The following is a 57,671-nucleotide window of genomic DNA, read 5'->3' as shown; positions in this document are numbered from 1 at the left end:
CTGCGAAATAAGTTCATCGCTGTCCTCGATATTTGCTGTGAAGATTAGTTCCTTTTTATCGAATTCCCATTTAACAGGCATACCGCTTGTTACATGTTTAACAGCTGCCAGATCCACCTTTTCAAGGAGCTGGAATTGGAGCTCTTTTCCTTCGCCTAAAGTTTCTTTTAAATTCTTAAGAGGCCCGTCGTATATCACATTCCCTTCATCAAGCATGATGACCCGCTCGCACAATGCTTCAATATCAGTAAGGTCATGGGTTGTCAGCAGAATCGTCGTGTTATATTTCTCATTAATTTCTTTTAAAAATTCACGAATTTTCAACTTCACCAGTACATCTAGGCCAATTGTCGGCTCATCTAAGAATAGTAACGGTGGATTGTGAATTAACGCTGCCGCCAATTCACAGCGCATCCGTTGGCCAAGCGATAATTTACGGACAGGCTTATCGAGAAGCGGCTCGATATCCAAGGTTCGAATGACATGATTCATGTGGTCGTCATATTGTTGATCCGACACTTTATACACTTTCTTCAGCAGTCGGAATGACTCCTGAACAGCGATATCCCACCATAATTGCGAACGCTGGCCGAAAACAACACCGATGGTTTGGACAAATTTTTCCCGCTCTTTGTGTGGATTCATTCCGTTAACGGTAATTTGACCGGAAGTCGGAGTCAGGATTCCTGTCAGCATTTTAATTGTTGTCGATTTCCCTGCCCCATTTTCGCCGATGTAACCGACCATTTCACCTTTTTTGACAGTAAAACTAATATCATTTACGGCGGTAGCAATTTTATAATTTCTTGTGAATAAATCTCGAAATGCCCCATTTAGCCCCGAACGACTGGAATAGGCTTTAAATTCTTTTCTTAATTTTTGTACCTCAATTGCATTATTCATCCTTGTAACCTCCTGAAACTTACCCTAATGAAATAGTTTAGCTAAATAAGAGTGTTAACACAACCGTCCTGAACTTCATTAAAAATTGAAAAAATTAAACGGAAACTAAAATAGTGATAAAATAGGGATGAATTAATTTTAGGAGGGAAAAATATGCAGTTTTCAAACTCTGAACGTCTACATAACGAGGCATTAAAACATATTGTCGGCGGCGTGAACAGCCCTTCACGTTCCTATAAAGCGGTTGGCGGCGGTGCTCCTGTTGTCATGGAACGTGCCCAAGGTGCTTACTTCTGGGATGTCGACGGTAATCAATATATTGACTACCTGGCAGCTTACGGTCCAATTATTACTGGTCATGCCCATCCGCATATTACAGAAGCAATTAAAAAAGCGGCAGAGTCTGGGGTTCTTTATGGCACCCCAACCCCACACGAAGTGAAATTTGCCCAAATGCTGAAAGAAGCGGTTCCTTCGATGGATAAAGTGCGCTTTGTGAATTCAGGAACTGAAGCGGTAATGACAACCATCCGCGTTGCCCGCGCCTATACTGGACGCGACAAAATCATCAAATTTGCCGGCTGTTATCATGGTCACTCCGATCTAGTCCTCGTTGCAGCGGGCTCTGGGCCTTCTACGCTTGGGACACCTGATTCGGCTGGGGTGCCAAAAAGCATTGCTCAAGAAGTGATAACAGTACCTTTCAACGATATCGAACCATTTAAAGAAGCATTAGAAAAGTGGGGACCCCAAATTGCAGCGGTATTAGTAGAGCCAATCGTCGGAAACTTTGGGATCGTTGAGCCAAAACCAGGATTTTTGCAGCAAGTCAATGATCTTACTCATGCAGCTGGCGCACTTGTAATCTATGATGAAGTCATTACGGCTTTCCGGTTCATGTACGGAGGGGCACAGGATTTATTAGGCATCCAGCCTGACTTAACTGTACTTGGAAAAATTATTGGCGGCGGCATGCCAATCGGAGCTTACGGCGGCCGGAAAGAAATCATGGAAACAGTGGCACCGCTTGGACCTGCATACCAAGCTGGAACAATGGCTGGAAATCCAGCCTCTATCCTCTCAGGAATCGCCTGCTTGGAAGTATTAAAGCAAGACGGCATTTATGATTATTTAGACCGGTTAGGGGCAATGCTAGAAGCAGGTATATTAGAGGCCGCTGCGAAACATGATATTCAAATCACTATTAATCGCTTGAAAGGTGCCTTTACCGTTTATTTTACATCTGAAAAAATTGAAAATTATCAACAAGCGGAAAACACTGATGGTGAAATTTTCGCAAAGTTTTTCAAACTGATGCTCCAGCAGGGAATTAATCTTGCTCCCTCCAAATACGAAGCATGGTTTCTGACCATCGCTCACACAGAAGAGGATGTTGAAGCAACTCTTCACGCAGTAAATAATGCATTCACCTTACTAAACGGCGAATAAACATTCATATTTCATACACAAAAGGGAGTGAAAATCACTCTCTTTTATTTTTCATCATCTGTTGAAAACGGTTACATCGGTACCTTCCTGCGTATTCCCACCATGTTTCTAGCCTCAGTTTTATATCCATATTCATGTATAATTATTTGATTTCTGAATATTCATATGATACTATTAACTTATTATTTTTCTGTTTAACCCTTTACCTTGGTGCCCCGTTAAAGGAACAATCTTTTACTACTACAAATAATATTTCCCTATAGGAGGTGAGCGGCTTTAGCGGTTGTACCGATGAAGCTAAACAAGATGACACAAAAATGGAGTCCTTCCCTTTTTCAAGATTTCCACAAACAAGAGCACGATGCTTGCGGAATCGTTGCTTGCCTCGAAAAGAGCAAACGGCCAACGAGAAAAAATATTTTCGATTGCATAGATGCCCTCGTGACCATGAGTCATCGCGCTGGTTTTATTAATGGTGAAGGTGACGGAGTTGGCATTCATATGGACATCCCAACAGAGCTTTGGAAGCAAAAATTACGCAAGCGAAATATCAATCCGCTCCATGCCGACAAAGAGGAATTTGCCGTTGGTCATGTGTTTATCAGTCAAGAAGCAGACTGGGGTTCGATTAAACGGGAATTACTTAAAAAACTAGCAAACTATAAACTAGAGTTAATTTTTGAAACAGATGTGGTAACAGATTCCTCCGCACTCGGTCCAATCGCGATTCAAGAAGATCCCGTCTTTTGGCAATTCGCCTGCCTTTCAGCTCAATCTGGCCAAGAATTAACGAAGGTCCTGTTTGATGCGCTAATCGATTTTGAATTGAATGAGCATGTTCATGTAGCATCATTAAGTCAAAACCATGTCGTTTATAAAGTAATGGGTGCCGGAGACATTCTCCCGCGCTACTATCATGATCTAGCGAACCCGCTTGTTGCATCTACCATGACGCTTGGCCATAATCGATTTTCGACCAATACCTTATCTAGCTTTTTCCGAGTCCAGCCCTTTAGTGTCTTAGGTCATAACGGGGAAATTAATACTATTTCCAAGCTTCGTGATGAAGCGAGAATGATTGGTGTGCCGCTTGTTAAAGACGGCAGTGACTCCCAAGATGTAAGCCGGACGATGGAAACGTTAATTTGCCGTCACGGCTATTCTTTATTCGAAGCGATTGACCTACTCTTCCCGCCAATTATCAATGAAATGAAGGCATATTCTGATAATCTCCAAGATTTATATACTTATTTAAGAGAAGCCTGGGGGCACTTTGCCCAAGGTCCCGCAGGAATTATTTCGAGATTTGGTGATGAATCGGTATTTAGTGTTGATGCACTAGGTCTCCGCCCGTTGTGGATGCTCGAAACTGAAAGCTCGTTTCTCTTTTCTTCAGAACCGGGAATCATATCCTCAAGTGAGTATGTGAACGACCCAAAACCTTTGGCACCTGGAGAAAAGATTGGTTTTAAATGGAACGATGAAAAATTAGAAGTTTACGAGCAAGATCGTTACCAGCTCGAAGTATATTACCGGTTTTCTAAGCGTCTGAATCTTAGTGGCTCAAGATTGCGTCTGGAACCCCCCTCTCTCACTAAAACCGTCACGATGAATTACCCTGATAGGATTCATAATGGCCAATATAAAGCCTTTGGCTGGGAGCGGGATCATATCCAGTTACTCGAACAAATGGCTGAAAATGGCGTGGAGCCGATCCGTTCCCTTGGCTACGACGCACCGCTTGCAGCCCTTAATCCTGAACGAGTTAATCTTGCCGATTATATAAAAGAAAGTGTTGCCGTTGTTACCAATCCTGCAATTGACCGAGACCGGGAAACCGAGCATTTCTCCACTCGTGTGATTATCGGCAAACGTCCGACATTATTTTTAACAGAACAAACAGCAACAGTGATTGAACTGACTTCCCCACTATTATTAGAGGGAAAAGCCGGATTCACTTGTTCGGAGCATTTAGGCCAGCCGAGTTTTGATCAAGTTGTCCAGCATTTTCAGGAGCAAAAGTTAACGGCGTTTATTTCCATGACATTTACTAAAAACGAGGAGATTGAGAAGGCACTTGAAAGGCTAGAGTTTGAAGCAGTTCAAGCTGTAAAGTCTGGAAAGACGCTGCTTATCCTTGATGACGCTAAGGCACATCAAGAAGATTACTATTGGCTTGACCCACATTTAGTAACATCTGCGATTGACCAGGCATTAGTCAGTAAGGGGTTAAGACGCGACTGTTCATTAGTGCTGCGTTCTGCGTCAATACGCTCTCTGCGCGATATCATTACGGCCTTTGGCTTAGGCGCAGATTTGATTAGTCCGTATTACATGTTTTTAACGGTCTATGATGACTCCACTAAGCCTTTAACAAACCTTTATAGCGCTTTAACGAAGGGATTGGAAAAAGTAATCTCTACAATAGGAATCCACGAGCTCCGCGGTTATGGCCGATTATTTTCAAGCATCGGATTACATGAAGACATTGCTAATGTTTTAAACATCGTTAACTATTTTGGTTCAAACGAATTAGCGGCCGATTTCGAGGCAATGAAGCTGGATTCTTTAAATAGAGCAGAAGCTTACCAGAATGAAAAGGAAAGGGTCGGAAAAACCTTTCACCTCTTCCCGCGTATTTGGAAGTCTATCTCTGAGGTAGCTGCAACTGGAGATTACAGTGTTTACCGTGATAAAATCTCGGAACAGGAAGCAGCGAATCCAACTGCCATTCGTCACTTAGTTCAGTTAAAGAAGAGTCATAAGCCATTATCCCCTGACAATGTCGATATTCGTGTCGGCAGCCATGATCTGCCGTTTCTTATTTCTTCAATGTCCTTCGGTTCACAGAATGAGACTGCCTTCAGGGCCTATGCAGAAGGGGCTGACCGCTTAAACATGGTAAGCATGAATGGTGAAGGCGGCGAAATTAAGGATATGCTCGGCAAATATCCAAAGACTAGAGGACAACAAATTGCCTCAGGAAGGTTTGGGGTCAATGCTGAACTGTTAAACTCATCCAATCTTTTGGAAATAAAAATTGGTCAAGGCGCCAAGCCCGGGGAAGGTGGTCACTTACCGGGTTCAAAAGTGACTGTAAAAGTCGCGGAAGCGCGGAATGCAACACTGGGTTCGGATTTAATCTCACCATCAAACAACCATGACATCTACTCTATTGAAGATTTAGCCCAAATGATTCTAGAATTAAAAACAGCTAATGATCAAGCAAAAATTGCAGTCAAGGTGCCAGTCGTTCCAAACATTGGAACCATTGCTGTCGGTATCGCTAAAGCAGGCGCAGACATTATCACCTTGAGCGGCTTTGACGGAGGTACGGGTGCAGCAAGAATTCATGCCCTCCAGCACGTCGGATTGCCAGTCGAAATTGGAGTTAAAGCAGCGCATAATGCCCTCTTAGAAAGCGGTCTTCGCCATAGAATAGAAATTTGGGCTGATGGCGGAATGAAGAGCGCGATGGATGTCATGAAGATTATGCTTCTTGGAGCAAACCGTGTTGGCTTTGGAACATTATCAATGCTCGCGATTGGCTGTACGACCTGCCGCGGCTGCCATTTGGATACATGCCATGTTGGAATTGCCACCCAGATTGAATCAGAAGTACAGGCTAAGGAACATGGGCTAAGACGATTTGTTCCCCGGCAATTAGAATTAGCTGTTCAGGGCATCATGAATCTTTTTACTGCTTTTGGACGTGAATTAAAAGCACTTTCTGCATCATTAGGAATCAGAAATCTCCAAGATGCTGTCGGTCATTCAGAATTATTAGAGCAGGTAAATGGTGAACAGCTGCTTAGCCTTTCCTACTTGCTAAAACCGCTGGAAATTAGCCAATTAGCTAAAATGAGAGCTTCAAAATCAATCGAAGAAGTTCAAATGCAGGTAGCGGCAGGAGCTGAATATCTTGATGAAAGTGTTGAACAGCTTCATTCATCGCGAGAATTCGCCAATGTCACATCTGAACAGCGCGTGCTCGGAAGCCGAGTTTCCTGCCACCGTGTCAGGGGCAGACTGGATGGCTCCTACAAGCAGCTATCTCCTGTTCAGCTAAAGTATAAGGAAGGTTCCATTCCCGGTAACGGCTTAGGCGCCTATAATAGTGAAGGCATCGAAATAACCGTAAACGGCGGCGGACAGGACGGTGTTGGGAAAACCTCCTTTGGCGGAAATATCCACGTGCTGAAGTCAAAAGGGAAAAATGGCCAATATTATAATGGCTCTGTTGGGAAGGGCTTTGGATATGGGGCACAAAAAGGACTCCTAGTTGCCCAGGGCAATGCTGATGCCCGAGCTGGAATCCGCCTCTCTGGTGCTGATATAATCATCGGCGGCACTGTAAAAAAACCGCTTCCTGAAAAAGAAGCCGGGAATATCGGTGCAAATGCCAATATAAAAGGATTTGCCTTTGAATATATGACAAATGGCCGCGGCCTGGTGCTAGGAGATCCGGGACCATGGATTTGTGCTGGTATGACGGGCGGCGTCGTCTATATTCGGCATAAGCCGGAAATGGGTCTAACCATCGACGCAATTACACGAAGGATTGCTAAGGGAGCTAAGGTATCGGTTTCAAATTTATCCCATAAAGGAATACAGGATATTAACGAGCTATTAGGTAAATATACTGACCTGCTTGAGCAGAATGGCCAGCTTGATGAAGCAAATCAGCTCCGAGGTCTTTTAACCCAGCCAGAAAATCACTTTGTACAAATTCTTCCTGTTAAGGAACAGGCTGACCCGGCTGTATCAACAGAGTAATGAAACAACGAACGAATTAACGTCCTCTGCATTTGGGGCGTTAATTTTTTTGTCGCAATTTTCCGAAATATTTACAAGTTAAATTCATATAATTTCTCTTGATTATATGTTTTAATCCATGTATAGTACTTAATTGTTTGTTAGTGAGCAAAATAAAAACAAATACGTAATTTTGAAAGGAATTTTTTTAGAATGAAGTTAGGTGCCCGCATCTTAAAAACGGGAATAGCAATTGTTTTAGCCCTATACTTAAGTCAGTTGTTCCATTCGCCTTCACCCGTATTCGCTGCGATTGCAGCAATATTTGCGATTCAACCGACCATTTATCGCTCTTATTTAACTATTATTGAACAAATCCAAGGAAATATCATAGGGGCTTTACTTGCTGTCATCTTGGTTCTCCTGTTAGGAAACCATTTTATCGTTATCGGCTTAGCCGCAATCATCGTGATTATTATTAATCTTAAACTCAAACTAGAGAATACAATTGGACTCTCACTCGTAACATTAATATCAATTATGGAAACACAAAGCGGAAGCTTTATTCAATTTGCCGGGATTCGCTTCTCCACAATCATGATCGGGGTATTTTCAGCATTTATCGTCAATCTCGTCTTTATCCCGCCAAAGTATGAAAATAAGCTTTATTTTAAAATTGTTGCCACAACTGAGGAAATTATTAAGTGGATTCGCTTAAGTACACGCCATGATTATGATCACCAGCTTCTCAAAACAGATATAAAGAAATTAAAAGAAGAAATCCAGACGATGGATCAGTTTTATAAGATGTACAAGGAAGAACGAGGTTATTTTTCTAAAAAGAATCTTGAAAAATCGAGAAAGCTTGTTATTTATCGACAATTGAACTTAACGGCAAAAAAAGCACTTGATACCTTAAAAAGGCTGCATCGGTTTGAAAACGAACTGCTTCACCTTCCGGAAAATTTCAAGCAATCCATCCAGGAACAGGTTGATAGCCTTATTTATCATCATGAACAGGTCTTACTTAGATTCATTGGAAAAATCCCAACGCCGCCTCCCTATCATGAGGAGCATGTTTACTTAAACAAAAAGGAGTTATTCGACTACTTTTTCACTCATCAGAGTGAATCTGCCGACCATAATAATCCGCATCTTTATCATACAATGCAGATTGTCGCCTCGGTTATTGATTATGCTGAACAAGTCGAACATCTTGATACATTGATTACCAGCTTTCATTCCTATCACAAAAATGAAGTATCGATTGAAGAAGAAAGCCAAGACTAGGAAAAACCGAAGCAATTACTCTGCCTCGGTTTTTGTTTGTTCAAGTTGCTGCACTTGAAATAATCTATAATAATTTCCTTGTTTGGCCATTAGTTCGTCATGTGTTCCCACTTCTACGATTTGTCCGTGCTCAATCAGGACAATTCGGTTCGCATGGGTAATGGTCGACAGCCGGTGGGCCACAATAAAAGTGGTCCGTTCCCTTGCCAGCTCCTCAAGTGATTCTTGAATCGAATGTTCACTTTCTAAATCCAATGCCGATGTTGCCTCATCAAGTATTAAGATGGGTGGATTCTTCAAAAATACGCGGGCAATCGCAACGCGTTGTTTTTGACCTCCAGAAAGTTTGACGCCTCGTTCGCCGACCTTGGTGTTGTATCCGTCTGACAGATTTAAGATAAACTCATGGGCATTCGCCGCTTTAGCCGCCTGATAAACTTCCTCATCCGATGCCCCTGGCTTCCCTAATAAAATATTATCCTTAACCGATTCACTAAATAAGATATTATCCTGAAAAACGACACCAATTTTGTCTCTTAGCGTTTGAACCTTAAATTGCCGGATATCTACACCGTCTAATGTAATTCTTCCCTTTGTCACGTCATAAAAACGAGGTATCAGACTGACTAGTGTTGATTTCCCGCCACCGCTCATCCCTACAAGTGCAATTGTTTCTCCCTTTTTCACATCTAAATGAATGTCTTTTAACATCATTTCCTCATTTTTGTCGTAGGAAAAAGAAACATTCTCAAAAGAGATATCTCCATAAACTTTACTGCACACCCGCGCATTCGGGCCATCAACGATATCATATTTCTCATCCAAAAATTCAAATACCCTGTCCATCGATGCAAAGGATTGAGTAATAGTTGTTGAAGAATTGACCAACCTTCTTAGTGGATTATAAAGTTTGTCAATATAGGCAAAAAACGCAACCATTGTCCCAAGTGACAGCTGATGCTGGATGACCAAATAGGCGGAATAACCAATAACGAGTAATGGAGCAATATCCGTTATCGTATTAACCACTGAAAAGGACTTCGCATTCCAGCTTGTATGCTGCAATGCCTTTTCTAAAAAGTTTTTATTTTGCTTATCAAATTGACCTTGTTCATATTCTTCAATCGCAAAGCTCTTAATTACCGGCATTCCTTGCACGCGCTCATGTAAATAGCTTTGGACTTCTGCCAGTGCTTGAGAGCGCGACCGTGTCAGCTTGCGTAAATTCCCGAAAAAGTAACGCACTGAAAAGGCGTAAAGTGGGAACAGCACAATCGATACTAACGTTAATTTAGCGTTCATTGAAAACATTAGGATAATGGCAAGGATGATGGTAGCAATATCAAGCCAAAGATTCATTAATCCGGAAATAACAAAGGTTTTTGTTTGCTCTACATCATTAATCACACGTGAGATTATCTCACCTGCGCGGGTGTTTGAATAATATTTGAAGCTCAACTTTTGAATATGTGAAAAACACGTATCACGAATATCATAGAGGATTTTACTAGATGTCCATTGGGCGAAATACTGGCGGTAATATTCGATAGGCGGTCTCAGGATGACAAATACAACTAGCATCACACCCATAATAAGCATTAGTTTATTAAGCTTCTCGTCGTGGGATAAGGCATTGTTCCCGACGATATCATCAACTACATATTTAATCAGCAGTGGAATGATGAGCGGAATGGAAAATTTAATCACCCCAATGATGACCGTTCCGATAATCTGCAGTCGATATGGTTTCACAAATTGAAGGTACCTGCGAATGCTGCTCAAAGTATAAATGGCCCCCTTTTCTTCCTGACATAGGAAAACCTGTTGATAAACCAATCAACAGGTTTTTAGCATCTAACGTCTGTATGTTAGATAACGTTCATACCAAATATCAATAAAATCTGGTGCAAACGGGCCATTTCGCTGCCGAATCCATTGAATCAGTTTTTCGACATTCCGCTTTAAAATTTGATCAATCACATCTGGATAATTCATTTCCCGGCGATGCCGTTCATACTCATCTTCGTCTAGTAAATTAAAGGTCATATCAGGATACACCTTGATATCAAGGTCATAATCAATATACTTTAGTGCCTCACCGTCAAAAATGAATGGTGAACTGATATTACAGTAATAATAAATGCCGTCTTCCCGGATCATCCCAATGACATTGAACCAGTATTGTGAGTGGAAGTAACAAATGGCAGGTTCCCGTGTAATCCACGTTCTCCCATCTGACTCAGTTACCAAGGTGCGATCGTTTCCACCAATCACTAAATGCTGCGACCCTTTTAAAACGGTTGTTTCTTCCCAGACGCGATGGATGTGCCCATTGTGCTTATAGCTATGTATTTGCATTGGTTCACCTTCTATGGGTACGCCCATGTTCTCCCCTACCTTCATTCCTGAACGCTTTGTAACCTATTCTAAAATTTTTTTAAATAAATATCGACAAAAGGCAACAAAGAAAATTCCTATTTTCTATTATTATAACGGTTGAGAGCAGAATTTAAAACAAAAGAGCCATAAATCCATGGCTCTTTGTAAAAATTTGCGAATTTTTTTCTACTATCTACATGGAATGTGTTAAGTTTGTCTCCAGATATGAATTAATTACCTCTTCTGTCTGCTTTTCAAAAATTTGCTGGATTTCTTTCAATTCCTTCTTCATCTGTTGAATGTCCGTCTGAACACTTTCAAGATTTGTGGCATTCTGGAGATTCTGAAGCTCAGCTTCAATTTGTTGACAACGCTCAAGCTCAGCCTGAAGATACAATAGTTTTTCCATCGTTACCATTTGTTCGGAAACTAATCGATTAAAATGATTCATTTCCCTCACCGCCTTATATTTTCGTACTTATTATGTATTCTTTAACAAACAGTATTCTCCTTTGACTACTTCTGTAGACATGGGGGAAGTTTTGTCGAAAAGTCCACTACAATAAAGAAGGCACTCTTTTCGGAAAAGAGCGCCTTCTTTTTAAGTATTTTTTTATTGTTGGCCAAATTGACCTGCATTTTGGTTTTTACGAGCTTCTGCAGTTTGGTTTTGCTTTTTTACTTCTTGCGCATTTGTTTCGCTTCCAAACTCAGTTCCAAATTGACCTTGTGCACCGGCTGCACCAGCAGCACCTGCACCGCCAGCAGATTGGGCGTTTTGTTGTCTTACTTCCTGGACGTTGGTTCCAGCTGAAGTTTTGTTTGGCTGTTGATTGAATTTTGCCATTGTAATCACCTCCACGTGATTAATGTATCCATGCACCGTGGAGTTTATCCAAATTAATTATATTAAAATTTTACTATACGAGTAATGAAATTCCCCCGTCGATTATAATCGTTTGGCCCCTAATCATGCTTGACTCCTCGGACAAAAGGAACATGACGCAATTGACCATATCGTCAATTTCAACCATTCTGCCAGCAGGTGTTTTTTCTTTTGCTTCCTGAAGGAGTTCTTCACGGTTAGGAAAATGCTTCAATGCCTCCGTATCGACAGCGCCACCAGAGACCGCATTAACCACAATATTTTTCGGTGCTAATTCGACCGCCAAATATCTCGTTAAAGCCTCAAGTGCCGCTTTCGAGACTCCTACTACTGTGTAGTTTTCCAAATAGCGGATGGAACCAAGTGAACTGATGCTGACAATTTTCCCGCCGCCATTTCTCTCCATCAATTTGGCAGCTTCCTGTGCGCAGAACAATAGGGCTTTACTATTGATATTTAAAGTCCAATCCCAGTGTGATTCTTCAAGCTCCATAACAGGACGCTGCACCCCAGAGGCTGCATTATTGACAAATACGTCTAAACGGCCAAATTCTTGATCGATTTGAGCAAACATATCTTTAATTTTGTCTACATCACCAACATTGGCTTTGATAATGAATGCTTTTCTACCCAATGCTTCAATTTGTGCAGCTGTTTCAAGAGCACCTTTTTTACTTCTCGCATAATTAATTACAATATCATATCCTGCTTGGGCTAACCGAAGTGCAGTTGCTTTACCGATTCCCCGGCTGCTGCCAGTGATGAGTGCTACTTTTTGAGTCATTTTTCTTATTCCCTTCTACTATCAATTATTTCTCCTATTTTAGCCTTTTCCTGAATAGATAACAATGAATAAACAAATTACTAAGGCAAAATACCTAATTGAAAGGAAGTAGCAACATGTATGCAGGACGGGATATGACCGAGCTTTCGATGATGGCAAAATCAGACTGGGAACCAAGTGAGCTTTCATTTTTTCATCATTCGTTACAGCAAATTGCTCCTTATTTAAATAGTGAAGGACAGACAATCCATCGGGAAATCATTAAAGAAATTGAAAATCGCGGCGGTCTTCAAGCGACATAAAAGGAATGAACGCCGTTTAAACGGCGTTCATTCCTTTATATGCTCTAAATAAAGCTTTAGCATTTTTTGAGCGGATACAGGAAAAGCAAATTTCTCGATTTCTTCAAGTGAGACAAGCTTCCATTCCTCGTTCTCTTGAAACTCAGAATGTATTTTGCCAGTATACACGTTTAGATTCCAAACGAGGTGTGAAAATACATGTTCAATTTGACCAATAATTTTATTCAGGTCAATTTCTAAAGCAAGGTTTTCTTTAAATAAATCGACGACCTGCTCCCGTTCATTTTGCAATGAATGATGGACTTCGACATTGGGAAACTCCCATAGATTTGCAAGCAGTCCGCTTGACGGCCGTTTATGAATTAACATTTTTCCGTTTTCATCAAGCAGTATTGCTGCGGCAAGCTTGACATCACGCGTCTTTGTTTTTTTCGTTTTTATCGGCAGTTCATTTTGAACCCCTTCGGAAAAAGCATGACAATGGTCGCGAACTGGGCATAATAAACAGGAAGGAGATGTTGGTGTACAGATTAAAGCCCCTAATTCCATTAATGCCTGATTAAATGAAGAAGGATCTTCATGCGAAATTAACGTCCGGACTGCTTTTTCGAATACTTTTCGTGATGCTGGTTTGGCAATATCATCCCAAATAGAGAGAACCCGCGATAAAACCCGCATCACATTCCCATCGACAGCTGGCTCTGGAATACCGAATGCAATACTTAATATCGCTCCGGCAGTATAGGGACCGACTCCTCTAAGGGAGGAAATTTCTTCAGGAGTGTTTGGTACTTCTCCATTGTATTTCTCCTTCACCTCTTTAACCGCTGATTGCAAATTTCTTACCCTTGAATAGTAGCCAAGACCTTCCCAAGCTTTAAGTACTTTATCCTCTTCGGCTTCAGCCAGGTCTTCAATGGTTGGAAACCAATCAATAAAGCGATTAAAATAGGGGATGACGGTATCAACCCTTGTTTGCTGAAGCATAATTTCTGACACCCAAACCTTATACGGATCCTGATCTTTGCGCCAGGGCAGGTCGCGCTGTTCATTTTTAAACCAGGTAATTAAATCATTTTGAAAAGCAACTATATTGATTTTTTCAAGATTTTTCTGTTCAATTAACATAACTTTTGTGCCTCCAGTTTGTTAAACAATGTGGAAAAAGGGAATATAATAAGAAGACATTTTTGTTTTACGATAATCCAATTTAGCTATTTTGACAAGACATATAAAGGAGGCTTTTCCTTTTGGATACTGGAACTCATGTTGTAATGGGTATTGCCCTTGGCGGTCTGGCTACTCTTGATCCGGCTGTCGCCAGCAGCCATGCCACGACAGCCAGTGTATTAATCGCAACCATCGCTGGCTCACAAATACCAGATATTGATACAGTTTTAAAACTTAGAAATAATGCCATCTACATTCGTAATCATCGTGGTGTAACACACTCAATTCCTGCAGTGCTTTTATGGCCGATTGTCCTTATAGCGGTCATTTATCCGTTCTTCACCGATGCCAATTTACTGCATTTATGGGCTTGGACATTTGCAGCCGTGTTTATCCATGTATTTGTTGATATTTTTAATGCCTACGGTACGCAAGCTCTAAGACCTTTTTCAAACAAATGGGTTGCTTTAGGCGTGATTAATACTTTTGATCCATTTATTTTTGGAATTCACGTTCTCGGAATTTTCATTTGGATATTAGGCGCAAATCCAGGTGTTACCTTTTTGCTAATGTATGCCGTTATCATCGGCTATTATTTTATGCGATACATGGCGAAGAAAAGAGTATTAGTAGAAGTAAGGACAATCATACCTGATGCAACTGAAATCATTATTGCCCCAACAATGAGGTTTCATCAATGGCGAATCGCTGCCATGAACCGCGAGCAATTTTTTGTCGGAAAGGCTCTCAAGGATAAAGTTGAGATACTAGATCGGTTTCAACGTATCCCAGTTCCCAAAACACCTGTAATAGAAGCTGCAAAAAAGGATAAAAACCTGGCTGCCTTTCTATCGTTTTCTCCTGTTTATCGCTGGGAAGTTGATGAATACACTGATTTTTATGAAGTCCGTTTTATTGACCTGCGCTACCGCAGCAATGGCCACTATCCCTTCGTGGCCGTCGTCCAGCTAAACCGCGATTTAAAGCCAATCAGCTCCTATACAGGCTGGGTATTTAGTGAAAAAAAATTGAGGAAGAAACTTAGTATCATTCCAAGCTAAAAAAGCGGTGACACTTTAGTCACTCGCTTTTTTATAATCCAGCTCCATGCCAAGCTCCGCTGACCTGGGCGCTTGCGTTTTTTTATTACCATTTTCTAATAACATAATTGAGCGTAAAAGCACAGATACTATTGTTACGTGGTAAGCATTGAGAATGCTTTGCTTTTCACGTTTTTCTCATAACCGATAATGGAGGTACAGCATGAGAAATAAAGCGAAGAATTTCCCAAATCAAAATAATAACAAGTTTGAGGGAGAGCCAAGAGCAAAAGCAGAGTATGCTTCAACAAGAGCAGATGGTACCATCAATACTCACCCGCAAGAACGGATGCGTGCCTCTGGTGAGCGCGACGATGAATCGCCTCAGGTCTATAAATAGATGGACAACAAGACAAACCAGAGAGCCTTATCTCTGGTTTGTCACTTAAGCCATTTTAATAAAGAAATCGGTAATGCCTCTTCCTTCCCATCACCTTTCAATCGATAGCCCCAGGCAAAAACGCCATTCATATAATCAATTTTAAAATAATGGCCGGGGTCCCCTTCGATTTCATAAACTTCGCCCGGTTTAAATTGATCAGGATTTATCATATAGGCTCGAGCCATTTGTACCTTTCGTTCAAGCACAGCAAACTCATTAACCATTCCCATTTGCTCAGCTTTTCTTGCCTTTTCTTGAAGCATAGCGATTTCCTGTCTTAATTCATGTTCTGACATTGCACTATAGCGTTTCTCTTCCAAATCTCAATCACTCCCATTTATCTTCTTTTTTTAGTATAGTAATTTTTGTAGATTAAATAAAGGCTGAAAACTCACTTGAAGGAGAATAACCAATGAAAACAATATTGATTACCGGAGCTGGATCTGGTTTGGGAAAGGAATTAGCTTTCCTTTTTTCGCAGAAAGGTTTTCACCTTTTGCTGGCTGGGAGAACCATTGCAAAATTAACTCATGCAAAACAGGAAATTGAAGCTGCTGGAGGGACAGCCGACATCCTTCCATTAGATATCCGAAACATTGAAGAAGTAGAAAAGACATTGAATGAAATTAGCAGAACAAACAAAATTTTCGGTTTGGTTAATAACGCGGGAATTGGACATTTTGGTCCATTTGAGGGAATAGAAACCGTTCAAATTAGCGAAATGTTAAATACGAACGTGTTAGGAACTATTTTAATGACAAAGGCCATCCTCCCTCATTTACAAAAAAATGGCCAGGGACGAATTATCAATATTATTTCCACCGCGGGATTACGTGGTAAAGTGAATGAAGCTGTATATGTTGCTAGCAAATTCGCCGTCAGGGGCTTTACCGAAAGTCTGCAAAAAGAATATGAAGGCAGTGGGATTAAATTTAATGCTGTCTATATGGGCGGTATGGATACTCCATTTTGGGACAAAAGCGACCACATTAAAGATAAATCACGCCTCCGCTCAGCCAAAGAAATCGCGGGAATCATCATGGAACAATTGGATCAAGATTCAATTATCATTGAAAACTCATGACGCTTTTGTCATGAGTTTTCTTTCTCTGCTAGGAACCTTTCGATTAGTTCCATTGAAAAACCTTTGCGATATAATGTCTGTTTCATCTTTTGTTTATATTCAAAACCGCTGTAACGAGAAAATTTCCGATCAGCCTTTTCCCCTTGGAATCGAATCGCTTCTATTTCTTCATCATCTGCTTTATCCACTTCGGTTTCATCTAAAGCAATATGAATGACTTCAAAAGAATAGCCTTTTCTTAGCAGCATTTGCTCAAGCTTCTGCTTTTGAATTTTCAAAGCTTCCTTTGCACCCTTTTGAAGAAACTTTCCGCTCAATTTGACTGCTTTTTCAATTTGCTTCTCTAATGAAAATTCACCAAGGGCTTGAATCCGAATCCCCTCAGCAATTCCTTTTTCCTTTAACTCCAGCTTGATTACATCTGGGCCTTTATCGGTTGTATTTGCCTGCGTCCTCACATATGCTAAAGCAAATTCCTCGTCATTGATGTATCTCTGGGCGGTTAATTTATGGATTACTTCATCAATAACTGGCTCATCTGTCTCTTTTTTACTTAGGTAATCCCTAATCTCCCTTTCAGATCTCATTCTCCTTGCCAAATAATTAATCGCTAGGTTATATGCCTTGCGAATATCGTCTTGATACTGTATCTCCAAAAAGGAAAAGTCATCAAGCTCCATTCCTTTTTTTAATTGGAATTTTATTAACACATCGCTGTCGACACTAAAGGCAAATTCCTCGCCTTTACCGTAATCCATAAAGACATTAAAACGTTCCGTATTTTTCTTCTGCGTGGTGATTTTTGTTATGATAGCCAATTCCTTCACCTCAAGATTACTTTACCACATTCCTGATGATTAACCATTCATCATTTTATTTATATGCATTGTTTGTCTACATTATGGGCTGTTTCCTCTTTCATCCTCTTTCAATCGTACATAAGATGAAATATACCTATTGCTGTGACGCTTTTTGGATTAGTTAAAATTTACACCCCCCTAATTCCTTAACTCCAAAAGAAATGATGACCTATTCTATAACCTATATATTGGACATGTTACAGTTTTTTGAATTTTTTCGAGAGAAATAAAGAAAGCGAGGAGCTCATTAATGGTAAGAAAGGCAATAATTCCTGCAGCAGGCTACGGAACTAGAAGTCTTCCCATTACAAAGGTAATCCCCAAGGAAATGTTTCCGCTAGGTTTAAAGCCAGCCATACACTATATAGTCGATGAGGCTGTTAATTCTGGGATTGAACAAATACTCATAATAACATCCAAATCCAAGGATATGATCATTGACTATTTTGATTATTCCTTAGAGCTAGATACCTTTTTAAAAAGTCAAAATAAAGAACATCTAGTAAAAAAGTTAGCACTTCCGAAGGTGAAAATTCTTTTTATTAGACAACCTTACGCAAGAGGACTTGGGGATGCCATTCGACTCGGGAAAGAATTTGTTGGTAATGAACCGTTTGGAGTTCTATTGCCAGATGATATTATCATTCCCTCAAAACAACCTGCCCTTAAAGAATTAATTGATGTTCACAAGGAAACTCACGGAAGTGTTATCGGCCTAAAACAGGTCGATCAAGATTGTTTAAAAGATTATGGTGTTATTCAAGGGAAATACAGCCCCGATTTTATCAAGATTGAAGATATCGTGGAAAAACCTAAAACAAAACCACCCTCAAATCTTGCCGTGGTAGGCAGATATATTTTCACCCCAGAGATTTTTCAGAGTTTAGCCACTGTAAAGAAAGGTGTTGGCGGCGAAATACAATTGACCGATGCCATTAAAGATTTATTAGCATCTGAATCAGTCTTGGGAAAAGTTATATCCGGCGACAGATATGATATTGGAAAATTAGATGAATATGTTCAATTAATGAATATATTAAGCAAGGATAATAATTGAAAAGAAATGCTTTCCTATCGGCCATAAAAAGATATTTTCTTGAAATTTGTATCATTCCTTTCTTTAAAGGTAAAAATGGAAATAAGTACAATTTTGAAGGGAATGAGTAAGATGGCGGATAAGAAGAAAAAAGATAAGGATAGAGGAAAATACCCACTCACAAGCATGCAGGAAGTATCTTACCAAAGAGAATTTAAAATGGCGGACCGTGCCGGCGGCTACCATGACAGAAAAACAAAACTTTAATTACATGACGGGCGAACGTGTCAGTCAGTATGCGTTAATTTAAATATTTTACCATTAATGGACCCCTTTCTAATTGTAAAAGCTAGTAATAGGAGCATTGTTGCTCCCTACATGCCTACAATTGAAAGGGGTTTTTACAATGGGACGTTCACGCGGAGGCAGGACTCGTGATAAGAATAAAGGATCACTTCCACAGGTACCGAAGAACATGAAGTCAGATGGCATTGACGTAGAGTTTTCACAAGAACTTGCTGACCATGCAGACCTGGAGGCACAAGCACGCTCAAACGCATCGAACCAGCGCGTCAAAAATCGAAAAAATAAATAAGGTATTTTCCTGACAGAGTAAAAAGAGAAGCAGGTCTGCCCTGCTTCTCAACTACAAAAGGGGGAAATACTATTTCATCGAGCTCTAAAGAGAGGTTTTCACTTTTTAGCTATTAGAACTCGTTACTGCTATTGATTGCTTTTGACTGCTTTCACATGGCCTTTCTTGAAATAGCCTTTGATAAATGGTACTGCATAGCGGTCAAGTCCAAAGAGGTAAGCTCCAGCTCCTACGAAAAGTAGAATCATTGCTGCTGTATAAAGAATCGGGTTCGTACTAGTTGTACCTGCAAGCATAAAGTTTAAGTTCATGAAGGCACCAGCGATTAAAGCTGGAATCGTCGCTAAACCGACGATTAATCCTAGACCAACAAGTAATTCTCCCCAAGGTATTAACACGTTGAAGATATGAACGTTTGGAATCGCGAATTGTTGTAAGAAGTCAGCGTACCAACCTTGCACTGCTGGATGATCCCCTTTTGCATTAGCAAGAGCAAATTTGAGGAATCCACCTGCATCGAATCCACCTGTTAGTTTATGGTAGCCTGCTTCAATCCATTGTAATCCAAGCCATACTCTTAATACTGTCCAAACAACTGCTGCGAAACGGGTTTTGTACCATCTCATCACAATCATCTCCTATTATTCTTTTGTGAAATGTTTCACAAGTTAATGTAATAAAAAATTTCTTTATCCCCTATTCGAAGGAGGGGCTGTTCAGCTAGCTGTATCCTGTAGTGAAGTTTGTGAATTATTTCACTATCTTCTCTACACTTTTAATATACTCCCCTTGTAGTAAAATGACAACGTCTTTCACAGTTTTTTAACATATTAATGTTAGAAATTTGAATAGAATGTGAACTTACTAAGTTGCTTATGTTTGTAATGTAAAAAAGAGGCTGCATATGGCTTTTCTTGCCCTGCCCACCTCTTTAAATATTGATTAGATTCGTCCTTCACGTTCAACAACCCATTTGGATTAAAGTGCTGTTAATACTTCATCTTTCATTTCCACTTTATATTCTCCCAATATAGGATAATACCCTAGTGCATTATATTGACTAGCCAGCTGTGCAACATCTTTCTTAGTCGCCTGGATGATATACGTCCCATCAGAAACCTGTTCAATCCACAAAATCGAAGTGCTTAGTTGTTTCTTGGCAAGTCCATATACAAGCCACGTTTCTTTTCCCTGCGGATTTTCCGATTCCGAAATGGATGTGGAAGTAGGAGTCGCACTACTTTTGACAGGCTTACTTTGACAGACATACACCAAATCTTCAATTACCGCACTTGCTGTAGGATACATTCCGGCGCCAGGTCCCTGAAGGGTAATTCTTCCGACAATATCCGAGAAAACATTTACAGCATTCTCTACTCCCTCGACATGGTAAAATGGATGTTCATTTCCAACCAGAACAGGTTTAACCGATGCCTTTATTGAACCTCCTGCCCTAGTAAGACTGGCAATATGTTTGAATCGCAGACCTAATTTTTCAGCTGTTTCGATTAATTCACTTGTTATTGAAGTAATTCCCTCCCGCTCGACATCCTGCCAATTCGGTTCTTCTCCAAAAGCGATACGGCTCAGGATCATTGTTTTATAAAATGCATCATATCCTTCAACGTCATTAGTCGGGTCCGCCTCCGCATAGCCATTCACTTGTGCCGATAGTAAGCTTTCGGCAAATGACTGCTTTTTCACACGCATTTCGGTTAAGATAAAATTTGATGTTCCGTTTAAAATTCCTTGGATTTGCTGAACCCGGTTTATTTTTAGCAGCTGCCTTAGCGTTTGAATAACCGGAATTCCCCCTGCGACCGTTGCTTCAAAGCCCAAGGTAACATGATTCTCCTCCGCAAGATTTAACAACTCTTTCCCGTGGTGGGCAAACATCTCTTTATTGGCAGTGATAATATGACAGCCGCGCTCGATTGCCTTTTTCAAAAATGTAAATGTTGGTTCTTTGTCGACAATGGCTTCGACCACAATATCAAGCTGGGGCAGCTCAAGGATTTCTGCAAAATTGTTCGTAACCAGCACACCTTCTCTAATCTCCCGTTCTTTATGCTTGTTTTTGATAAGGACTGCAGCCACTTCAACCTTTTTTCCCAAGACAGCTGTTAACTCATCGGCATGGGATTGTATCGTCCTATATACTCCTTCACCAACCGTTCCAAAACCAAGAATTGCTACTTTAATTACTGACATGTATATCCACCCTTCCAAATGGCTTAATGATCAAATGAGAAAAACCCTCTTCATAAGAAGAGGGTTAGTTTCCTCCTCTTATCTTCCAGGTTAAATAACCTGCTGGAATTAGCACCTTTTCAAGGATTACCTTGATGGTTGCCGGGCTTCATCGGGCCTAGTCCCTCCGCCGCTCTCGATAAGAGTTTTATTTACTTTTCATTTATTTTCCAACATATAAAAAGTATGTTAGCTGAATCTTCAGTTAATGTCAATAGGCATTTTTAGTAAGGCTCTTCAAAAATGGTTGCTTTCTTTGATTCGCTCATTTAATTACAAAATTCGCTCATTGGATGGCAAAACTCCTAACAGGGTTCTACCTTCGAATTGAACGTGTTACCAAATTCTCCGCCAGCTTAATTTGTTTCATCACCTGATCCGGCGCTGTTCCGCCAAAGCTGTTACGAACCGCAACTACATGCTCAGGAGCCAAAACCGTGTAAATGTCGTCTTCAAATAAGGGACTAAACTCCTGAAATTCTTCGAACGTTAAATCCAGCAAAAATTTGTTAGATTGAATTGCAAACAACACAATTTTTCCAATAACTTCATGGGCTTCGCGAAATGGCAGCCCTTTTCGGACTAAGTAATCGGCAATATCTGTCGCATTGGAAAAGTCATTGTTGATTACCTTTCGCATCACATCTTTATTTACGGTCATCGTTTCGATCATCGGTGCCAATAGTTTTAAAGAGCCTTCAAGCGTTTCAACCGTATCAAACATGCCTTCCTTATCTTCCTGCAAGTCCTTGTTGTAAGCTAGCGGTAAACCTTTTAGCACAGTTAACAATCCTATCAAATTGCCATATGTGCGTCCTGTCTTCCCACGAAGCAACTCCGGTACATCGGGGTTCTTTTTTTGCGGCATAATACTTGAGCCTGTGCAGAAGGAATCGTCCAACTCTATAAATTGAAATTCCTGACTAGACCAAATAACCAATTCTTCAGAAAACCTGGAAATATGCGTCATAATGATGGAACCAATCGATAAAAATTCGAGTATAAAATCGCGGTCACTGACGGCATCCATACTGTTTGGATACACCGTTTCGAACCCTAGCAGTTCTGCCACACGTTCACGGTTAATCGGGAAGGTTGTCCCTGCCAAGGCACCAGATCCTAGAGGAAGCCAGTTAATCCGTTTTAGAGAATCTAACAGTCTCTCTTTATCACGTTCAAACATCCAAAAATAAGCCATTAAATGATGGGCAAAGGAAACAGGCTGTGCACGCTGCAAATGTGTATACCCTGGAATCAACGTTTGCACATTCTCTTTCGCCTGCCCGATTAAGGCCTGCTGGACATCTTCAAGCAATTTAACTAGTTCCGTCGTTTTCGTTCTCAAATAAAGATGCATATCCGTTGCTACTTGGTCATTGCGGCTGCGTCCTGTATGGAGCTTACCGCCGACAGGGCCAATTTTTTCAATCAATAGTTTTTCAATATTCATGTGAATATCTTCATCTTCTACTAAAAACTCGACCTCGTGATCCACTAACATCTTTTTAATAGATAGAAGGCCATCCTTGATTTTATTAGCATCCTCCATCGGGATGATGCCGCATTCCCCCAGCATTTGGACATGGGCAAGGCTTCCGGCAATATCCTCTTTTGCTAGTTTTTGATCAAAAGAGATGGAAGCAGTGAATTCTTCCACTAATTTATTTGTTTCCTTTGTAAAACGTCCGCCCCATAGCTTAGACATGTGTTTTTCTCCCTTCAAACTGGGCTATTTTTTGTTTTTTATATTTTATCGGCGAATCGCAAAATACCGCTAATTTATCTAGTAAGAAAGTTGCCCTCGAATTTCAAGGTTCGAGGGCACTTACTCTTCATGTTATTTTAGAACTGATTCCTTTTTATTAACCTCTGAATATACCTTCGTCGGCAGACCCCATAGTTTAATAAAACCAACTGCCGCATTATGATCAAACGCATCTCCTTTTGAGTAGGTTGCTAGTTCCTCATTGTAAAGACTGTGAGCGGATTTACGTCCAACCACGGTATGGTTCCCTTTATGAAGCTTAACGCGGATGGTGCCTGACACCACCTTTTGTGTTTCATCTATAAAGGCATCAAGTGCCATTTTTAGCGGTGAATACCAAAGCCCTTCGTAAATAATTTTTGCCATCTGCTGTTCAACCTGTGTTTTAAATTGCGTGACCTCACGAGTCAAGGTTAGAAATTCTAATTCTTTATGAGCATTAATTAAAATTAACGCAGCTGGATTTTCATACACTTCACGTGATTTAATGCCTACTAATCTATTTTCGATATGATCAATACGGCCCACACCGTGCTTGCCGCCTAGCGCATTTAAGTTTTCAATTAGCTGAACAAGAGGAAGCTGTTCGCCATTTAGGGCAACAGGGACGCCTAGTTCAAATTCAATTTCCACATATTCCGCTGCATCTGGTGTTAATTCAATTGGATTCGTCCAATCAAACGCTGCCTCAGGTGCCTCGGCCCATGGATTTTCAAGAACACCTGCCTCACAAGCGCGTCCCCAAATGTTAGCGTCTATCGAAAATGGATTATCTAAATCAACGGGAATCGGAATCTCATTTTCAGTCGCGTATGCAATCTCCTCGTCACGTGTCATGCCCCATTCACGAACCGGAGCAACCACCTTTAAGCTTGGGTTTAACGCCTGAATCGAAACTTCAAAACGGACTTGATCATTCCCTTTTCCGGTACAACCGTGTGCAACAGCTGTAGCACCCTCTTTTTCCGCAACTTCGACCAATAATTTTGAAATAAGCGGTCTTGAAAGCGCAGAGGATAACGGGTACTTACCTTCATATAAACAATTAGCCTTTAATGCTGGAATAATATATTCTTTGGCTAACAATTCTTTCGCATCAATCATTATGGCTTTAATTGCGCCAACATTTAAAGCTTTGTTTTTAATAGCTTCAAGGTCTTTCCCTTCTCCTACGTCAAGGCCTAAGGCAATCACATCATAGCCATATTTTTCCTGAATCCATTTTACTGATACCGATGTATCCAACCCGCCTGAATAGGCTAAAACAATTTTTTCCTTAGTCATCTGTATTCTCCCTTATATTCGTTTGTATTAATATTCATCCAATAGAATTATTATACAACAAATCTCAAAAAAATAAATACTATTTCGCTAGTAATAATTTTAAAATTGCTTTTTGAGCATGTAAGCGGTTCTCTGCTTCATCAAAAACGACCGAATGAGGTCCATCGATGATCTCGGCGGTTACCTCTTCACCGCGATGGGCTGGCAGACAATGCAAGAAGATAAAATCACTTTTAGCGTGTTTACACAGCTCCTCATTTACTTGATAATCCTTGAAAGTCTTCACTCTTATTGCAGCTTCCTCTTCCTGCCCCATACTAGTCCACACATCGGTAACGATGACATCTGCGTCTTTAACAGCTTCCTGCGGACTATTTGTTAACATAACCGTACTTCCCGTCAATTTACCTGCTTTAATTGCCTTTTCTGTAACTTTACCATCCGGCAGATAGCCTAGCGGGCAGGCAATGCTTATATCCATTCCAACTTTAATTGCACCTTCCATAAGTGAATGCGCCATATTGTTGTTTCCGTCTCCCAGATAGCACATCTTTAATCCGGCCAATTTTCCCTTATGTTCGAGAATGGTCAGCAGGTCGGCCAATACCTGGCATGGATGCTGAAGGTCTGTTAAACCATTTATGACAGGGATTGAGGCATTCTCCGCCAATTCTTCAACCGATTCGTGCGAAAACGTGCGGATCATGATGCCATCGACATAACGCGATAATACTTTTCCTGTATCAGAGATACTTTCTCCCCTGCCAAGCTGAAGGTCTTTTGAACTAAGGAAAATCGCATGTCCGCCAAGCTGCAGCATCCCAACCTCAAATGAAACTCTCGTACGTGTTGAAGATTTTTCAAAAATCATTCCTAAGACTTTTCCGCTTAAGAACGGGTGCGGTTTTCCTTGTTTTTGTAAGTCCTTCAATTCTTGTGCCTCGTTAAGAAGATAGAGGATTTCGTCTGAACTGAAATCTGAAAGCTGTAAAAAGTCTTTTCCGTTAAATTGAATGCTCTCGTTATTACTTATTTCCTTCAATTTATATGCTTCTAACATGAACAGCACCTCTTTTTTCAAAATTATAATACTCACTAATTGTTCGTACATCAAAATCAGCCAGCGTCTCTTTTTGCAAATTGATTGTTGCTTCGATTGTATCTAGATGTGTAAATATAGGTATTTTGTAGCGAATAGCGTGCTCGCGAATTTTAAAACCAAATTTATGCTTTTTTCTACCTTGATTCGGAATATTGATTACAGCCATTATTGACTGCTTTCGAAAAAGTTCATTAACTTCTGCATCGTCATGCACCACTTGTTCAACAGAAATGTCATTGTGTTGAAAAAATAATGCGGTTCCTTCTGTTGCAACAAGTTTGAATTGTTTTTTTAAAAGTTCCTGAATAATCGGGAGACTAGCTGATTTATCACGGTCGGAAATGGAACAAAACAAATAATTTTTTTCTGTGCTGTTACGAATAGAAGGAATCGACTTTTCGAGAGCCTCTTGATACGTTACTCCCATGCCAAGCGCTTCCCCCGTTGATTTCATTTCCGGTCCAAGGGCATGGTCGACTCCCTTAAGCTTACTTGATGAAAAAATCGGTGCTTTAATCGAAAAATAATTTGGTTCTGGCAACAATCCATTCGTTTGGCACAAATCTGCTAACGATTCACCTAATTGAACATTTACCGCCCACTCAATCATTGGAGTTCCTGTTACTTTACTAATAATCGGTACTGTCCGTGATGAACGCGGGTTTACCTCAAGAATATTGACTTTGTTTTCGTAAATCACAAATTGAATGTTCATCATGCCAATGACTGGTGCTGAGAGTGCAATTTTTTTAGCATAATCAATTAACGTTTCTTTGACCTTTACTGATAATGAAATGGGCGGGAACACTGAAATACTGTCTCCGGAGTGAACGCCCGCTTTTTCAATATGTTCAAAGATACCTGGGACGACAATTTGTTCCCCATCACTAATGACATCAATCTCACATTCTAATCCAGGCAAATATTTATCAACTAATAACGGCCACATCGCAGCTTCCGAGTTTTTCTCAAGCTGGATAATATATTGCTGTAGTTCCTCTTTTGAAAAAATCGTAAACATCGCCTGACCGCCAATGACGTATGATGGTCTCACCAGCACTGGGTATCCAAGATTAGCCGCAGCTTCCATCAGTTCTTCAGGATGAGATACAGCTTTACCCTCAATATGCGGAATGACTAATTCCTCAAGCAGTTGATAAAATTCTTTCCGGTCCTCTAAGCGATCAACGTTTTCAACTGATGTACCTAAAATGTTGATGCCCTCTTCTTCTAAAGCGTGCGCCAGATTAATTGCCGTTTGCCCGCCAAACTGAATCAATACTCCGTCAACGTTTTCTTTTTCAATGACATGCAGAACATCTTCAGCAGCAAGTGGTTCAAAATAAAGTCGATCGGCAACGGAATAGTCCGTGCTAACAGTCTCAGGATTGTTGTTAATAACAACTGCCTCATAGCCTTTTTTCTTGATGGCTTTTGCGGCGTGTACCGAGCAGTAATCGAATTCAATTCCCTGGCCGATTCGGATTGGACCGGAGCCAATGACAAGAATCTTCTTCTTGTTGGTGATTTCTACCTCGTCAAATCCATGCCAGGTAGAGTAATAGTAAGGTGTGACAGCATCAAATTCAGCTGAGCAAGTATCAACCATCTTATAGCCCGGTTTCCAGTTGAGTTCTTTCCACTTGCTTCTGATTTGTTTTTCAGGGATTTTAAAAATTTGTGATAATAATTTATCAGCAACATTGTTTCGTTTTGCCTCTTTCAGCAGTGATATTGGAACATTGCTCCATTGATAGGAGGCTAATTCCGTTTCTAAAACAACAATGGAGCTAATTTTGTGCAAAAACCATGGATCAATCCTGGTCAACTGTTGAATTTTTTCAAAGGAAATTCCTCTTCTAAATGCTTCGGCAATGAGAAATAGCCGCTGGTCATTGGCTTTTTCAAGAAGTTCAAACAATATTACCTCATCAACAGATTTATTTCCCTCAATGCAAAGACCATAAACATTCATTTCCATCGAGCGAATCGCTTTGTTTAGTGCCCCCTCAAATGTCCGGTCAATTGCCATTACTTCTCCGGTAGCTTTCATTTGGGTTCCGAGCGTTCGGTCTGCCTCTGGGAACTTGTCAAACGGAAAGCGCGGCAGTTTTATGACAATATAGTCAATCGCCGGCTCAAATGACGCAAAGGTGCTGCCTGTTATTGGATTAACAATCTCATCTAGGTGATAACCAATCGCACACTTTGCTGCCATTCGTGCAATCGGATAGCCTGTTGCTTTCGAAGCAAGGGCTGACGAGCGGCTTACCCTTGGGTTCACCTCAATGATGTAATATTGGTTAGATTCCGGATGAAGGGCAAACTGAATGTTGCAGCCACCGATAATCTTTAGTTCTCTAATTACTTTTATCGAAACGTCACGGAGCATTTGATATTGAACATCTGTAAGAGTTTGCGATGGTGCAACAACGATGGAGTCACCGGTATGAACACCGACAGGATCCATATTTTCCATATTGCAAACAATGATGCAAGTATCATTTGCGTCCCTCATGACCTCATATTCAATTTCCTTCCAGCCTTTAATACTTTTTTCGACTAGAACTTGATGGATTGGACTTGCCGCTAAACCTTTCTTTAAGACGATTTCGAGTTCTTCTTCACTGTATGCAAAGCCGCCGCCCTCTCCTCCAAGGGTGTAGGCTGGGCGAATAATCACGGGAAAGCCAATTTCTTTTACAAATGCTTCCCCTTCTGCAAAGCTGTGAATAATGGCAGAATCCGGTATCGGTTCGCCAATTTCCAGCATCAGGTTACGAAACTTTTCTCGGTCTTCCCCGTTTTTGATCGATTCAACAGAGGTTCCAAGAAGTTCAACATTGTATTTTTCTAGTAATTGTTGTTCATAAAGCTGTACGGTTAAATTCAAGCCTGTTTGACCGCCAAGGGTGCCAATCACACCATCTGGCTTTTCTTTTTGAATAATTTTTTCAATTGTTGCAACGTTTAGCGGTTCAATATATACCTTATCGGCAGTAGCCTCATCTGTCATGATTGTAGCCGGGTTATTATTGATTAAAACGACCTCAATTCCCTCTTCTTTGAGAGCAATGCATGCCTGTGTACCGGCATAATCAAATTCTGCTGCCTGACCAATGACAATCGGGCCTGATCCGATGACAAGTACTTTTTTTAGATTTTTATCTAGCGGCATATACGGTCTCTCCCAATGAAGCTAACTGTTTTACAAAATCTTTTAAAATATATTCGGTATCGCTTGGTCCCGGATGGGCTTCGGGATGAAATTGGACGGTTTGAATTGGATTGCTTTGATGTTTCAGTCCTTCAATTGATTGATCATTTACATTTCGATAGGTTACAGCAAAAACGCTCTCGTCAATACTTTCGTCAACAACAACATAGCCGTGATTTTGGGCAGTTATTTTGACCTTACCAGTTGTTAGTTCCTTAACCGGGTGATTTCCGCCGCGATGTCCGTAGGCAAGTTTTTCTGTTTTTGCTCCATATGCAAGGGCAATAAGCTGGTGCCCTAAGCAGATTCCGAGCGTTGGGAATTGCTGGCTTACTTTTTTAATTTCTGGGAACCACTTTTTTAGTTCCATTGGATCGCCAGGTCCGTTGCTTAAGAGAACGCCATCTGGATTCATGACTTTTATTTTTTCAAAAGGGGTATTGTAGGGCACAATTGTCACTGCGCAGCCTTCTTCCAATAAGGCATTTAGGATTGATTTTTTATAACCAAAATCAATTAGGACAACATGATGCCCGTTGTTTTTGAAAAATTGCGTTTTCTTTGTTGATACTTTTTCAACCCAAAATTCCTGTTTTGCTGTTGTTGGCAAGTTTGCTTTCTTCGTATGGCTTAAGTACCCTTTAACTGTCCCGCGGCTGCGGATGGTTTTGACGAGAAGTCTTGTATCAACACCAGCAATACCGGGAACTCCCGCCTGTTTCAGTTTTTCTGAAAATTTATTAATCGATTGATAATGGCTCGGTGTTTCACATAAATCACCAATGATGACCCCTGATAACGCTGGTGAGATGCTTTCATCGTCTATCGCATTGATTCCATAGTTTCCGATAATCGGATAACAGAAGGTAATGATTTGGCCGGCATATGAAGGGTCTGTGATGATTTCTTGGTATCCGGTCATGCTTGTGTTAAAAACTACTTCCCCGAGCGAATCCTTTTCGGCACCGATTAGGACTCCTTCAAAAACTTCGCCCGTTTCCAAAGTAAGATATCCTTGTTTCAAGTTCCATCACTCGCCTTTCTCTATACTTTGGAAAGACCTTTCCAATTTGTCTGTAAACTCATTGATTTCTTCTTTTGTGACAGTTAACGGCGGTAATATCCGGACAACATTCGGACCCGCTGTTAAAATAAGAAGATTGTTTGAAATTGCTTTTTGGACAATTTTTAAGGCATTCGTTTCGACAACCATTCCTTTTAAAAGGCCTATGCCTCGGATATCTTTTATAAAAGTGTACTTTTCTTTAAGGCTTTGAAGCTGTATTTCTAAGTAGTTTGAAATGTCGTTTACTTGGTTTAGTAAATTACTTTCAAGTATATGTGAAACAGTCGCCACCCCTGCAGCAGTTGCTAAAGGGTTCCCGCCAAATGTACTGCCGTGGCTGCCCGGTTCAAAGCCCTTTGCTGCTTCCTCTTTAGCAATAATCGCTCCGATTGGAAAGCCTGAGCCAAGACCTTTCGCTATGCTGATGACATCCGGTTCAATTCCGTATTGCTCGTAAGCAAAAAGGGTGCCGGTTCTTCCGATACCTGTTTGGATTTCGTCGACCATAAGCAGGATGTTGTTCTCTTTACAAACTTGAGCAAGTTCTTTTACCCAATCCGGATTTGCCGGAATAACTCCACCTTCGCCTTGGATAAGTTCAAGGAGTACCGCAGCAGGCTTGATAGTCTGGAGTTTATCTAGTGCTTCGTTGTCATTGAAGGGCAGGTAGCTGAACCCGGGCATGAGTGGTGAAAATCCCTGTTGGATTTTTTCTTGACCCGTTGCTGCTAAGGTGGCTAAGGTTCTGCCATGGAATGATTGCTGGAAGGTGACGATTTCGGCTGAGCCGCTATCCTTAACCTTGTTTGCATATCTTCTTGCTAGCTTGATGGCTGCTTCGTTAGCTTCTGCACCGCTGTTGCAAAAAAAGACTTGATCACCGCAGCTATTTCCTGTAAGCAGTGCAGCCAACTGCTCTTGGTTTGGAATGTTATAAAGGTTTGAACAGTGCCAAAGTTTTTGTAATTGTTCTTCGAGTTTTTCTTTTACTGGTTCAGGAACATGCCCCAGGTTACATGTTGCAATACCAGAGGTGAAATCTAAGAATTTATTTTCTTGATCGTCCCATACATAGCTTCCTTTACCCTTCACGATCGTGACCGGGAAGCGGGTGTATGTTGCCATGATAGGGGACACTACGGAGATGGAATTATTAGTTGTCATTACGCAATCTCCTCATCTAAGACAATTTTTGTTCCGATTGTTTTGCCATTTATATAATCTAGTAAGCTATTTTTATCAAAACCGTTGATGATTGCGACTTCAGGAATTTTATGAACAAGACCGTCGATGGCTGCCATTGCTTTTGGAATCATTCCACCGTAGATTGTTTGATTATTAATCATTTCTTCAATTATTACCTTGGATACTTTATCAAGCTTTTTCTTCGAACCATTTTTTTCGACTAAGATACCTGGTATGTCACTAACAAAGCATAAATTTGCTTTAAGAGCCTTAGCGATTGCTGAAGCAGCAATATCACCATTAATGTTATAACGTTGCCCCCCTGCATCAACCCCAATTGGGGATATGACTGGAATATATCCTTGATTTACAATACCCTCAATAATACTTCGGTTCACTTCTACGACATCGCCGACAAATCCTAATGTCTTAGCATCACTACTAGGTTTTGCTCTTAACAAGGTACCATCCACACCGCTTACCCCGATTGCTTTCCCATCAACCTCAGAAATATTTCTAACTACTTGTTTATTGACCATTCCGCTTAAAACCATTTCGACAACATCTAGAACTTGATGATCAGTTACCCTTAGACCATTCACAAATTTAGTTTCAACATTTAAGTTTTTTAATAATTGATTTATTAAAGGGCCGCCGCCATGTACGAGTACAGGAATCCATTCGCCCTCGCTATGCATTTCTACGATATCTTCATAAAATGATCGTGGCAGATTTTCTAATACACTCCCGCCACACTTAATGACAAGATACTTCAACTGTTGGCCTCCTTATGTGCGGTAGGATGCGTTAATTTTCACATAGTCATATGTTAAATCGCATCCCCAGGCAGTTGCACTGTAGTCACCTTGATTTAAGTTAACATGAATAACGACATTTTCATTTTCTAAATAGCCTTTTACCTCTTCTTCTGCAATTGGACAAGGCAAGCCTTTTTCAAATACCTTGTATTCGCCAATAGAAACGCCTAATAAGTTAGGTTCTATTGGAACCCCGCTGTACCCGGCAGCTGTGACAATTCTTCCCCAGTTAGGGTCGGTTCCGTAGATAGCTGTTTTTACGAGATTAGAAGAAATGATTGATTTTCCTACAGCTCTAGCTGCATTAATACTGAATGCTCCACTAACTTGTATTTCGACCAGCTTTGTGGCACCTTCTCCGTCCTTTGCAATTTTTTTGGCAAGGGATTCACAAACTATCTTTAAACCGTTAACGAACAAATCCCATTCAGGATGCTCCTTTGTTAGCAGTTCATTATCCGCTAGCCCGTTTGCCATAACCAGTACCATGTCATTTGTGCTTGTGTCGCCATCTACTGTGATCATATTAAATGTTAGGTTTGTTACATCTTTCAGTGCAAAAAGTAAGTCTTCATGAGCAATGTTTGCATCTGTTGTTACAAAGCCAAGCATTGTCGCCATATTTGGATGAATCATACCAGATCCCTTGGATGTTCCCCCGATACTTACTTTTTTTCCGTCAATGTTAAACTGAACAGCAATTTCCTTTGTACATGTATCTGTAGTAAGAATAGCTTGCTTAAAGTTTTCTTCACCTTCATTTTCTTTATCAAGTATTTGTTTTATCCCAGCTTTAATTTTGTCCATTGGTAAGAGTTCTCCGATAACTCCTGTAGAGGTGACTGCAATATAATGTGGATCCATCCCAAGTTCTCCTGCAAATAATTTTTGCATTTCCTGTGCATCGGTTAAACCCTGCTCCCCTGTACACGCATTAGCATTTCCTGAATTCACCAAAACAGCCTGGATCTTGTTTTCTTTTGCAATGCTTTCTTGCGTAACCACTAATGGAGCTGCTTGGAAAATATTCGTTGTATAAACACCAGCTGTCACTGCTGGCACCTCAGAAACGATGTACCCTAGATCGAGTCTTTTTCTTTTAATACCACAGTGCATTCCACCAGCTTTAAACCCTTTCGGCAGGGTAACACTTTCTTTGTCAAGAACAGTGATTTCGTTACTTGATATGGCTTGCATTAATTTATTTTCCCCCTTTAAATTTCCCTCGTTATTAAACTTAAATATCCAACTCGTATAATATTATGGATACATTGGGACGTCTTCAAGTCCAGTTCTTTCATCCCAGCCATTCATCAAATTCACATTCTGAATTGCTTGACCCGCTGCACCTTTAACCAGATTGTCTATGACAGAAATAATGGTTAAGCGATTTGTTCTTGGATCAACATGGAGGCCGATATCACAATAGTTTGAGCCAAGAACTTCTTTTGTAGCAGGTAAGGTACCCTCTGGTCTGACCCTGATAAATGGTTTATTTTTATAAAATTCACTGTATAATTGGTGAATTTCATTCGTAGTAACATCCTCTTTTAACGAAATGTACACCGTGCACATTATGCCTCTTGTCATTGGTACCAAGTGGGGAGTAAATGTAATTGTGATTGGACTACCTGCTTCATCTTGGAGCACTTGCTCAATTTCTGGAATATGCTGATGAGCGCCCAATTTGTACGCTTTAAGATTTTCATTTATTTCTGCAAAATGTGAGGTTATTGAAAGCCCTCTTCCTGCTCCCGATACTCCTGATTTTGCATCAATTATTATTGAATCTAAATCTACTATATTTGTTTTTATGATTGGCAAAAGGCCAAGTAAAGATGCTGTTGAATAACAACCAGGGTTTGCAATCAGAGTAGAATTTTTAATTTCCTCCGAGTATATTTCACTTAATCCATAGGTTGCTTGATGTAAAAATATTTCATGAGATGGCGAATGTTTATACCATCTTTCGTATTCTTTCCCAGACCTAAGACGAAAATCACCAGACAGATCTATGCACATAATTCCTTTTTCAAAAAGTTGTGGAACAAGATTTTTACTGATTCCAGATGGAGTAGCTAGAAAAACCACATCGTTTTTATTACATAAACTTTCGGTATCAAATATTTCTAAAGGCTGATCAATAATGTCAGTAATGTGGGGATATATCTCGCTAAAGCTTTCCCCCGCTTGTGAATTAGAAACCACAGAACCTATTTTTAAATATGGGTGCTTATTTATTAACCTAACTAACTCAATTGAACCGTAACCTGTTCCTCCGATAATCGCAGCCTTCATTTCTCCAACTCCCATGTTGCTTATATAATGAATTATTATACATTCATGTATATAATTATTCAATATATAAATTACTTAATTTTTTATTTAAACTGAAAATAATAGCTCTTTTATTTGAAAACGCTTACATTTAATTTTCTATGATTATACATCATTTATGCATAATAAAAAAGCTCCTGCTTTTGCAAGAACTTTGATTTAAGACAATTAAAAATTCTTCAAATAAAATATCGCCAGCTGCGTCCGATCCCGTAACTTTAATTTTTCAAGCAGCCCCGTAGTATAGTTTCTTATAGTTCCTTCACTCAAATAAATCCGTTCAGCAATTTCCTTATTTGATAAGCCTTCAGCAATAAGACCCAAAATTTCCTGTTCCCGGTCAGATAAGCCTAGCTTTACTGGCGGTTTCTTTTCATCCTTTAGCATTGTCGACAGTGCACTAACTACTTCTCTTTGAAATACGGTATTTCCTTTTCCCACGGCCCGAAGGCTTTCAATGATACTGTCTGCGGGTTGATTTTTTAAAATATACCCCTCAGCGCCGCTTCTTATCGCCTCTTTGATATAGTCATCATCTTTGAAGGTCGTTAAGATTACCACTTTAATAGTATTGAAATGTTGTTTTATTAGTTTTGTCCCCAATACACCATCCATAACAGGCATACGAATATCCATTAAAACTAGGTCTGGCCTTTGTTTTTGGCACATTTCTAATGCTTCCTGACCATTCGCTGCTGTACCTGTTACTTCAAAATCTGCCTCGAGTTCAATCAGAATCTTCAAACCATCGCGAATTAAAGCATCATCATCAACGATTAGAACTTTCAAATATTCCACTCCCTTCTTTCGGAATAAGACAAACAATTAAAAAACCATCATTTGCGGAGATTGAAAGACTGCCGCCAACATTTTTAACCCTTTCCTTCATCCCACGAAGACCAAGTCCCTCTTTCATCATTTGACAGCCACCCCCATTGTCTCTTATATACATCCTCGTATACTGATCTGTTGCTTCAATATTTACATTTACTTTTGTAGCATTAGAATATCGTGCTGCATTTGTTAGTGCCTCTTTTAAATTTGCACTCAACAATTCGAGATGATTTGCGGGAATCTTATTAAAATCGCCGCTCAATTGAAGTTCAACCGGACAAAAACGAAACTGATCGATAATATTTTTAATGTATTCTATTCCTAAAGTTTCTTTTGGCTTAATATTATGTACGGTATCACGAAGTAACTCAACCGATTTTGCTAAGCCCTCAATCGACTTTTGAATCATGTCCAACGATTTCTCATGATCTTTTGAATGCAGCTTGTATGCTGCTTGCAATTGAAATAAAATTCCCGCAATATTGTGCCCGATACTATCGTGTATCTCCTGGGCAATTCGATTCCGCTCCCTAACTTCAGCAATATTTGCCACTTCCTTTGCCGAATGAAGCAGCTTTGCCTTTGTATCTTCAAGTTCATACCGGAGACGTCGCTCGTTATCTACAATTTGCTTAAAATGGTCTTGCTCTTCCTTCCGTTTATAAATAACATAAGCTAGTAAACTACAAAAAAGAACAATCAACAGGTAGGTTAGCAAATCGCTTGATCTAAGTAAATAAATCATGCATGTAGCCGATACGCCAAATCCAACATACATTCTTTTTAAAATAAAGTCATAGCTACATAGCGCGAACAGTATAGAAAAACGGAAATCCACCGTAACGGCTGCAAATGTTATCAGCAGCGTTACGATGGTTAAATATACAGAATCGAAGTATCTTTCTTTAAAAATATTTACGGCAATAACCACCAAGAGGATAAGAAATGATTGGTAAGCTATAGAATAATCGATAATCAGTTCTAAACTTAGATATAGGATTATCGCTGCTTTAACGATATAGTTCATGTCATCCCCTGCCATTAATCTTTTCCTTCATTATACTTTATTTAGCAATATCCGCCTTTCTAAATGTTCCTAATAAGAAGAAAATTATCGAAAACATTAATAGGATGGATATTTCTTTTACTAGTGAAGTAAGGGAGTCGCCATGCAAAAGTTTCTCAATTCCATGAATCACCCATGATACTGGTGTGAAGTTACTTAACGTCTTGACGATATCCGGTGCAAAGTCGAGTGGAAAGTAAGCCCCGCCAAGCATAGCGAGCGGCGCAACTATACAGATACCAATTAAGCATGCCTGAATGGTATTTTTCGAAATTGAGCTGATTGCCACGCCAAAAGATACAGACACTAATGAAAATAGTAGTAACAACACAAAGATGGAAAGCCCAGCACTACCAAGGTATAGTTTGTAAACATATTTTAAAATCAGCAGGACAAAGGAAATTTGTATAAACGAAACAAATAGAAAGCTGCTAACAATTTGAAGCATATAGGTTCTAATTTTTACAGGTGCGGTAAGTGTGCGATACAGTGTGTGGTTGTTTTTATTAAAAATAATAAACAAACCAACAATTAAGGAAGTATACAACATCGAAATAATAAGGTATCCTAACACCGATCTTGTTCTTTCCGCTCCTTCATTAACGGCTAACTTGTGCTTGAGTTGTATCGCACCATGCTGATCATAGTTAGAAAATTCCTTGTAGAAGGATTCTTGGTTATGGCCGACAGCCTCAGAAACCATCCTTGCATGACTGAGCCATTGTTCCAAAAATGCACTAACCGGTTTAGAAAAGTTAGATTCTTTGACAGAGTAACTCGTAATCCCTCCATTTTTTCCTTGAATGAGATTATCTGTAAACCCCTTATCAATCACAACCACATAATCCACCTTTAAAGTTTTGAGATCGTTGTTTATTTCTTCCTCTTTCACATGGCGGATTTCAGCTTTTGTTTTTAAATTCCGAGTTAAATCAGCTGTAAATTCTGTATGATCCTTATCAATCACAGCCACTTTAACGGTGGGCTCCTGCCCAATAAACCCTAACGTTGTAAATGCAAGTGGAAACAACAAGATAAAGAAAATCTGAACTTTATTGCGAAAAATTCTTTTTAAAGAATTCACGAAAATGGTCATGCAACTCTCCTCCTTCCGGTAATAAATGTAAGAGCAATAACAATAATCGTATAGATTACTAATCCGAAAATATTCGATTGCGTGAAGGTACCTTCAAAAATATTGGTGAATAACGCCTTTTGCGCATAGGTGTTAGGTGAAAGGTAGCTTAGCATTTCAATTACTTTTCCGTCCATTCGTGAAAATCCACCAGCAACTAAAGTAAGGATAGTCCCAATAATAAAGATACTTAGTGCTGATGTCATCGTGCTTTTTGATATATAGGCTAGAATCATTCCAAAGGCGACTGCAATCGCAGAAAACAAAAATAGTACTAAGAGAATGAGCCATAAGCTGCCATTCAAATTTGCTTGAAAGACAAATTTTGAAATCAGAAAAATAAATAGGGAGATCCCATACAATGTCAACGTACTACCTGCTAATTTTCCAAGGATGATTTTACTAGTCTGGATTGGGGCTGTGTTCATTCGTAGGTTTGTATGGTTCCCTAAATCCTTCGTTATCGCAAATACTCCAAAAATAGCGCCGAACAACAAAGATTGAAATAATGCTGTCAGCGAATAATAATCAATTCCGCGCGGTATTTTCCCTTCTGTCACTATTTTTACTTCTTTAATTATCGAAGGGTTGGAATTAGGCTGCACTTGCTGTCCATTAATCTTGATCAGTGTGTTTCCAATATTAAAGGTGCGGACAAAACTTTCTAAAACTGGCTGGACGTAAGAGTTTTTCTCTTTACTGTAAAAGTTAATGTTCACATGCTCACCATTTTCATAGCTGTTTGACATTCCTTTTTCAAGATAGACCAAGCCTTTTAACTTTCCAGACTTGACTTGGTCCATACCGTCCTTAAATGTATTAACCTTCTTTACTTCTAATATCGTGCGTGTTTCCTTTGCTGTAAAAAATTCATTCAAGGAATTGTTTAACAGCCCGTCATCTTTACTAAAATAACCAACATTCATTGGATCGATTTTCTTTGGCGTATAGGCACTATCAAGCGCCTTTCCAAGAATCAGAATCATTAGTATCGGTAGTAAAATAAACGCAAGCATCGCTTTAACATCTCTTATATTACGGATAAACGTATAGTAAGCAATCGATAATATATTCATTGAATTCACCTCTTCTTTCTCTTAATCTCGCAGTGATCTTCCAGTAAGCGTTAGGAACACGGCTTCCAAACTTGGTTTTTCCACATTCAAGGAAAGAATTTCTATGCCTGCTTCAGTCAGGAGATTGATGACCCGACTTACATTATGTTCTCCTTTTTTCCCTACCACTTCTAAGCTGTTTCCTTTGATAATGCATTCACGAATACTCGAGATTGATTTAATTTGTTCAACGACAGTGTAGTTTACTGAAGATAACTCAATGACCAATTTTTCCTCGGTGGAAACAAGCGCAGTTAGCTCCTCCTTCGTCCCTTGGGCAATCACTCTGCCGTGGTCGACGATGGCCACACGCGTACAGATTTCTTCAACCTCTTCCATATAATGAGAGGTATAAATAATCGTCGAGCCCATCTTATTTAATTCTTTAATTGATTGTAAAATATGATTTCTTGATTGCGGGTCGATTCCTACGGTTGGTTCATCCATAATGATGAGCTTTGGATGATGCAAAATGGCACAGGCAATATTTAACCTCCGTTTCATCCCGCCGGAGAATCCTTTTGGCCGATCCTTCCGTCTATCGGTAAGCCCTGTAAACGCGAGGGCCTCAGTAATTCTTTCCTTTAAAAGGTTTCCTCTTAGTCCATAAAGACGCCCGAAGTAATCGAGATTTTCATATGCCGTTAAGTCTTCAAATATGGCGATTTCTTGCGGAACGATTCCGAGCTCCTGCTTAACTTCCATTTCATGCCGCTTGATCTCTTTTCCAAGAAACTTTACTTCTCCGCCATCATACTGAGTAAGGCTCGAGATAATGCTGATCGTCGTTGTTTTTCCAGCTCCATTTGGCCCCAATAAGCCAAAAATTTCTCCTTCTTTTACGGCAAATGTTATATGATCTAATGCAAGGAAATCACCATATCGTTTAATTAGATTGTTCACTTCTAGTAACATGTTCCCAACTCCCTTTCCGTTTTCTAATGTAATCATATTCCAAATTGAGTGGCGCTTATAGTGACTGGAAGAATAAGTTCATATGACATATGTCATGTTTATTAATGCAAAAAAAGCACTCTTGGAGTGCTTTTTAGATTGATTATAAATTTGAGTGTAAAAGGTTAATTGCCCTGCGTAATTCAACCACATCAATTTGCCCTGGTGCCGATGCCTGCTTAGCCGCTCCGAACGTGAGAGCTGAACCAAATAATTCACCAGCTATACGGCTGATTAGCCCTTTGCCCGACATTGACATTGTTATGAATGGTCTGTCTGCGTATTGTTCATTCATCGTGTTTGTTGCGTCTAAGAGAGTTAAGACATCTGTTGAACTTCTTGGCATCACCGCAATCTTTGGAATATCTCCTCCTATTTCCATTGCTTTCCTTAGCCGTGAAACGATTTCTTCCTTAGATGGCGTCTTGTCAAAATCATGATTGGAAATAATGACGAATACACCATATCTATGGGCTAATTCTATTATTGCTTTAATATCATTTCCCTCATTAAACAATTCAACATCAATAATATCTATTTGACCAGATCCAGCTATAATCTTATTTAATTCAAAATAATAATCAGTGCTGATTTCCTTTTCGCCGCCTTCTTTGGCGCTACGGAATGTAAAGATAATTGGTGTATCAGTTAGGATTGCACGTATTTCTCCCAACGCCGCCTTAATTTCCTCTATATCATCTACATGTTCAAAAAAATCCACACGCCACTCAACGACATCTAAATCTAGCGTTTTGAGGTAGACAGCTTCTTCCTTTAATTGCGATAGAGTTTCTCCAACCAGCGGGACACAAATTTTTGGCGCCCCTTCACCGATTGTCAGCCCTCTTACTGTTAAAGTTTTTTTCATTAACTTCCTCACCTTCTAAATTACACGAAAATATCAAAATCCACTATTAATTTACGTACAATCTCATCAGCTATTTCCTCTGCATCCTTGTTGTCAGATGTGATCTTCAGGTGGTGATTAGCATAAATTTCTTGTCTGTAATAAAAAAGCTTTTCCATTTCCTCGATTGACTTTCCATGTAACACAGGGCGGCTGACAATAATTAAATCTATTCTGTCCTTCCAACCCTCAAAGGATAGATCAAGGAAAATAACAATGGAAGATGCTAAACACAGCTGTCTGATTTCTTGCTGTAAAAAAGCGCCGCCACCTACAGAAATAATCTTAAGCTGCTTTTCGGTTAGGCTTGTTATTAATTCTTTTTCTCTTTCTCTAAATGCCTTTTCACCAATGTTTTTAAAAATCTGTGATACGGGCATATCGAATTCTCTTTCAATTTCTTCATCAATATCAATAAATTTACGATTTAATTTTTGGGCTAGAAGTTTCCCAATCGTTGTCTTCCCAACACCCATAAACCCTATTAATAGTATATTATTTTTACATTTATTTTCCAACGCATTCCCACTCCCGAAAGAAAAGCAATCTCTATTTATATTATTATTTGAGTTTATTCCTTATCAACATTTTTGACAAGACAATACTCCCCTTTAAAACTGAAAATGTTTAAGTATAATTTCCGGAATACAGGTTATTTTTAATATTCTTAATAACATACAATAAATTTCACCCTAAGACAAATTCCCCCTTTTATTTTAAAAAAACATCTAAAAATAATATAAAATTTCTAATATTGTTAATATTTGTTTTACAATCGTTCGTTTTATGATACAGTAGTTATATACAAAAAAAACTAGAGTAAATCAGTAGAGAGGTGCATTATTTATATGAAAAAAACAATTCTTGTTATGTCAATGGCTGCCGGATTGTTAACTTTTTCCGGCTGTAGTAGTACTCCAACCGGGAAAATTGTTGCCGAAACAAAAGTTGGTAGTGTAACAGAAGAAGACTTATTAGCTGAATTAAAAGCTGGTTATGGCGATCAAGTAGGAGAAGCACTTCAATCAATTGTTTTAACCAAAATTCTTTCTAAAGATTTTAAAGTAAGTGACAAAGAAGTAAATGATGCTATTAATAAAGATAAAGAAAAGATGGGAGATCAGTTCGAGCAGGCAATTCAACAAAGCCAATATAAAACATTTGAAAACTATAAAAAAGGAATAAAATTGAGTCTCCTAATGGAACAGGCTGCTAAGAAGGATTTAAAAATATCAGATGAAGACTTAAAAAAATACTATGAAGACTGGCAGCCACAAATTAGAGCCAGCCATATTTTAGTTCCAGATGAAGAGACCGCAAAGGAAGTTAAAACGAAACTTGATAATGGCGGTTCATTCGAAAAATTAGCCCAAGAATATTCAAACGACGACCCAACTGCTGTTTGGGGCGGAGACTTAGGTTGGTTTAGAGCAGGTGACATGGTTCCTGAATTCGAAAAAGTAGCATATAAATTAAAAAAGAATGAAATTAGTGACCCGGTTCAAACTATTCATGGATGGCATATTATTCAGTTAACGGATAAAAAAGAAAAAGAATCTTTTGAAGAAGTAAAAAAAGAGCTTGAGAAAAAATATGTATTAGAACACGGAAACCCAAGTGAGGTCATTAGTAAAGTTTTAAAAAAATCAAATATAAATGTAAAGGATAATGATTTAAAGAAAACCTTCGATGCGCTTTTAAAGAAGGATTCTGAAAAAGAAACTACGAAAAAATAAAAATCGAAATAATAGTATATTTTAAAGAGGCACATTACATCGTAATGTGCCTCTTATAACTCCAAATGTCCAGATTGTTCATCCCTCTATCTTCTTTTGCTCTATATATTTATCCCTTCACTTAGTTGTTCCCCTACAATAATAAATGATTTTCATTGAAACTAAACTACATCCTCTTTCTTTTCCAAATTTTTGGTTTTTACATCAAGTTCTTTTAGTCCGCGGTAAATAATAAAAGCTGCATAACCTAGTAGCAAAATACCTGGGCCAACGAGCAAGAGGGCAGTGCCTTCTTTTGATTGAGCAAAGTTAATGAAGTATCCAATATAAGGCATAGTAAATCCGGAATAGATAGCAACAACATTATCAGATAAAACTGGATCCTGATCAGAAGCATTATTGTTATCACCTTTGGTTACATAAAGAATATTTTGTCCGCTTTCTGTAACCCCAATAATTCTATGAGTTACTAGAATTCCTTCATTTGTTTTGAATGTAATAATATCATCTTTTTTAAGCTTGCTTCTTGCTTCCGAGTTTAGTGGTTTTACCCCAATTATAGACCCGGTTAGAAAGGTCGGTTCCATTGAACCGGATAAGACGGATTTAAGCTGATATCCAAAGAGCTGGGTCTCTCCTTTAGATGCCTTTGAGGAGATTACAAGAAAAGCCATAAGGATTAAATTTAAGAATAAAACTAATGTAATTAAGTTGCTAATTACTTTCAAAATCTTTTTCATACTTTTCACCTGCCTTTTCATAATTTATAAATGAATAACCAATAAGTAGGTTCCTCACTTTCCTCTAATAAAAACTTTAAGTATTTTCTTCTTTATCTACACTTTCTTTAGGAACTCATTTTGGACTTTCCTAGATTCAGAATTATATTCTATCGAAATGTTTGTTTTTTCCTGTTTTTCAGTGTTACTGTTCTCATGGATCTCATTTAAAGAATTTATCTTGTCTTTTGTACGGACTTCAATTTTCCCACTCCAGAGTTCATGCACACCCTTTCCTGGATGATCTTCGTCAATCATCTTAAACATGTAGAATCCACTTTTAGTTGGTGTAAAAGATAATAATAGTTCTTGATCTTTAAAAATCGGCTTAAATGGTAGAGTTTCTGAAATCTTGCTTCCATTTTTCGGGTTACTCTCTTCAATAAAATAAATCTCATATTTCCCGCTTGTTTTCATATCGGCTCCTGAGTTCTTGAGGGATACATATATTTTTTGACCATCAAATCTTTCACCTGTAAACTTTAATTTACTACAATCCCCATGACCGTGATTATCTGAACAACCTGAATTGTCTTGACTCTCCCATGTTCCTGCCTGCATTACTCCACTTACAGTACTAGTATGAGAAAAAGAAGCATTCGTCTTACCAGTAATAGGGACAATGGCCCACAAAAATAAATAGAATCCGGCTAACAGTTTAACAACTATCCATGTTGAATTTCTTTTCCTCCTAAATGCTCCTAATGTTCTGTATAGTATCTTAACCCCTCCTCACGGACTTCGTTTTTTCTCTAATTGTTATTATTTTATATAATGAACATTTAATCTTAGTTTATTTCATCGGTATTATTTTGGAAAAGTTCAAATTCATCCATTTGTTCTTTATAAACTATCGTTTTCGTTCGTTTTCTTGAATATACTCCGTTTTTCTTAATATTTAGGATTTTCTATTAATTTATCATTTCACTAAATAGTAAAAATACTTCTATGTAATGAATCTCTTTTTCCCATGTTCAAGTTATACGATGGGATTATATCCCTAGCTTTATCGTCCATATTAGAACTGTGATAGAAGAAGGTGTCCAAAAATTCCAAGGACACCCAGCTAAATATTAATCAATTCCTACCGCAGTGTAAGCGGCTTGGACAGCTTTAACTTCATTGGAGCTAGCTCCATATAAATCTGTGGCGGCTTGGATAGCAGCTTGCCTCATCATTTTAAAGTTTGAACTTTGTGTTAAATATAACGATAGAGCACGGTAATAGATTTGTTCTGTTGCTTCCCGGCCAACACCCTTTACGGTTACACCATAATGGGTTCCGCCATCAGATATTAGATATGCTGCCTTGTTATTAATACTGCTGTTGATGTGAACTCCGCCGCTATCTAAGGTACCGATATATCTTTTACTCCAATGGTCAGGAGAATAGCCGCTTTCTGTTCTCACATCAACAATTTCAGCAGGATTACTCATAGAACGAATCGCGATTTTTTCATCTTTATTTACTACAACGTTCTCGCCGATTAGCCAGTTATCTCTGTCCACCATTGCGCCAAAAATGTCAGACATGGATTCATTCAATGCTCCGGATTCATTTCGGTAGGTTAAATTGGCTGTATGTTGAGTAACACCATGGGCCATCTCATGTGCAGCTACATCTAGTGCCGCCGAATAAAATGCGCGTGTAACACCATCACCATCACCATATGACATTTGAACTCCATTCCACGACGCATTATTCCATTTATCACCAACGTGGACAGCGGAGATTAATGCCTGACCTTTATCATCAACAGAATCACGCTCAAAGGTATTTTTGAAATAATCATACACGATCATGGCATTTGCATGTGCATCTACAGATGCTCCATCGTGAAAAGCTTTAGACAAGCTTGTGACAAGGATATTTTTGCCGCTTGATTGATCATAGGTGATAATTCCTTTTCCTCTGGATAGACCATGAAGCTGATATAATCCATCAATAAATTGAACATCCAGCAGCTGTTTAGTTCCAAGAACGCCTGACCCAAAGGCAAATAATTCTTGAGCTGCATTATAATGATCTACAACATTTCCGTTTGTCGCATCAACGAAATAATGCCAATATCCTACTTTAGGGTTTGTGGTAGAGGCTTTAACAAGATAAGTATTATAGTATGCACCCTCGTGTTCATAGATAAACTGTTCAGCACTTAATGGCGCATCATACTGTTCTACCTTGCCAATTTTCTTTTCAATGGCTGCTTTTGCAATTTTAATCGCTTCATTTTCGGAAATAGCAGCTACTGTATCGATATTTTTATCATCAAGATTTGGCACGACCTCACCGAAAAAAGATGTCACATTATCATTTTTATCTAGAGCTAGTGTTGATTCACTTCCAAATATAGGTATTCCTTTGTATTCTTCAACAAGCCTAAAGTGATAGGTACCTGTTACCTTATCAGCGTTTTCTTCCTTTACTTTAAAATGTTTTTTCATATCACCTTTAAGTTTAAACTTTTGACTATGCTCTGAAAGATATGAAAAGGCAATATCTCTTTTACTTAATCCTTTTTTTGTTTTCGGTGCCCAAGTTTCGCCAATAAATGAAGGAGTACCATGCTCAGCGCTATACTGAATCTTCGATCCCTGAGAACTTGCAGCTGAGCCAGCTGTAACAAACGTCCCAAACGCAATGGATAGGGCTAAAGTAGAAGACATCATTTTCTTATTAAATTTCAAGTTTCCAATCCTCCAAAATTAAATTTCGCACACTTCTTATAGGGAATAATCTATTTTTTTCTTAAATAAGAGGGTGACCCAAATGGTTAAGTTTGAGGCACCCTCTTTCTTTTGTTTAAATTTATAAAACACCTACAGCAGTGTACGCTTGTTGAACAGCTTTAACTTCTTTGGAACTAGCTCCATATAGGTCCGTTGCCGCTTGAATGGCTGCTGATCTCATCATAGAGAAGTTAGAGCTTTTTGTTAAATATTTTGTAAGGGCACGGTAATAGATTTGTTCTGTTGCGTCACGCCCTACCCCAGTCACTGTAACACCGTAATGGGTCCCGCCATCCGAAATCAGGTAAGCAGCTTTATTATTAATACTGCTGTTGATATGAACGCCGCCACTGTCTAATGTGCCAATATAGCGCTTGCTCCAATGGTCTGGTGAGTAACCGCTTTCAGTTCTAGTGTCGATAATTTCAGCCGGATTACTCATAGAACGAAGTGCTCTATTAGGTCCAGATTTAATAAGCTTCTCTCCAATTAGCCATTCTGGATCTCTGTCAACCATTTTAGCAAAGATATCAGACATAGATTCGTTTAGAGCACCGGACTCATATGAATAGATTAAATTGGCTGAATGCTCCGTTACTCCATGAGTCAACTCATGCGCAGCAACGTCTAATCCGCTGGCAAAATTGTAATAGTTCACACCATCCCCATCACCGTATGACATTTGTCTTCCGTTCCAGGAGGCATTATTCCAGTTGTTATTTACGTGGACAGCAGAGACTAATTTAAATCCTTTATCATCGACTGAATTACGATCAAAGGTCTTTAGATAATAGTCGTATGTCTTTTGTGCAAATGTATGGGCATTTACTGCTGCCCCATCTGTAAACATTTTACTTATGCTAGTTACCATTTTGTTAGCGTTCTTTGCGTCATTGGTGACGATCCCTTTTCCTCTTGTCGTATCATTGAGTCCATATACTCCGTCAATGAATTGGGCTTCAAACATCTGCTTGTCGTTAAACACTCCGTTTCCAAATGCGATGACTTCATCAGAGGCATTATATCGATCAACAATATTTCCGTTCGTTGCATCAATGAAATAATGCCAATAACCAACCTTAGGTTCAACAGTAGAAACTTTTACTAGATATGTGTTATAGAAAGCACCATCATGTTCATAGATAAACTGTTCAACATCAAAGTCACCATCATATTGGTCAACCTTGCCAATTTTCTTTTCAATACCTGCATTTGCTATTTTGATTGCTTCAGATTCAGAAATAGCAGTTTCTGTATTGATATTTTTATCGTCAAGATTTGGTACAACCTCACCGAAAAAGGATGTAACATTGTTATCTTTATCCAGTGCTAAAGTTGAATCAGATCCGAAAATTGGAATTCCTTTATACTGCTCAACAAATCTAAAATGATGGGTTCCTAATTTATTATCGGCTTGCTCTTGAATTACTTTAAAGTTCTTATTCATGTCACCTTTTAGTTTGAATTTTTTGCCATTTTCCTCAAGATAAGAAAAGGCAATATCCCTCTTACTTAACCCTTTTTTCGTTTTTGGAGCCCAAGTTTCACCCATGAAGGAAGGTGTTCCATACTCCGCATTATACTTGACATGTGGTTCCTGCGGACTTGCAGCTAGACCACTTGTTGCAAATGTTCCAAGTGCAATCGATAAAGCAAATGCAGAGGAAATAACTTTCTTATTGTATTTCATATAACAACCTCCAAACAATATATTATTTTATTAAATTAGCAATAATTAAGTCCGTTTATAATTAAAGAATTATTACCTAGCTTCTCCAGCCGTTTGTGATGCGTTAAATGTCCAATCAAGTTTAAGCGTATCACCTTGGAACACGTTTTGATCCTGGCCATTATCTAAGAAGTCAAACTGTACCCATAGGTCATTGACTGCACCAGGTTCAAGTCCACTATTTTTCTTAAAAAATGGATCTAAAATGGTCTTCTGAACAAGATCTGGGCTCATTGCTTTTAAATCTGCCAGTGTCGTTTCAAAAATAGGTTCATTTTCTTTGTCCCAATTCCATAAGAATCTCACCATAATGTGTTTCCCGAAATCTTCCGCGCCGTTATTACCTTTGGCATCAACAACAGAATATTCCGTCTTTAATTTTACGTCTTTGATTTTCAAGGAGCCATTATTGGCTAATTTGAAATCACGCATCATCGTATCGCCAGGTTTAAGATCCTTAAGGTTAACAATCACACCAGGATCAACAGATAAATCCAATGTGCCTGCAGCAAATGTATTATGCGTTACTTCTGTATCACTGAAGAATGCATATGTACCCCCACCGATTAATGATAGTCCTAGTGCTGCCGAGGCTAAGCCTAAACCAAATTTTTTCTTAATACCCACTTTATTTCCTCCCCTTCATCTTTTCCTTTAAAAATATTTCCGCCATCCCTGATGATCAATGAGTCGATCCCAAAAACTTTAGTTCTTTAGTACAATAACTCACCTCACTTTTTAATTAAGGGTAGATTGTAACTTTAGTAGGAAACTAACTAGTTACTAATCTGGTATTAGACACATACTTCAATTATTCCTAATTGAGGTCATATTAATTCTCAATGAAGAACAATTAATTTTAGTATAAACTAGATTACTATGATTTCAAACTTGCAAATATGGCTGTTTATACTCTAAAAAGTACCTTTTCCTCCGATTATCGAATTATTTCTCCTTTTTTCTCCATTTTCTGAAAAATGCAAATTCAAACCTTTTATCCTATCATTATTGAAATTATTATTGGGACTACTAGCATATTTATTAAAAAGAAGATGTCCTAAGTGGGAAATCTTCTTGCTACTGGGGATCACCAATTCATGCTTTGCTTGTTTTTGAAGTCCCTCTAATCAAACGCTTCCGCGGCATTATAGTTATCTACAATGTTTCCATTAGTGGCATCAACGAAATAATGCCAGTAGCCTACCTTGGGTTCTACCGTTGAAGCTTTTACGAGATATGTATAGTAGAACATACCCTCAAATTCATAGATATATTGCTCGGCGGTCACATCGCCATCATACTGTTTCACTTTTCCAATTTTCTTTTCAATCGCTTCTTTCGCTTTTTTAATAGCTCCCTTTTCAGAAATAGCTGCAACTTTATTGAGGAGTTTATCGTCAGGTTCAGGTAATACCTTACCAAAGAATGCCATGACATTATCATTTTTGTCTAATGCGACTGTTATATCAGAAGCATAAATAGGGATACCCTTATATTGCTGAATCAATCTAAAGTGGTGTGTTCCGGTTTTTATATCATCCTGTTCTTCTATCACCATAAAGTGTTTTTCCATGTCACCTTTTAATTGAAAACTTGGGCTAGTCTTTTTAAGATAGGCAAAGACTATATCCTTCTTACTCATGCCTTTTTTTCGATTCCGGAGCCCATGTTTCCGCAAAAAAAGACGGGGTCATGTTCTCCTCAATATGTTGAATCTTTGGGCACTGGGCTTCAACTTCCAGTGTCGTGGCAAGCGAACCTACCGTAGAAAATGTACCGAGTACAATGGACGGGGCAAAACCATTAGAAACCACTTTCTTGTAAATTTTCATTTTCTCGCTCCTCTAATAAGTCTATGATTCGATTAACTCTCTATAGCAAAATTTTTATGATATACTCTCACCAGCCGCTAGAAAAAACTAATTTAAGGACTGGTGAGATATTCCTAAACATGCATAATCTGTTTCTCTATCTGTTATTAAAAATCTCCTTTGCCTCCAACAGTTGGTAAATCGATTTTGCTTTTCCCAAGGTCCATTTCAATAGTCGCAGCTTTTTGTTTTGCTACTGTATTTGTCCTTGTACTGCTTGTTATCACGATGCCGATCTTGTGACCAGGCTTAAATAAATAGTCGTGTGGAAGACCTTTAAAGTTAAAACGATAGGTTTGGTCAGGATTTAGTATTTCACCAACTCGAAGAGAATTATAGTTCTTCGTATCCATCCAGCCGCGGCTAACAACTTCATAAGCTGAAGTTTTGGTACGAACTGAGACCCGTTTATAGCAGGCTGAATCTGCATCGCTGCTGTCCCCTATACAGTCAACAGTACTAATAGTCTGGATACCTTCACCATTTCCATAATCAACCCTCGTACCTGTGCCGTAATCAACTAAATAAGCTGTAAGATTGGCCTCTCCCCCGCTTACTTTGCCATGTATTTCGAACTCTGGCACACCACTAAGCCGCACTTCTTCCGTCAATTCAGGAGAAAGGAAAACGACTCGATCATTACGCTTCGTTAACTGATTTGTGACCGCTTGGGTTTCCGTTAACAAAGGATTATTAGTAAAGCTGATCGTCGGTTTTCCCTCTGCCGGATTTGTAGTTAAACTTCCAGCAGTATCATTTTCACCAATTCCTAATCGTAACGTTACCTTCTTTGTATTAATATCTGGCCAGGAGGAATGCTTCTCCCAAACATTCGGATCATGCTCAATATCCGCCATAGGCTCGTCCATGATGCCGTTATTTATTCCTAGCAGCCAATAGTCGAACCAACGGTGAATTGTTTTTACCCATTCGTCACGACGGTAGTCAAATGGTTCGGTATGTCCTGTTTGTGTAAGCCAAATTTTTCGAGGAACTTTATTTTGCGCAAGTTGTTCCCACCATTGAGAATAATTATTTGCTTTAACGTTTAAATCGTTTAAGCCATGAATCATGAAAACACTGGCTTTTACCTTATCCGCATTTTTAACATAGTCCCGACTATCCCAGAAATCATTATAGTTTCCGGTTGCATCATCTGCCCCTACTCTCAATTCTTCACGTACAGGTGTACATTGCGCGCGACGTAAAGCGTTACCTACTGTATTAGCCAGATTATTGGGACCATTAGTAAAATAAACTGTGCCATTTGAACGATAATAATCATACCAGCTACTGATTGATCCAACAGGAACAATGGTTTCTAAGCCTTTAACACCGGTTGCAGCCACAGCGTTTGCAAGGGTGCCATCATAGGATTTACCATACATCCCTACTTTTCCAGTGCTCCAGCTCGCCTTCATCTCATTACCACTTTTATTGGTTCCAGCCGTTCTTCCATTTAACCAATCGATAACCGCAACCACACCTTCGGTTTCTTCAGTTCCTCCTGTTTTTGGACAACCGTCAGACTGGTTAGTACCAATCATATCTACCTGTACCACAGCATAACCGCGTGGAACAAAATAGTTATCAAAATAAAGCGGGAACGAGTCAGGTTTCCCATTTTTATATTTCTTAAGCTGTGATTCATTACCGCGTCCAAGATTATCATAATAAGGACTTGCGATCATAATTACTGGTACGACTAGTCCATCTTCCGTTTCTTTCGGACGGATGATGTCAGCTGCAATCCGATCAGGGATGCCATCTTTATTTGTATCTAGGTTTGTTTGGATATAAACTGTTTCACGAATTGCATCTTTGTAGGAATATCTTGCTTGAGACAAACCATTTTCAAATACACCAACAGCATCATAAGCAGCATTTACAGCTTTAACAGCTGTAGAATTAGTGCCATATAAATCTGTTGCAGCTTGAATGGCAGCTTGTCTCATCATGCTAAAGTTGGAACTAGCTGTTAAATATTTAGAAAGAGCACGGTAATAGATTTGCTCTGTCGCTTCACGGCCAACCCCCTTAACAGTTACACCGTAGTGCTTGCCGCCTTCAGAGATCAGATAGGCAGCTTTGTTGTTGATACTACTATTGATATGGACCCCGCCACTATCTAATGTACCAATATAGCGTTTGCTCCAATGGTCAGGTGAGAATCCGCTATCAGTTCTGGTGTCTACGATTTCAGCAGGGTTACTCATAGAACGTAAGGCTCTTCTTCCATCTTTTACGATCTTTTCTCCGATCAGCCATTCATGATCATCTCTGTCAACCATTGCCGCAAAGATATCAGACATCGATTCGTTTAAGGCACCTGATTCATTTCGATAAACTAAGTTAGCTGTATGCTGTGTGACGCCATGGGCAATCTCATGCGCTGCCACATCTAATCCCGCAGCAAAGTTGTGATAAGTGACTCCATCACCATCACCGTACGACATTTGTCTTCCGTTCCATGAGGCATTATTCCAATCAGTATTTACGTGTACAGCAGAGATCAATTGCTGCCCATTGTCATCTACTGAATTGCGCTCAAAAGTTTTGAGGAAGTAATCATAGACCTTCTGAGCATTGGCATGAGCGTCTACTGCGGCACCGTCTTGATTGAACATTTTACTAGAGCTCGTGACCATTTTGTTGCCGTTCTTCGCATCGTTTGTGACTACCCCTTTTCCGCGTGTCGAATCATACATCCCGTATACACCGTCGATCAACTGGGCTTCAAACATCTGCTTGTTATTGAAAACACCATACCCAAATGTCGTCACTTCCTGAGCAGCATTATAGTTGTCCACAATCTTCCCGTTTGTGGCGTCAACGAAGTAATGCCAGTAACCCACCTTAGGTTCTACCGTTGAGGCTTTTATGAGATAAGTGTTATAGAACTTACCCTCAAACTCATAAATAAATTGTTCGGACGTCACGTCACCATCATACTTGTCTACTTTGCCAATTTTCTTTTCAATCGCTTCTTTTGCTAGTTTAATAGCATCTTTATCTGAAATAGCTGTCTCTGTATAAATCTCTTTATCATCCAGATTAGGAACTACTTCGCCGAAAAAGGATGTCACATTATCATTTTTGTCCAAGGCAATTGTCGAATCAGAGCCAAAAATAGGAATTCCTTTATATTGCTCAATTAGTCTAAAGTGATAGGTTCCTGTCTTTTTATCAGCTTGTTCTTCTGTTACTTTAAAGTGCTTATTCATGTCACCCTTTAGTTTAAACTTTTGGCCGTTCTCTCCAAGATAGGCAAAGGCAATCTCTTTCTTGCTTAAGCCTTTTTTCGATTTCGGGGCCCAATTTTCTACAATATAAGATGGGGTATCGTACTGGTCATTATACTGAATCTTCGGTCCTTGTGCTGCAGCTTCTTGTGCTGTTGCAAGTGAACTGCCTGTTGTGAATGTGCCAATTACAACGGACAGTGCCAAAACGGATGAAATCATATTTTTCTTTATCTTCAATTCCCACGCCCTCCTTACAAATATCTCTTTCTATTTATTTTTTTAGCCTATAAATTATTGAAAAAATAACCGCCAAGTTAATAGTTTTGTTGGATTTTATGCATATTGAGCCGGCAGTCTGTATCATCAGTTGTCGGCTCAATTCATGATCTAGGAAACCTTAGTACCTCATATAAAAAACTTGTTATCTAACTCTTTACCTCTTAATTTCAAAATCTACTTTTTAATTCCACCGACAATCGGCAAAGTAAATTCACTGCTTGTAGGTGTTATCGTGATTTTTGTTCCCCCGGATGGTCGTTGGGTATAATCGTAATCAGTGGCGATAATAACCAGACCGATCTTGCTTCCTTTTTTAAATACGTAATCTTCCGGCTGCATGTCCCATTTAAATGTATATTCTTGATTAGGGACAAGCCTTTCCGAACGATCAGCACCTTGTAAGTTTTGTGGGTCCATCCATCCACGCGTAATAACCGTGGCTTTAGAACCGCTATAATCAACAAGCAGAGCGGTCAAGTTTGAAACTGGACGGTCAATGCTTGCCTTTAAGCTTACGAAAGGCGTACCGCTGATCCGTGCATCTTCTGTAAGTGCTTGAGTCAAATAGACAAGACGGTTCGGATTTTCCACATCAGGATTTGTAATTAGAGTAGTCGCTTTTTTCTTTGGGTCATCAATCAAAGATTTTTTCTCATTTGGTTTGTCAGCAAGCGGCAAGATGCTTAATACGCCTGCAGAACTCCCTTCAGCCGACCCCAATTGCAGTTTAACGGGAACGGCAGTAGCCTCTGGCCAATTAGATTGTTTCTGCCACGTTTTATCCTCACGTTGAACATCGACGGCTGGTTCGTCCATAATTCCGTTGTCAACTCCATATAACCAATAATCAAACCATTTGTTTTCGCTTTGTTTCCAATTGTTTGTCGTCGTACCTCCATGGCCTCCTTGATGGAGCCACATCTTCCGCGGCACATTATTTTGTTCTAGTGCTTTCCACCATTGGTCGAAATGTTTCGTCTTCACATTCCAATCACTAAGGCCATGGACAATAAAAACACTCGCCTTAATATTTTTTGCATCTTTGACAAAATTACGTTTATCCCAGAAGCTATTATAATCGCCCGACTTCCTGTCTAATCCGACTGTAAATTCATCAATAATCTTATGGCAGACTTCAGGCATCTTCCTTGTCAATACAGCTGCTGCCATATTGTCAGCATCTTCCCCTTGGTAACCTCCCGGTGCGATGACGGCACCATTTGCGCGGTAATAATCATACCAACTGCTGATTGCTGAGATTGGCAAAATTGCCTTTAAGCCTTTAACACCAGTAGTTGCAACTGCGTTAGGCAATGTTCCGTTGTAAGAAGTACCTGTCATCCCAACGTTTCCAGTCGACCATTCAGCGGTAACTTCCTTTCCATCAGTTGTATATGCTTTGGCACTGCCATTCAACCAGTCAATGACTGATTTTGCTGCGAGAGTCTCATTTTCATCACCAGTAGTTGGGCAGCCCTCTGACTTTCCTGTTCCAATACTTTCAGCTAGGATGACTGCATATCCTCTAGGAACATAATAATTTCCAATTGTTCCTAGGTTCGCCGGTCGAGCATTAGGCTTGCCTCCACTTTGACCATCCGGTCCAGGTACAGGTGTAAGTTCGACATCAACATTATAGACAGGCACATTTAAGATTCCAGAGCGATAAGGACTAATCTCATAAATGGCTGGAACTTTAATGCCCGGATCCGTTTTAGGTCTCATCACTTGAATTGAAATTTTGTCACGTTTCCCGTCACGATCACTGTCTACCGTAGTTTCAACGAAAAGATTCTCAACAATCGCATCATCGGTAGAATAAATAGGCTTTGTCATCCCGTTTTCGAGTTCAATTTTAGTTGTTGAATCATTTACCCCAACAGCCGTATATGCTTGTTGTACAGCTTTAACTTCTTTGGAATTAGCTCCATATAAGTCTGTAGCAGCTTGGATGGCAGCTTGTCTCATCATAGTAAAGTTGGACCTAGCTGTTAAATATTTTGTTAGGGCACGGTAATAAATTTGCTCTGTTGCTTCACGTCCGACTCCTTTGACGGTTACACCGTAATGGGCTCCACCCTCGGAAATAAGATAAGCAGCTTTGTTGTTAATACTGCTGTTAATATGAACTCCGCCATTATCCAACGTACCGATGTAGCGCTTACTCCAATGATCAGGAGAGAAACCGCTTTCAGTTCTGGTATCCACGATTTCGGCCGGATTACTCATTGAACGAAGTGCTTTTCTGCCATCTTTTACAATCTTCGCTCCAATTAGCCATTCATTATCATTTCTGTCAACCATTTTAGAAAATATATCGGAGATGGATTCGTTAAGGGCACCGGATTCGTTTGAATAGATTAAATTTGCTGTATGTTCAGTTACTCCATGAGTCAACTCATGCGCAGCAACGTCTAATCCCCCTGCAAAATTGTGATAGGCGATTCCATCGCCATCACCATATGACATTTGTCTTCCATTCCATGATGCATTATTCCAGTTGTTATTTACGTGGACCGCAGAGATTAATTTAAATCCTTTATCGTCAATTGAATTACGATCAAAAGTCTTTAGATAATAGTCGTATGTCATCTGTGCAAATGAATGGGCATTTACTGCTGCTCCATCTGTGAACATTTTACTAGGACTTGTTACCATTTTGTTAGCGTTCTTTGCGTCATTCGTAACGATTCCTTTTCCTCTTGTTGTATCATTGAGACCATAGACACCGTCAATAAATTGGGCTTCAAACATCTGCTTGTCGCCGAACACCCCATTACCGAACGCGATAACTTCATCGGAAGCATTATATCGATCAACAATATTTCCATTTGTTGCATCAACGAAATAGTGCCAGTAACCCACCTTAGGTTCTACCGTTGAGGCTTTCACGAGATAAGTGTTGTAGAACTTACCTTCGAATTCGTAAATAAATTGTTCAGCTGTCACATCACCATCATAGTGCTCTACATTGCCGATTTTCTTTTCAATCGCAGCTTTTGCAATTTTAATAGCTTCACTATCGGAAATAGTCGCAACAGTATCGATATTTTCCTTTTCCAGATTAGGTACAACCTCACCGAAGAAAGAAGTTACATTATCATTTTTATCCAAGGCTATTGTTGAATCTGTACCAAAAACAGGGATTCCTTTATACTGCTCAATCAACCTAAAGTGATAGGTGCCTGTTTTTTTATCGGCTTGTTCTTGTATTACTTTAAAGTGGTTTCTCGCGTCCCCCTTTAGTTTAAACTTTCCGCTGTTCTCCCCTAGATAAGCAAAAGCAATATCTTTCTTGCTTAAACCCTTTTTTGTTTTCGGAGCCCAATTCTCCACTATATAAGATGGAGTTAAATACTCGTCATTATATTGAATCTTTAGTCCCTGAACATCGTTTGCATGAGCAGTTGGGGTTGAAATTCCTGTAGTGAATGTACCGAGTACCACGGATAGAGCCAAAGCAGAAGAGATTATTTTCTTATTAATCTTCAATATTCCCGCCCTCCTAGCAATATTATTTTATTAATGATGATAGATGGAAAAAACAGTAAATCACCTCTCTTTGTATTTTTGAACTTTTAAAGAACCAAACATGTTATTAATCAGATAATTAATAACATCTAAACTTTATTGAGGTTCAATATTTACTTTATAAAGAACCAACAAGTTTTAGTATAATCTAATTTAATATGTTTTTAAACTTGCAAATAATGCTATATTCCCTTTATAAAGCACAATTTACTTCTTTTATTGAGTTATTCCTCTATTATTCTATATTTTCAAAAAAATCAAAAACTATTATTAAAATGTTAAAAAAAAAAAGAAGATGAACCTCTAGGGAACACCTTCTTTTTTAATAAAAGTGGTTTTATTTTACGCTATACGCTTTAACCGTACTAATAACAGTTAATGACTGAACATTTTAAAGTTGAGGGATGTCTTGTCGTTGTTGTATTTCCACATCCTTAAAGGCATCTTTAAATGCATCCCCTTTAACCTCAATTTCCTTATTTATTTTGTTTAAGATCTCCTGTAGGGGTTTTGCATCTTTACCCAGGAGCGTTTCTTTGATTTGATTCTTGACCTTGCTTAATGGCGTTTCCTTTCTGTCTGTTACCTTAATGATGTGATAGCCGAACTTTGTCTTGATTGGTTCGCTCACCTCATCTTTTTTCAATTTTAAAGCTGCCGCTAGAAATGTCGAATCCATTTCATCGCTCCCGGAGATATAGCCCAAATCCCCGCCTTCTGCGCCAGACACCTTATCCGTCGATTGTTTTTTTGCCATTTCGGCAAAGTCAGCTCCATTCTTTAGTTCCTTTTCTATTTCTTTAGCAGTTTCCTCCTTATCGACAAGAATATGGCTGGCTTTCACCTCAATGTATTGGTCTTTATTTTGTTCATAGTAATCGTTTATTTGTTTATCTGTGACTTTCACTCCATCTGTTGTTGCTTTAAAGAAATAAATGGATTGTTTAATTTGATTCTTTAGTTCATTTTCATTTTTAAAGCCCTGTTTTTCTAGGTACATTTTATATCCATCTTTATCACCAGCCTCTTCCTTTATAAGGTCCAGCCGTTGATTCACCTCTTTATCAGATACCTCATATTTGCCCTCCAAAATTTGCATATAGACCATCTTCTGAATTAATTCCTTTCCCCGGTCGGAACTTATTACTTCTTTATATAAATCATCTTTTGTGATATTTCCATATTCCGTTTTAACAAGTACCTTGCTCCCTTCTCCTGAGGTTAGAGCAGAACAGGCACTAAGTAAAAATAACAATGATAAAATAGCTAAAACTGTGATCATTTTCTTCAAATATCTTCACTCCTATTTTTTACAACTCCCCAAAGTCATTGCCGCTGACGGATCTGACCCGGGTTTACCTTCCAAATAAAAGACTGAATAACCATTAAAAAGCCTTCGATATTTTTTTGAATCGTAACAATATAAGGAAAGATCAAATCAACCAATAAATGCTAATTAGATTTCCCCATTTCTAAACTCTCTTAAATAAAGCGGGACAGTTCACCAACTGTCCCAGCCCTTTATTGTTTTTATTTCAAATGGGTCTCATTAACTCACTAAAATCGAGGAAATAGATATGAATCAACGAAACCTAGCCACGTTCAACTTTGACAGAGAATGGTCCAAATCGAAATTAGCGAACTGCACTAACGCACCTTTTTCAATCTTACAGGTCTCTACCGTTGCCTTGTGTGGCATTGAAAGTCCATTTTAGTTTGATCTTATCCCCCTGGAATTGGTTTTGATTTTCCCCGTTATCCA

At 39.2% G+C, this 57,671-nt stretch carries 49 protein-coding genes, 1 pseudogene and 1 riboswitch (1 of these 51 running past the window's edge); of the genes and pseudogenes, 11 read left to right on the top strand and 39 right to left on the bottom strand.

Features of this window, described 5'->3' with window-relative positions:
- Nucleotides 1-903, bottom strand: partial view of an ABC transporter ATP-binding protein gene (locus BANVL01_RS21275; RefSeq protein ID WP_066083841.1) — the 5' portion only. The gene continues 114 nt to the left of window position 1, outside the view; 903 of the gene's 1,017 nt are visible here — the first part of the coding sequence; it begins with the start codon at nucleotides 901-903; its stop codon lies off the left edge, out of view.
- Between the two features lie 153 nt (nucleotides 904-1,056).
- On the opposite strand from BANVL01_RS21275, the gene BANVL01_RS21270 reads away from it, so the two are divergent.
- From BANVL01_RS21270 to BANVL01_RS21260, 3 genes are all read left to right on the top strand, one after another.
- A complete protein-coding gene (locus tag BANVL01_RS21270) occupies nucleotides 1,057-2,352 on the top strand; it encodes a glutamate-1-semialdehyde 2,1-aminomutase (RefSeq protein WP_156482379.1) in 1,296 nt (431 codons plus the stop codon).
- 306 nt (nucleotides 2,353-2,658) lie between these two features.
- Nucleotides 2,659-7,128: a glutamate synthase-related protein gene (locus BANVL01_RS21265; protein ID WP_066096203.1), complete on the top strand. Its 4,470-nt coding sequence runs from the start codon at nucleotides 2,659-2,661 to the stop codon at nucleotides 7,126-7,128.
- A gap of 192 nt (nucleotides 7,129-7,320) precedes the next feature.
- Nucleotides 7,321-8,397 carry an FUSC family protein gene (locus tag BANVL01_RS21260; RefSeq protein ID WP_066083832.1) on the top strand — a complete coding sequence of 359 codons (1,077 nt, stop codon included), beginning with the start codon at nucleotides 7,321-7,323 and terminating at the stop codon, nucleotides 8,395-8,397.
- A gap of 15 nt (nucleotides 8,398-8,412) precedes the next feature.
- Here the strand turns inward: BANVL01_RS21260 and BANVL01_RS21255 are convergent, their stop codons facing one another.
- The 5 genes from BANVL01_RS21255 to fabL form a co-directional block, all read right to left on the bottom strand.
- Nucleotides 8,413-10,179: an ABC transporter ATP-binding protein gene (locus tag BANVL01_RS21255; RefSeq protein WP_066083830.1), complete on the bottom strand. Its 1,767-nt coding sequence runs from the start codon at nucleotides 10,177-10,179 to the stop codon at nucleotides 8,413-8,415.
- Between the two features lie 72 nt (nucleotides 10,180-10,251).
- Nucleotides 10,252-10,782: a nucleoside tri-diphosphate phosphatase gene (ntdP, locus tag BANVL01_RS21250; RefSeq protein ID WP_066083827.1), complete on the bottom strand. Its 531-nt coding sequence runs from the start codon at nucleotides 10,780-10,782 to the stop codon at nucleotides 10,252-10,254.
- Nucleotides 10,783-10,969: 187 nt separating this feature from the next.
- On the bottom strand, nucleotides 10,970-11,227 hold the full coding sequence (locus BANVL01_RS21245; protein WP_066083824.1) for a YgaB family protein: 258 nt from the start codon (nucleotides 11,225-11,227) through the stop codon (nucleotides 10,970-10,972).
- Nucleotides 11,228-11,389: 162 nt separating this feature from the next.
- Nucleotides 11,390-11,623: a gamma-type small acid-soluble spore protein gene (locus BANVL01_RS21240; RefSeq protein ID WP_066083822.1), complete on the bottom strand. Its 234-nt coding sequence runs from the start codon at nucleotides 11,621-11,623 to the stop codon at nucleotides 11,390-11,392.
- Between the two features lie 73 nt (nucleotides 11,624-11,696).
- Nucleotides 11,697-12,446 (bottom strand): enoyl-[acyl-carrier-protein] reductase FabL, encoded by a 750-nt coding sequence (gene fabL, locus BANVL01_RS21235; RefSeq protein WP_066083820.1) that lies wholly within the window; start codon nucleotides 12,444-12,446, stop codon nucleotides 11,697-11,699.
- Between the two features lie 116 nt (nucleotides 12,447-12,562).
- Here fabL and yfhS point away from each other — a divergent pair, with 116 nt between their 5' ends.
- The gene (gene yfhS, locus BANVL01_RS21230) at nucleotides 12,563-12,748 is read left to right on the top strand and encodes a mother cell protein YfhS (protein ID WP_066083818.1); all 186 of its coding nucleotides are present in this window, start codon (nucleotides 12,563-12,565) and stop codon (nucleotides 12,746-12,748) included.
- A 27-nt stretch (nucleotides 12,749-12,775) separates the two neighbouring features.
- Here the strand turns inward: yfhS and mutY are convergent, their stop codons facing one another.
- Nucleotides 12,776-13,876: an A/G-specific adenine glycosylase gene (gene mutY / locus BANVL01_RS21225; protein ID WP_066083817.1), complete on the bottom strand. Its 1,101-nt coding sequence runs from the start codon at nucleotides 13,874-13,876 to the stop codon at nucleotides 12,776-12,778.
- Between the two features lie 122 nt (nucleotides 13,877-13,998).
- On the opposite strand from mutY, the gene BANVL01_RS21220 reads away from it, so the two are divergent.
- Both BANVL01_RS21220 and BANVL01_RS21215 read left to right on the top strand, forming a co-directional pair.
- Nucleotides 13,999-14,979, top strand: a complete 981-nt coding sequence (locus BANVL01_RS21220; RefSeq protein WP_066083816.1) for a metal-dependent hydrolase — start codon at nucleotides 13,999-14,001, stop codon at nucleotides 14,977-14,979.
- A gap of 202 nt (nucleotides 14,980-15,181) precedes the next feature.
- Nucleotides 15,182-15,358, top strand: coding sequence for a small, acid-soluble spore protein K (locus BANVL01_RS21215; protein WP_024030816.1), 177 nt, complete (start codon nucleotides 15,182-15,184; stop codon nucleotides 15,356-15,358).
- A gap of 41 nt (nucleotides 15,359-15,399) precedes the next feature.
- Here the strand turns inward: BANVL01_RS21215 and BANVL01_RS21210 are convergent, their stop codons facing one another.
- On the bottom strand, nucleotides 15,400-15,720 hold the full coding sequence (locus tag BANVL01_RS21210) for a YfhH family protein (RefSeq protein ID WP_066083814.1): 321 nt from the start codon (nucleotides 15,718-15,720) through the stop codon (nucleotides 15,400-15,402).
- 92 nt (nucleotides 15,721-15,812) lie between these two features.
- On the opposite strand from BANVL01_RS21210, the gene BANVL01_RS21205 reads away from it, so the two are divergent.
- Nucleotides 15,813-16,484 carry an SDR family NAD(P)-dependent oxidoreductase gene (locus tag BANVL01_RS21205; protein ID WP_066083812.1) on the top strand — a complete coding sequence of 224 codons (672 nt, stop codon included), beginning with the start codon at nucleotides 15,813-15,815 and terminating at the stop codon, nucleotides 16,482-16,484.
- 8 nt (nucleotides 16,485-16,492) lie between these two features.
- On the opposite strand, the gene recX is transcribed toward BANVL01_RS21205, so the two are convergent.
- The gene (recX, locus tag BANVL01_RS21200) at nucleotides 16,493-17,302 is read right to left on the bottom strand and encodes a recombination regulator RecX (protein ID WP_066083811.1); all 810 of its coding nucleotides are present in this window, start codon (nucleotides 17,300-17,302) and stop codon (nucleotides 16,493-16,495) included.
- A gap of 292 nt (nucleotides 17,303-17,594) precedes the next feature.
- Between recX and BANVL01_RS21195 the strand changes: the two genes are divergently transcribed.
- The 3 genes from BANVL01_RS21195 (at nucleotide 17,595) to BANVL01_RS21190 (ending at nucleotide 18,975) form a co-directional block, all read left to right on the top strand.
- On the top strand, nucleotides 17,595-18,401 hold the full coding sequence (locus BANVL01_RS21195) for a UTP--glucose-1-phosphate uridylyltransferase (protein ID WP_066083809.1): 807 nt from the start codon (nucleotides 17,595-17,597) through the stop codon (nucleotides 18,399-18,401).
- 111 nt (nucleotides 18,402-18,512) lie between these two features.
- A complete protein-coding gene (locus BANVL01_RS26955) occupies nucleotides 18,513-18,647 on the top strand; it encodes a YfhE family protein (RefSeq protein ID WP_082805090.1) in 135 nt (44 codons plus the stop codon).
- 139 nt (nucleotides 18,648-18,786) lie between these two features.
- Entirely contained in the window at nucleotides 18,787-18,975 is a 189-nt protein-coding gene (locus BANVL01_RS21190; RefSeq protein WP_066083805.1) for a YfhD family protein, read from the top strand.
- A 128-nt stretch (nucleotides 18,976-19,103) separates the two neighbouring features.
- On the opposite strand, the gene BANVL01_RS21185 is transcribed toward BANVL01_RS21190, so the two are convergent.
- The 18 genes from BANVL01_RS21185 to BANVL01_RS21100 form a co-directional block, all read right to left on the bottom strand.
- Nucleotides 19,104-19,601: a DoxX family protein gene (locus BANVL01_RS21185; RefSeq protein WP_066083803.1), complete on the bottom strand. Its 498-nt coding sequence runs from the start codon at nucleotides 19,599-19,601 to the stop codon at nucleotides 19,104-19,106.
- Between the two features lie 352 nt (nucleotides 19,602-19,953).
- The gene (locus tag BANVL01_RS21180) at nucleotides 19,954-21,186 is read right to left on the bottom strand and encodes a homoserine dehydrogenase (protein ID WP_066083802.1); all 1,233 of its coding nucleotides are present in this window, start codon (nucleotides 21,184-21,186) and stop codon (nucleotides 19,954-19,956) included.
- Between the two features lie 75 nt (nucleotides 21,187-21,261).
- A riboswitch (SAM riboswitch) is annotated at nucleotides 21,262-21,371 on the bottom strand.
- Nucleotides 21,372-21,541: 170 nt separating this feature from the next.
- A complete protein-coding gene (argH, locus tag BANVL01_RS21175; RefSeq protein ID WP_066083799.1) occupies nucleotides 21,542-22,930 on the bottom strand; it encodes an argininosuccinate lyase in 1,389 nt (462 codons plus the stop codon).
- A 132-nt stretch (nucleotides 22,931-23,062) separates the two neighbouring features.
- Entirely contained in the window at nucleotides 23,063-24,274 is a 1,212-nt protein-coding gene (locus BANVL01_RS21170) for an argininosuccinate synthase (RefSeq protein WP_066083798.1), read from the bottom strand.
- 79 nt (nucleotides 24,275-24,353) lie between these two features.
- A complete protein-coding gene (gene argF / locus BANVL01_RS21165; RefSeq protein WP_066083796.1) occupies nucleotides 24,354-25,334 on the bottom strand; it encodes an ornithine carbamoyltransferase in 981 nt (326 codons plus the stop codon).
- On the bottom strand, nucleotides 25,318-28,554 hold the full coding sequence (gene carB, locus BANVL01_RS21160) for a carbamoyl-phosphate synthase (glutamine-hydrolyzing) large subunit (protein ID WP_066083795.1): 3,237 nt from the start codon (nucleotides 28,552-28,554) through the stop codon (nucleotides 25,318-25,320). Before carB ends, argF begins: the two co-directional genes overlap by 17 nt.
- Nucleotides 28,541-29,617 carry a carbamoyl phosphate synthase small subunit gene (locus BANVL01_RS21155; RefSeq protein ID WP_066083794.1) on the bottom strand — a complete coding sequence of 359 codons (1,077 nt, stop codon included), beginning with the start codon at nucleotides 29,615-29,617 and terminating at the stop codon, nucleotides 28,541-28,543. The genes carB and BANVL01_RS21155 overlap by 14 nt, the downstream gene beginning before the upstream one ends.
- A 6-nt stretch (nucleotides 29,618-29,623) precedes the next feature.
- Nucleotides 29,624-30,823 (bottom strand): acetylornithine transaminase, encoded by a 1,200-nt coding sequence (gene argD / locus BANVL01_RS21150; RefSeq protein WP_066083793.1) that lies wholly within the window; start codon nucleotides 30,821-30,823, stop codon nucleotides 29,624-29,626.
- Complete coding sequence (argB, locus tag BANVL01_RS21145) at nucleotides 30,823-31,620, bottom strand: acetylglutamate kinase (protein ID WP_066083791.1); 798 nt, start codon at nucleotides 31,618-31,620, stop codon at nucleotides 30,823-30,825. Before argB ends, argD begins: the two co-directional genes overlap by 1 nt.
- A 12-nt stretch (nucleotides 31,621-31,632) precedes the next feature.
- Nucleotides 31,633-32,859 carry a bifunctional ornithine acetyltransferase/N-acetylglutamate synthase gene (argJ, locus tag BANVL01_RS21140; RefSeq protein WP_066083789.1) on the bottom strand — a complete coding sequence of 409 codons (1,227 nt, stop codon included), beginning with the start codon at nucleotides 32,857-32,859 and terminating at the stop codon, nucleotides 31,633-31,635.
- Between the two features lie 63 nt (nucleotides 32,860-32,922).
- On the bottom strand, nucleotides 32,923-33,960 hold the full coding sequence (argC, locus tag BANVL01_RS21135; protein ID WP_082805089.1) for an N-acetyl-gamma-glutamyl-phosphate reductase: 1,038 nt from the start codon (nucleotides 33,958-33,960) through the stop codon (nucleotides 32,923-32,925).
- 207 nt (nucleotides 33,961-34,167) lie between these two features.
- On the bottom strand, nucleotides 34,168-34,797 hold the full coding sequence (locus tag BANVL01_RS21130; protein ID WP_425311806.1) for a response regulator transcription factor: 630 nt from the start codon (nucleotides 34,795-34,797) through the stop codon (nucleotides 34,168-34,170).
- Nucleotides 34,769-35,860 (bottom strand): sensor histidine kinase, encoded by a 1,092-nt coding sequence (locus BANVL01_RS21125; protein WP_066096200.1) that lies wholly within the window; start codon nucleotides 35,858-35,860, stop codon nucleotides 34,769-34,771. Before BANVL01_RS21125 ends, BANVL01_RS21130 begins: the two co-directional genes overlap by 29 nt.
- A gap of 37 nt (nucleotides 35,861-35,897) precedes the next feature.
- The gene (locus BANVL01_RS21120) at nucleotides 35,898-36,995 is read right to left on the bottom strand and encodes an ABC transporter permease (RefSeq protein ID WP_066083778.1); all 1,098 of its coding nucleotides are present in this window, start codon (nucleotides 36,993-36,995) and stop codon (nucleotides 35,898-35,900) included.
- Complete coding sequence (locus tag BANVL01_RS21115; protein ID WP_066083777.1) at nucleotides 36,992-38,110, bottom strand: ABC transporter permease; 1,119 nt, start codon at nucleotides 38,108-38,110, stop codon at nucleotides 36,992-36,994. Before BANVL01_RS21115 ends, BANVL01_RS21120 begins: the two co-directional genes overlap by 4 nt.
- A 21-nt stretch (nucleotides 38,111-38,131) precedes the next feature.
- Nucleotides 38,132-39,064: an ABC transporter ATP-binding protein gene (locus tag BANVL01_RS21110; protein ID WP_066083776.1), complete on the bottom strand. Its 933-nt coding sequence runs from the start codon at nucleotides 39,062-39,064 to the stop codon at nucleotides 38,132-38,134.
- 142 nt (nucleotides 39,065-39,206) lie between these two features.
- On the bottom strand, nucleotides 39,207-39,971 hold the full coding sequence (aroD, locus tag BANVL01_RS21105; protein WP_066083775.1) for a type I 3-dehydroquinate dehydratase: 765 nt from the start codon (nucleotides 39,969-39,971) through the stop codon (nucleotides 39,207-39,209).
- A 20-nt stretch (nucleotides 39,972-39,991) separates the two neighbouring features.
- The gene (locus tag BANVL01_RS21100; RefSeq protein WP_082805088.1) at nucleotides 39,992-40,528 is read right to left on the bottom strand and encodes a shikimate kinase; all 537 of its coding nucleotides are present in this window, start codon (nucleotides 40,526-40,528) and stop codon (nucleotides 39,992-39,994) included.
- Between the two features lie 330 nt (nucleotides 40,529-40,858).
- Between BANVL01_RS21100 and BANVL01_RS21095 the strand changes: the two genes are divergently transcribed.
- Complete coding sequence (locus tag BANVL01_RS21095; protein WP_066083772.1) at nucleotides 40,859-41,746, top strand: peptidylprolyl isomerase; 888 nt, start codon at nucleotides 40,859-40,861, stop codon at nucleotides 41,744-41,746.
- A gap of 161 nt (nucleotides 41,747-41,907) precedes the next feature.
- Here BANVL01_RS21095 and sipW read toward each other — a convergent pair whose 3' ends face one another.
- From sipW to BANVL01_RS28645, 12 genes and pseudogenes are all read right to left on the bottom strand, one after another.
- A complete protein-coding gene (gene sipW, locus BANVL01_RS21090) occupies nucleotides 41,908-42,486 on the bottom strand; it encodes a signal peptidase I SipW (RefSeq protein WP_066083768.1) in 579 nt (192 codons plus the stop codon).
- Nucleotides 42,487-42,582: 96 nt separating this feature from the next.
- On the bottom strand, nucleotides 42,583-43,245 hold the full coding sequence (gene tapA / locus BANVL01_RS21085; protein WP_082805087.1) for an amyloid fiber anchoring/assembly protein TapA: 663 nt from the start codon (nucleotides 43,243-43,245) through the stop codon (nucleotides 42,583-42,585).
- A gap of 353 nt (nucleotides 43,246-43,598) precedes the next feature.
- Nucleotides 43,599-45,194: a M4 family metallopeptidase gene (locus tag BANVL01_RS21080; protein WP_156482380.1), complete on the bottom strand. Its 1,596-nt coding sequence runs from the start codon at nucleotides 45,192-45,194 to the stop codon at nucleotides 43,599-43,601.
- Nucleotides 45,195-45,333: 139 nt separating this feature from the next.
- On the bottom strand, nucleotides 45,334-46,944 hold the full coding sequence (locus BANVL01_RS21075; RefSeq protein ID WP_066083763.1) for a M4 family metallopeptidase: 1,611 nt from the start codon (nucleotides 46,942-46,944) through the stop codon (nucleotides 45,334-45,336).
- 72 nt (nucleotides 46,945-47,016) lie between these two features.
- Entirely contained in the window at nucleotides 47,017-47,610 is a 594-nt protein-coding gene (locus BANVL01_RS21070) for a CalY family protein (RefSeq protein WP_066083760.1), read from the bottom strand.
- A gap of 496 nt (nucleotides 47,611-48,106) precedes the next feature.
- On the bottom strand, nucleotides 48,107-48,625 hold the full coding sequence (locus tag BANVL01_RS21065) for a PepSY domain-containing protein (protein WP_066083757.1): 519 nt from the start codon (nucleotides 48,623-48,625) through the stop codon (nucleotides 48,107-48,109).
- Nucleotides 48,618-48,815 (bottom strand): hypothetical protein, encoded by a 198-nt coding sequence (locus BANVL01_RS21060; RefSeq protein ID WP_066083755.1) that lies wholly within the window; start codon nucleotides 48,813-48,815, stop codon nucleotides 48,618-48,620. Before BANVL01_RS21060 ends, BANVL01_RS21065 begins: the two co-directional genes overlap by 8 nt.
- 146 nt (nucleotides 48,816-48,961) lie before the next feature.
- Nucleotides 48,962-52,330 (bottom strand): Xaa-Pro dipeptidyl-peptidase, encoded by a 3,369-nt coding sequence (locus tag BANVL01_RS26950; RefSeq protein WP_174524282.1) that lies wholly within the window; start codon nucleotides 52,328-52,330, stop codon nucleotides 48,962-48,964.
- A gap of 222 nt (nucleotides 52,331-52,552) precedes the next feature.
- Nucleotides 52,553-54,775 carry a Xaa-Pro dipeptidyl-peptidase gene (locus tag BANVL01_RS28375; RefSeq protein WP_280513658.1) on the bottom strand — a complete coding sequence of 741 codons (2,223 nt, stop codon included), beginning with the start codon at nucleotides 54,773-54,775 and terminating at the stop codon, nucleotides 52,553-52,555.
- A pseudogene (locus BANVL01_RS28795) lies at nucleotides 54,767-55,714 on the bottom strand (M4 family metallopeptidase); the annotation flags it as partial. The pseudogene BANVL01_RS28795 and the gene BANVL01_RS28375, both read right to left, overlap by 9 nt.
- 586 nt (nucleotides 55,715-56,300) lie before the next feature.
- A complete protein-coding gene (locus BANVL01_RS21045; protein WP_235845685.1) occupies nucleotides 56,301-57,191 on the bottom strand; it encodes a peptidylprolyl isomerase in 891 nt (296 codons plus the stop codon).
- Nucleotides 57,192-57,576: 385 nt separating this feature from the next.
- Nucleotides 57,577-57,671 (bottom strand): TasA family protein (locus BANVL01_RS28645; RefSeq protein ID WP_218010681.1); only part of this gene is annotated, 95 nt, incomplete at its 5' end.

It is taken from the genome of Neobacillus novalis NBRC 102450 (assembly GCF_001591805.1).
Classification (GTDB): Bacteria; Bacillota; Bacilli; order Bacillales; family Cytobacillaceae; genus Neobacillus; species Neobacillus novalis.
The sequence above is the reverse complement of the archived record's forward strand: the minus strand, read 5'-3'. Positions and strand labels throughout refer to the sequence as shown.

What these genes read in the sequence shown, in the direction of transcription:
- BANVL01_RS21270 (WP_156482379.1), top strand. Translation starts at nt 1,057, where the DNA reads ATGCAGTTTTCAAACTCTGAACGTCTACATAACGAGGCATTAAAACAT.
- BANVL01_RS21265 (WP_066096203.1), top strand. Translation starts at nt 2,659, where the DNA reads ATGACACAAAAATGGAGTCCTTCCCTTTTTCAAGATTTCCACAAACAA.
- BANVL01_RS21260 (WP_066083832.1), top strand. Translation starts at nt 7,321, where the DNA reads ATGAAGTTAGGTGCCCGCATCTTAAAAACGGGAATAGCAATTGTTTTA.
- ntdP (WP_066083827.1), bottom strand. Translation starts at nt 10,782, where the DNA reads ATGGGCGTACCCATAGAAGGTGAACCAATGCAAATACATAGCTATAAG.
- BANVL01_RS21245 (WP_066083824.1), bottom strand. Translation starts at nt 11,227, where the DNA reads ATGAATCATTTTAATCGATTAGTTTCCGAACAAATGGTAACGATGGAA.
- BANVL01_RS21240 (WP_066083822.1), bottom strand. Translation starts at nt 11,623, where the DNA reads ATGGCAAAATTCAATCAACAGCCAAACAAAACTTCAGCTGGAACCAAC.
- fabL (WP_066083820.1), bottom strand. Translation starts at nt 12,446, where the DNA reads ATGACTCAAAAAGTAGCACTCATCACTGGCAGCAGCCGGGGAATCGGT.
- yfhS (WP_066083818.1), top strand. Translation starts at nt 12,563, where the DNA reads ATGTATGCAGGACGGGATATGACCGAGCTTTCGATGATGGCAAAATCA.
- mutY (WP_066083817.1), bottom strand. Translation starts at nt 13,876, where the DNA reads ATGTTAATTGAACAGAAAAATCTTGAAAAAATCAATATAGTTGCTTTT.
- BANVL01_RS21215 (WP_024030816.1), top strand. Translation starts at nt 15,182, where the DNA reads ATGAGAAATAAAGCGAAGAATTTCCCAAATCAAAATAATAACAAGTTT.
- BANVL01_RS21205 (WP_066083812.1), top strand. Translation starts at nt 15,813, where the DNA reads ATGAAAACAATATTGATTACCGGAGCTGGATCTGGTTTGGGAAAGGAA.
- BANVL01_RS21195 (WP_066083809.1), top strand. Translation starts at nt 17,595, where the DNA reads ATGGTAAGAAAGGCAATAATTCCTGCAGCAGGCTACGGAACTAGAAGT.
- BANVL01_RS26955 (WP_082805090.1), top strand. Translation starts at nt 18,513, where the DNA reads ATGGCGGATAAGAAGAAAAAAGATAAGGATAGAGGAAAATACCCACTC.
- BANVL01_RS21190 (WP_066083805.1), top strand. Translation starts at nt 18,787, where the DNA reads ATGGGACGTTCACGCGGAGGCAGGACTCGTGATAAGAATAAAGGATCA.
- BANVL01_RS21185 (WP_066083803.1), bottom strand. Translation starts at nt 19,601, where the DNA reads ATGAGATGGTACAAAACCCGTTTCGCAGCAGTTGTTTGGACAGTATTA.
- BANVL01_RS21180 (WP_066083802.1), bottom strand. Translation starts at nt 21,186, where the DNA reads ATGTCAGTAATTAAAGTAGCAATTCTTGGTTTTGGAACGGTTGGTGAA.
- argH (WP_066083799.1), bottom strand. Translation starts at nt 22,930, where the DNA reads ATGTCTAAGCTATGGGGCGGACGTTTTACAAAGGAAACAAATAAATTA.
- BANVL01_RS21170 (WP_066083798.1), bottom strand. Translation starts at nt 24,274, where the DNA reads ATGACTAAGGAAAAAATTGTTTTAGCCTATTCAGGCGGGTTGGATACA.
- argF (WP_066083796.1), bottom strand. Translation starts at nt 25,334, where the DNA reads ATGTTAGAAGCATATAAATTGAAGGAAATAAGTAATAACGAGAGCATT.
- carB (WP_066083795.1), bottom strand. Translation starts at nt 28,554, where the DNA reads ATGCCGCTAGATAAAAATCTAAAAAAAGTACTTGTCATCGGATCAGGC.
- argD (WP_066083793.1), bottom strand. Translation starts at nt 30,823, where the DNA reads ATGACAACTAATAATTCCATCTCCGTAGTGTCCCCTATCATGGCAACA.
- argJ (WP_066083789.1), bottom strand. Translation starts at nt 32,859, where the DNA reads ATGCAAGCCATATCAAGTAACGAAATCACTGTTCTTGACAAAGAAAGT.
- argC (WP_082805089.1), bottom strand. Translation starts at nt 33,960, where the DNA reads ATGAAGGCTGCGATTATCGGAGGAACAGGTTACGGTTCAATTGAGTTA.
- BANVL01_RS21125 (WP_066096200.1), bottom strand. Translation starts at nt 35,860, where the DNA reads ATGAACTATATCGTTAAAGCAGCGATAATCCTATATCTAAGTTTAGAA.
- BANVL01_RS21120 (WP_066083778.1), bottom strand. Translation starts at nt 36,995, where the DNA reads ATGACCATTTTCGTGAATTCTTTAAAAAGAATTTTTCGCAATAAAGTT.
- BANVL01_RS21115 (WP_066083777.1), bottom strand. Translation starts at nt 38,110, where the DNA reads ATGAATATATTATCGATTGCTTACTATACGTTTATCCGTAATATAAGA.
- BANVL01_RS21110 (WP_066083776.1), bottom strand. Translation starts at nt 39,064, where the DNA reads ATGTTACTAGAAGTGAACAATCTAATTAAACGATATGGTGATTTCCTT.
- aroD (WP_066083775.1), bottom strand. Translation starts at nt 39,971, where the DNA reads ATGAAAAAAACTTTAACAGTAAGAGGGCTGACAATCGGTGAAGGGGCG.
- BANVL01_RS21095 (WP_066083772.1), top strand. Translation starts at nt 40,859, where the DNA reads ATGAAAAAAACAATTCTTGTTATGTCAATGGCTGCCGGATTGTTAACT.
- sipW (WP_066083768.1), bottom strand. Translation starts at nt 42,486, where the DNA reads ATGAAAAAGATTTTGAAAGTAATTAGCAACTTAATTACATTAGTTTTA.
- BANVL01_RS21080 (WP_156482380.1), bottom strand. Translation starts at nt 45,194, where the DNA reads ATGATGTCTTCTACTTTAGCCCTATCCATTGCGTTTGGGACGTTTGTT.
- BANVL01_RS21075 (WP_066083763.1), bottom strand. Translation starts at nt 46,944, where the DNA reads ATGAAATACAATAAGAAAGTTATTTCCTCTGCATTTGCTTTATCGATT.
- BANVL01_RS21065 (WP_066083757.1), bottom strand. Translation starts at nt 48,625, where the DNA reads ATGAGTAAGAAGGATATAGTCTTTGCCTATCTTAAAAAGACTAGCCCA.
- BANVL01_RS21060 (WP_066083755.1), bottom strand. Translation starts at nt 48,815, where the DNA reads ATGAAAATTTACAAGAAAGTGGTTTCTAATGGTTTTGCCCCGTCCATT.
- BANVL01_RS21045 (WP_235845685.1), bottom strand. Translation starts at nt 57,191, where the DNA reads ATGATCACAGTTTTAGCTATTTTATCATTGTTATTTTTACTTAGTGCC.